Genomic DNA, 53,920 nt, shown 5'->3' with positions numbered 1-53,920 from the left:
GTGTGCCTAATCCGACTAAAAGCGGACAGGCCGCTTTCGGCCCCACTCCGACATTTCCTACAGCGGCGCGTGCGCTAAAATCCGCGCGCTCTTTCTCGCCGTCGAACCAGCCGGTCACCACCGTCAGCACCGCCGCCGCCCAGAGCGTGGTGAGGCCCACCGTGTGGGGGACATTGGCCTCGATCGCGCCGACCGTGGTGGTCCATTGCGGCAGCCCCTCGCCCAGGATGAGCGAGCCCAGCGCGACCACCTGGAAGGTCGTCTTCCACTTGGCGAGCCTGGACACCGGGACCGAGACCTGCAGCGGGCCGAGGAACTCGCGCAGGCCGCGCCGATCAACCCCCGGTGCCCATGGCGACAGCGCCGCCGGGCGGTATGCTTCCCTTTCTGCCGATCCACCGTGTCAATGCTGACCGTCGGTGTGGTTTTGGTGCGCCTCCGTCACAGCCTTGCCGTTCGCAAGCGCAAGGAGTTGAGGACCACGGAGATCGAAGACGCGCTCATTGCAAAGGCAGCAACCATCGGACTGATGAGCATGCCCATGACCGGATAAAGCACCCCGGCGGCAATCGGCACGCCTGCAGCATTGTAGATCAGTGCAAAGAACAGGTTCTGCCGGATGTTGCGCATGGTCGCCTGGGCAAGTCGTCGCGCACGCACGATCCCGTCAAGATTGCCCCTCACCAGAGTTATGCCGGCGCTTTCGATGGCGACGTCCGCACCGGTGCCCATGGCGATACCGACATCGGCCTGCGCCAGTGCGGGTGCATCATTCACACCGTCGCCTGCCATGGCCACCCTCGCTCCTCCATCCTGCAATTCGCGAATGATGCGGGCTTTGTCTTCGGGCAGGACGTCCGCGCGGATTTCGTCGATGCCAAGCCGGGCGGCAACAGCCTTGGCCGTACGTTCATTGTCGCCCGTCGCCATGATAATGCGCAGGCCAAGCGCGTGCAGCGCCTTGAGCGCATCAGGCGTGGTTTCCTTGACCGGGTCGGCTACGCTGACGAGTCCGGCAATCGCGCCATCGATGGCTACGAACATGACCGTCTCGCCTTCGTCCCGGCGCTGGTTGGCCTTTTCGACCAGATCCCCGGCGGCGAGGCCGAGGTCCTCGATCATCGCCTTGTTGCCGAGCGCGACCATGTGCCCATCGACGTGGCCTTTCACACCCTTGCCGGTGACCGCCTCGAACTCCCTTGCCTCGACCAAGGCGATGCCTCGCTCCTCGGCGCCATTGACGATAGCTTCTGCCAAGGGGTGTTCGGAGCCTCGTTCGAGCGACGCGGCTACCCGCAAGACTTCTCCCTCTTCCCTCCCCGGATGGGGCAGGACGGCCACAAGCTTCGGCTTGCCCTCGGTAAGCGTGCCGGTCTTGTCCACCATCAAAGTGTCGATCTTCTCGAACCGCTCAAGCGCTTCGGCGTTCTTGATCAGCACGCCAGCCTGCGCCCCTCTGCCGGTGGCGGTCATGATCGACATGGGAGTGGCCAGGCCAAGCGCGCAGGGACAGGCAATGATCAACACGGCAACAGCGGCGACCAATGCATAGGCGAGTGTAGGCTCAGGTCCCCAGATGGCCCAAGCGATGAAAGCGAGCACGGCTATGCCGATCACAACCGGCACGAACCAGCCTGCGACCTTGTCCGCATACTTCTGGATCGGCGCGCGCGAACGCTGCGCAACTGCAACCATCTCGACGATTTGCGAGAGCATGGTGTCCGCCCCAACACGCCTGGCTTCGATAACGAGGCTGCCGGTGCCGTTAATGGTGGCCCCAGTGACGTGATCACCAGCAACCTTCTCGACCGGGACTGGTTCGCCCGTAATCATGCTCTCGTCGACAGACGATCGACCATCGACCACGTCGCCATCTACCGGCACCTTTTCCCCTGGGCGAACGCGCAAGCGGTCGCCGACATGGACGTGTTCGAGCGGAATCTCCTCTTCGCGGCCATCCTCTCGCATGACATGCGCGGTCTTCGCAGCAAGGTCGAGAAGCGCGCGGATGGCCCTGCCTGTACCCTCACGTGCGCGGAGTTCCATGACCTGTCCCAGCAGGACCAGCGTCACGATGACCGCCGCAGCTTCGAAATAGACACCGACATGGCCGTCGGCATCGCGGAAGCCGTCTGGAAAGATGGCGGGCGAAATCACGGCAACCACGCTGAACGCATAGGCCGCGATCACACCCATGCCGATAAGCGAGAACATGTTGAGGTTCATCGTTCGGAACGAATTCCAGCCGCGAACCAGGAAAGGCCAACTGCACCACAGGACCACCGGCGTGCCCAAAAGGAGTTCGATCCACAGGGTGGCGCGTTCACCCAAGAACTCGCGAACGCCCGAAAACCCGAGTAAAGGTCCCATTGTAAGGAGAAGCAACGGCATCGTGAGAACCGTTCCGACCCAAAAGCGCCGTGTGAAATCGACAAGCTCCGGGTTCGGCCCCTCACCCACCATCGTCGCGGATTCGAGCTCCAGTCCCATACCGCAAATTGGACACGAGCCTGGATGGGTCTGGCGCACCTCAGGGTGCATGGGACAGGTATAGACCGCGCCGGGGTAACCTTCCGGAACGCTATCGTAGCCTCCATCCTTGGGTATCTTGTCGCCATGATCGTGTGGGTGACAGTGATGCTCGTCGGGGTGGAGTTCCTGCTCGGTCATTGGCTCTACTCTTCTGTCACAAATTATCGGTCAGCTCGGAGGTGGCATCGGCCAAGGGGTCGGCCAACGAAATTGCATTGCTCTCATGGGGAATGGAATTGGTGGTGACGATCCGCGCGGCACCAGCCTTGAGTATTTGCGCGTAGGCATCGCCCGAAAAGACAGCGTGGATGACGACGCAGACGGGCGGCCTGCATCCGGCATCGGCCAGTCGCGCGATCGCCTCGATCATCGTCCGCCCGGAGGAGGCAATATCGTCGAGGATGACGGGTGTTCCAGCCATGAGCGCCTGGTTTTGTGGTACGCTCACCAGTACTTCGCGATCTCCGCTGCGAACCTTCTCCAGAACCTCGAATGGGCGGCCCACGAGCCGCGCGACTTCTGCAACCCATTGTCGGCTCTCGCCATCTGGGCCGAGCAAAACCGCGTCGGGCACGTTAGCCTTGATCCATTCGGCAAGAAGGGGTGCAGCCTTGATGCGCCGCGTGGGGATATCGAACAACGCGCCCAGAGAATGTATGCGGTGGAGGTGCGGGTCGGCAGTAACCAGCCAGTCGACGGTCTCTTGAAGGAAGCGCGCGAATATTGGCGCACTGATGGCCTGACCGGGCGCGAAGCGGTGGTCCTGGCGCATGTAGGCAAGATAGGGCGCGATCAGGCCGACGGACCTTGCTCCGAACTCCCGCGCTGTGTTTGCAGCGAAGGTCAAGGGCAGCGCCACGCGGTCTGGATCGTGCAGGGTGGCGAGGATGACAACGTCCTGATCAAGAAGCTGTTCGGGCAAAGTGACCAAGGTCTCCCCGTCAGGGAAATGGTGCAGATCAACCGGGTGGGCATCCCCTCCGGTTCGCTCGACGATCTGCGTGGCGAGCGCTTCCATTCCAGGAAAGACGAGCATGACGCTCATGGATCTTCACATATCGAGAAGGCCGGCGCGCTCGAACGCGCATAGTCTCTCGCCCAATCGAGCTCGCCCGAGGTTTCGGCGTGGATTTCGTAGAGCGGCTCGCCCTGATCGACGCGCTCGCCAGGCCGCCTTTGCAGCAGCACACCGGCGGACTTGCGACCAGGCGCACCCGCAAGCTTGGCGATCCGAGCGATCCTCCGGTTGTCGATCTCGGCGATCACACCGGCGACAGGCGCCGTCTCGACTGCATGGAACGGGGCAAGCCTGGGCTCGAAAAAGCCCCCTTGTGCCTCGCAGATTGCAAGAAACTTGGCCTCGGCTGCACCACTGACGAGCAGCGCTTCTGCTTGCTCGCGCCCGATCGGACCATTGCCCTGAGCAAGGTCGAGCAGTGAACCGGCAAGATCGAGTGTACGTTCACGTAAGTCCACAGGCGCATCAGCCTGCCGCCTGAGGACGGCGAGTACATCGCGTGCCTCGAGCGAGGGTCCGATGCCGCGCCCAACCGGTGCCGATCCATCGCTCACGTGAATGCGCAACTTGAGGCCGAGTGCAGCAGCAACGGCTTTCATTCTGGCTGCCAACGATTCAGCCGCTTCAGGCGACCGAACCTTGGCTGTGGGCCCGACCGGAATATCAATCAGAACGTGGGTTGAGCCAGCAGCAGCCTTCTTGGACAGGACACTCGCCACGAGCTGACCGTCACTGTCGAAATCGAGCGGGCGTTCGATCCTTATCAGCAAGTCGTCGGCCGGGCTGAGATCAAGCTCGCCGCCCCAAGCAAGACATCCTCCTTCGGCTTCGACCACCCGACGCAGATCCGCGATCTTGAGCGCAACCGGAGTCATGACCTCCATGCTATCGGCGGTCCCTGCCGGAGAAGTGATCGCGCGGCTCGAGGTCTTGGGGATGCGAAAGCCGGCCGCTGCAACGATGGCGACCACGATGGGCGTAGTGCGATTGCCAGGAAGGCCGCCAACGCAATGCTTGTCGAGTACCATCCCCTCGCCCCAGTCGAGGGTTTGTCCGGCATCCTGCATTGCGCGGGTCAGAGCGATTGTTTCATCGAGGTCCAGCCGATCTCCTGCACAAGATGCGATAAAGGCAGCAAGATCGAGATCGGAAAGGCGGAAGGCCAGAACATCTTCTACGATTCTCCGAAAGTCGTCCTGCGCCAGCTTCTTACCATAGACTTTCGCGCGAATGGCGGACGCGCTCTTTGCCGGCTCGGCATGTCCGAAGAAGCCCTTGTCTCCCGGTCGAGCACCCAGGCTGATCCACGCCGAATTGCTGAGAGCTGCAATATCCGGCGCGAGCCAGTCCGCGTCGGTGACCACGTTCAACGAAGCGATGATCGTCCTTTCCCGTAGAGTGATTTCTACCCGGGTCAGTGAACTGAAGCCCTCTGCCCGGCAAAGGTGACAATCCTTGTGCATGAACACGACCGGTTGGCGGTAGGTATCGATACCGGCGCGAACGAGCGGAATGGAGTGGATTTTGTCGCTCATCGCGGGGCCTTGATCGAAACTCGCTCGAGGTGTTCGGGTACGCGGACATCCCAGCCGAGCTCGTGTTCAATCCGGAAGCGCAAGGCATCTGCGGCATCGGGTTCGCCATGGGTCACATAAGTCATTCGCGGCGGCTTCGCCGTGCCCATCCACGCAAGCAATTCGTCCGCATCCGCGTGGCCGGAAAGACCTTCAAGTTGGATGACTTCAGCACGGATCGGAATCTCTTCACCGAAAATCCGGAGCGTGCGCTTCCCGCTAACAAGCGCTGCTCCGCGGGTGCCACCGGCCTGGAAACCGGAGAGCACAATCGCGTTCTTCGGGTCTTGGCCGAAGCTGACGACGTGGTGCAGAATGCGGCCGCCGGTAAGCATGCCGCTTGCAGAAACGATTATCTTCGGGGCTACCTCCCGGTTGAGCGCCTTCGATTCCTCGACCGTCCGTACACGCTCGGCGAGGTCAAACATGGCTTTGCAATCATCCCAGCTCACGCGATGCTCGCCATGATGCCGGTGATATATCTCGGTCGCGTTGGCGCCCATCGGTGTGTTGAGGTAGACCGGGACGTCGGGGATTTCGCCGCGTCTGCGCAGCTGCGCGATCTGCAGCATAACCCCCTGGACCCGTCCTACGGCGAATGCCGGCACGAGGATTGTCCCTCCCCGGACCACGACCTTGTTGATGACCTCGGCCAATTCGGTTTGGGCATAGACCGGCGGATGCTTGCGGTTGCCATAGGTGGATTCGGTTACGAGTATGTCCGCTCCAAAAAATTGATCGGGACTGCGCATCATCGGGTCCGTCGGTCTCCCGACATCGCCGCTGAAATGGATGACGCGCCCGTCAATCGTCAGCCGTATAGAGGCCGCGCCCAGCAGGTGCCCGGCAGGGATAAAGCACGCTGATATCCCGTCGCCCAGATCGAGTGTCGTATCGAACGGGACAGGATCAAAATGCTCGAGCGCAGCCTTCGCATCATCGAGCGTATAGAGAGGCTGCGGGTCACGATGCTTCGAATAAGCCTTGCGCCTTGCGTATCGGGCTTCCTCTTCTTGCAGGTGCCCGCTGTCGGGGAGCAGGAGACCACAGAGTTCTGTGGTCGAAGGCGTGCCATGAATCCTGCCTCGAAACCCATTTCGGACTAGCGCGGGCAGATAACCCGAATGGTCCAGGTGAGCATGGGTCAGGAGCACATCGCTGATGCTCTCCGGCGGTACCGGAAAGGGGTTCCAATTGCGAAGTCGCAACTGCTTGAAACCCTGGAAGAGACCACAATCGATCAAGATCCGCCGGCGCCCCTGTTCGACAAGGTAGCGTGAGCCCGTGACAGTCCCGGTTGCACCGAGAAAAGTGAGCGACGGTTGATCTGTGTCCTGCATTGCTCTTGCCTCTATTTCGAAAGCTTAGGCACCCCGCTTGCTGAAGAACTTGTATAGCGGGACAGCGATCACAGCGATGTACCAGCCATACAGAAAGCTACCGATTGCCCCGGCAGCGAACCCAACGGGCGTAAGCCACTCGAAGCCTGGCAAGAGCGGCGCCCAAGCTTCGTGCATGTGGAACCTGCCAGGAACCGCGAGGCCGAAGGCAACGCAAATCAGATAGGTGACCAGAAGAAAGACGCTGAGCGTCCATCCCCACACTTTTATGCTCGGGCCAGCAGCTGAATCAGACATCGCGACTCTCCTTGCATTATACTATAGGGGGGTATAGTACCGATGGTGCGGATGATCAAGGACCCAAGCTCTTCGAACGAGATTGGCGCAAGGAGACAAAGCTGGCATGGAACGCCGCATGAAGACGAAGTTCGAAAAAGAGATCGCGCGCATGCGCAGGATCGAGGGCCAGGCGCGTGGCATCGCCAAGATGATGGAAGAGGACCGGTATTGCATCGACATCCTCCAGCAGTTTGCGGCAATGGAAGCCGCATTGCGCGCGACGCGCATGGAGGTACTCAAAACCCATTCGAGCCATTGTCTGGAAGAGGCGATCGAACTTGGCTCGAAAGCTGATCAGCGAACCAAGATCGCCGAACTAATTGCCCTGCTAGAAAAGCAAGCCCGCTGACCTGCTTGCTCGACAGGGCAATCGTTTTCACCTCACGAGGTCGCCTCAATCTGGGCCATGCCCCTCATGTGCCGTGTGATCTTCGGCAGGCGCGTCTGCAGATCGTGCGTCGCTATCGGATTGGGCGCCTGACTGATGGTTGCCCATCATCCCATGATTCATGCCGGCATGATCCATTTTCGAATGGTCCATCATGCAGCAGGACATCTTGCCATCCTTGCCCTTCATCATCATGCCCTGCATCTTCATCCCGTTGTGCATCATCTCGCACATCTCGGGCTTTTCGCCGGACGCGTGAGCATCGCCTGCGGGTGCCTCGCCGGACTGGGCCGCGACCGGTCCTGCCAGTGCCAGTCCAGCGACCAAACCAAACAGTACCTTCATGTCAATTCTCCTCGTCATGATCAGTTGTGGGTATTGAAGACGATGCGACCGGATCTTCCGAAAGCGATCACCTGGTATGGTTGGGTTCGCCCGTCCATTTCCATGCCAGGGGACCCGAGAGGCATTCCGGCGACAGCCAGCCCTTCGACGCCCGCCGGGCGCTCACGGAGCAAGCGTGCGATATCGGCCGCGGGTACATGGCCCTCGATAACATAGCCATCCACCACCATCGTGTGACAGGACCGCAGTTCGTCGGGCACCTTATGTCCGTCCTTGACCGCTGCCATGTTGGGGCTGTCCTGTACGACAATCTCGGCAGACAGACCCGCGCGAACATGATCGGCCCAGTCTTCGCAGCATCCGCAACTGGGATCGCGAAACATGGTGTAACTCGCTGCCTGCGCAGCACCGGTGCATGCTGCAAGCAGCATCGCACCAAGTATCGGAAGCAGGCGACGAACTTCGCAAGCAGACTTGGTCATAATCAATCGTGTCCCATGGCTTTCATGTCCTCGTCCGACATGGTGGTCATATCGTGACCAGGGTGCGGATCGTTCGAAGGGGTCGGTGACGGAGCGGGCGCTGGCCGAGCGGGAGTGGCCGGTGCCGCCACTTTCTTGGGCTTGGTTGGCGCGACTGCGGGCTTTGGACCGGACGATGGTGCGTCGGTCGACGTTGGAACGGGATCGTCACGCATAGTAGCATTCTCGACCGCAGACGGCGTGGCCGTTGTGGTAGCAGCGGACGTGTCGAGTATTGCATCGCTCGCCGCGACCTGTTCGGCTGCCCGATCGGAAGCCGCGCCGCACGCAGTCAGACTAACGGTAATCAAAGGCAGAAGGCCTAGAGTCCGCGTCCGCTTCGGAAAGGTAGCTTGCATATAGTTACTCCAAACCAAGGTGATTGGGCCCGAAGACCATTTCGCCGCCATGATAGCCTTGGATGACCAAGGCCACTGCCAGTATGCCGATTGCGAAACGGAGTGCTTTCCTGCTGCCAGGGCGAAATGCAAACCATGCGGCCACGATCGCGACAGCCGTTATTGCCGTCCCGTTCCATCGATGGAGAGCGAGTGTCTCCGACCGATCTTCAAGGCGCCAGCCAGCGGCGAACCAGCCAAAGAAAGCTGCCGCTGCCGCGCCGATAGCTCCACCGGAAACGAGAAAGCGCACGGTCGTTTCCAGACCCAGTGCAGGGCGTATGAACAGCAGGATTTCTGCAATTGCAGCCATTAAAAGCAAGGCGATGGGGAAGTGTGCCGCGATCGGATGAAGTCGCCCGAGGAGGTCCCCCGTCGAGGTGATCCGATTCTTCGCTCTTTTCGCCTCAAGCGCCTGTTCGGCCGTCATGGGCTTGGCCTCCGTCAGGGCGGTGGGCTCGGCCTGTCCCAAGGACGAAGGAACCACAGATGGCGATTCACGCATGTCCGCGTCGCCATGTATTTCCATCTGGGCCATCTCTGCATCGCTCATGTCCTTCTTGTGACCATCGTGCGCGATAGCGATGACCGGCAAAGAAAGAGCAGCGACCATCAGGATGGCGAGGTGCGACCGAAGGATGCGAGAGAGCGTCATGTTCGTTATACGCCCGATCTGCGCAAAGCCCTCGAAAAGAGTTGTGAGGGTCAATTGCACTGGCTTCGTATAGGTAGCGAAGGAACAAGACCGAATGAATGACAACGAACTTCTTGAGCGCGCTTTGACGGAGTTGAGGAATATGCCCGCCCCGTCAGTGTCCGACGGTTTCATGGACGGGGTCTGGATGCGAGCCGGTCAGCTTGAGGCGAGGGCCTCAGGGCGCGTACGCCTGGCATTGTTTGCGGCGATGGCCTTCGTCGGACTGAGCGCAGGTATTGGCACGACGGCAGCGCCGGCAAGTGCCGAGCCTGCAAGTTTCCGTCTCGTAGATGGTGCGGATCTTTCTCCTGCAGTATTGCTGCACGTCGAGCCATGAGGATCGGCGCCTTCCAATTTGTGATTGCCGTCCTTGTAGCGCTGGCGGCCGGATGTATCGGGGCGTTCGCCATAGGTGAATGGCGCGAAGTTTCGCATTCGCAGACGCTACACAATTTCGTCCACGAAGAGCTCGACCTTGACGCTTCACAGAAGGAACGGCTCGAACAACTCGAAACGCGATTTGCTGTCGAGCGGAATGAACTCGAACACTCCCTCCGTGCAGCCAATGCCAGGCTCGCGGTCGCCATGGACGAGGAGCACGAATACGGCCCGAAGGTTGCGGCAGCCATCGACGATGTTCACGGCCGCATGGGCGACCTTCAGAAGGCGACTGTCGATCATGTTTTCGCGATGCGGGCGCTCTTGACGCCCAAGCAGAAAGCGCAGTTTGACCGTCAGGTTTCGCTATCGCTGACCGGCGAAGCCGACGAATGATCATACGTGCGGGGGCTCGACGACACTATTGAATCCGGCCTCGTCGAAAAGGTCAGAGCTGGCAACAGGGCGGCGTTCGGTCGGCTTATCCAACCTCATTTGCCGCGACTGCTTGGGCTTGCCCGTCGAATGCTCGGATCTGCCGACGAGGCCGAGGACGCTCTGCAAAACGCTCTTGCATCAACATGGGTCGCGCGAACCAAGCTCGATTCCGACAAGCCGATTGCGGCTTACCTTACGACCGTAACACTCAACAAATGCCGCGACAGGCTCCGGCGGCGCAAGGTCTCGCGACTTTTTGGAATCGGGTCATTCGATCCGGAAATTCCCACTGCCGGGGACGAGCCAGACATCGAAACGCTGGTTGCAGATCGGCAGATACTTGATGAGGTTTCGAGGGCCATCGAGAGGCTACCCGTCCGGTTACGTGAAGCGCTGGTCCTGGTTGCTGTGGAAGGGCGGAGCTACCGCGAGGTTTCGCAGCTGCTTGGGGTGACGGAGAAGACAGTTGAAACGCGCGTATACCGTGCACGCCAACGTCTACGCGAAAAAAGATCGCATCTGTTTGAGGTCTAATTTCAGTTCATGCGTAAGTGTGCGTATGAGCAACACCAAATCCAGCCAAAGATACGCTTTTGACCGTCGCAGGTTTCTGACCCGTAGCGCCCAGGCAGCAAGCCTCCTAGGGCTTGCGCACACTGTCCCCGCATGGGCTCGAGGAGGCGATTTGCACCATGCGGTGATCCGGCCCGGCTTCGACGAAGTGTCGGGCCGCGATATTGCCCTTACGATCGGTGAAGGACCTCGCGTGGTGCAGGGGCGTCGCGGGCATGCGGTCGCGGTCAATGGCAGCGTGCCGGGTCCGCTGGTTCGCCTCCATGAAGGTCAGCCGGTTCGCCTCGCGGTCACGAATACGCTCGATGAAGACAGCTCGATCCACTGGCACGGCCTGCTGCTGCCGTTCCAGTTCGATGGCGTTCCTGGCGTCAGTTTCCCCGGGATCAAGCCGGGTGAGACATTCGTCTATGACATTCCCCCATTGCGACAAAGCGGAACCTATTGGTGGCATAGTCACTCGGGGCTGCAGGAGCAGGCGGGGCATTACGGCCCGATCGTGGTCGAACCCGCAGGGGCGGACGCCGTGCAAGCGGACCGCGATTACGTCCTGTTGCTGAGCGAATTCACGCCGCTCCATCCGCACGCGATCATGGACAAGCTGAAGAAGGGCGAAGACTACTTCAATTACCAGCAGAACACCTGGACCGACGACTATCCGCTGTCGGGCGCGGACCGGCGGATGTGGGCGCGCATGCGCATGATGGCGACCGACATCCTGGACGTAACGGGCTCGACCTACACCTATCTCGCCAACGGGCGGGGCCCGGAAGAAGGCTTGGAATTCCTGTTCAAGCCCGGCGAGCGGGTGCGGCTGCGGATCATCAATGGCAGCGCGATGACCTTCTTCAATTTCCGCATCCCAGGGGTGAAGTTCTGGGTGGTCGCCGCCGACGGCCAGAACGTGCGCCCGGTCGAAGTCGAGGAATTCCAGATCGGCACGGCCGAGACCTACGATATCGTGGTCGAGCCGACCGGCGAAGCGCGGGCGATCGTCGCCGAGAGCATGGACCGGTCGGGCATGGCTGTAGCGACTTTGGCCTCCCGCCCCGGCGCGCGAGCAAGTGTACCGCCCCTGCGCGATCCGCCGCTACTGACGATGGCGGACATGGGCATGAACCACGGTACCGGCGGCATGGACCACGGCGGAGATATGGCGGGCATGGACCATTCCGCCATGGGCCATGACATGCCATCGCAAGACACCGCTGCCGATCCGATGGGCGGGATGGACATGAGCGGCATGAACATGCGCGACACGTCCAAGCTGCCTCCGGATGTGAAGGTTGGCCCCGGGATCGATATGGTGTCGATGAACCCGGTCGATCGCATGGGTGACCCCGGACTTGGTCTCGACAACGTCGGACACAAGGTTCTGACTTACAAGGATCTCGTTGCGCTCGCACCGAACGACGACTTGCGTCGCCCCTCGCGGCAGATGGAAATCCATCTGACCGGGAACATGGAGCGCTACATGTGGTCGTTCGATGGCAAGAAATACACCGCCGTTACCGATGACCCGATCCGCTTCGCCTACAACGAGCGTGTGAGGGTGAAGCTGGTCAACGACACCATGATGGCGCACCCGATCCACCTGCACGGGCACTTCTTCGAACTGGTCAATGGCGCACCCGCCGACCGGCAGCCGCAGAAGCACACGGTGATCGTCCAGCCCGGCGGTAGCGCCACTTTCGACCTCACTGCTGACGAGGAGGGCGACTGGGCCTTCCACTGCCACCTGCTCTATCACATGCATTCTGGCATGTTCCAGATCGTGACGGTCTCGCCGCGGGGCAATCAGCCCGATGTGAAACGGGTGGGAGAAGACTGATGCGCCTTCTCGTAGCCATGCTGTTCGCCAGCGCCGCCGCCCCCGCTGTCGCACAGGACCATTCGGGCCACACGATGCCTTCCGCGCAATCCCCCGTCCAAACCGAATGCGAAAAGGAGGCCGCACGTCACCGCGCCATGGGCCATCCGGTAGAGGACGGAGCCTGCGCGCCGGCGACGCAACCGGCCCCGGGCGGTCACGCCGACGGCCATACCGGCAGGGACCACTCCCAGATGGGTGGAATGGATCACTCGACCATGGATCATTCCAAGATGGAAGGCATGGACCATTCCACGATGAGCCATGAAAGCATCCAACTGCCCGAACAGACGCCCATGGACCACGGTGCGATGGGCCATGGCGGGATGGACATGACCCCCATCCCGGAAGGGCCGCCTCCGGCGTCAGCGGGATCCGGACCGCCTCGCGCCGCCGATGCGATCTGGGGTGCCGATGCGATGCACGCCTCGCGCAACGCCTTGAGCACCGAGAACGGCGGGATGAACGTGTTCTGGTTCCAGGGCGACCGCGCCGAATATCGCGCGCGAGAAGGCGGCGATGGGTACCTCTGGGACGTGCAGGGCTATTACGGTGGTGACCTCGACAAGTTCTGGTTCAAGAGCGAGGGGGAAGGCACCTTCGGGGAAAGCCCCGAGTCCGCCGAAGTCCAAGGCCTGTGGAGCCATGCGATCGGTCCATGGTGGGACCTTCAGGCTGGCGTCCGGCAGGATCTGACCGGTCCCGAGCGCACCCATGCCGTCATCGGTGTGCAGGGGCTCGCGCCTTACATGTTCGAAGTCGACGCGGCCGCTTTCCTGTCGAACAAGGGAGACCTGACCGCAAGTATCGAAGCCGAGCTTGACCAGCGCATTACCCAGCGCCTCATCCTGCAGCCGCGCGCCGAGCTGAGTCTATCCGCGCAGGATGTGCCCGAGCTGGGTGTTGGCGCCGGCCTCGACACGGTCGAACTGGGTGTGCGGCTGCGTTATGAAATCGCACGTGAGTTCGCACCCTACATCGGGATCGAGCAGGAATGGAAGCTGGGCCGGAGCGCCGACTACGCTCGGCTCGCGGGCGAGGATCCGAGTGTGACCAACTACGTCGTCGGTATCCGGTTCTGGTTCTGAAGAGGGGGTCAGCCACCAGAAAAATGGTCAATGGTCGACCGGTGATGGAACTGCGCAGTTCAGACGGCAGCACAAGCCTTCATGACCCATCTACTGGACGTGTCCTGTCGCCCCTTTCGCGTGCGACTGCAGAGGCGATTACCCTGCATGCCTGGTCAGGACCTAAGACTACCATCGAGGCGGCCACGCCGGTCGCGAAGCCTGTCGGCACTGAGTTCAACGGACCTTTCCCGGCATGGCAGGTTCAATTCGGCGATCCGGATGCAACGCGCCTCTATATCGATGCCTCCAATGGCGCCGTATTGGCTGCGAGAAGCGACACCTGGCGCTTCTTCGATTTCATCTGGGGGCTCCACATCATGGATTGGAACGAGAGGCATCGTATCAATAGCTGGTGGTTGCTGTTGTTCGGCATCGGAGGGACGATCATTGCTGTGTCCGGCTTCGTGCTTCTCGCCAATTGCTTTCCCAAACTACGTCGACCTCGCGCAAAACGGACGTAGCTCAGCCGGTTCGGTTCATTTCCTGAAACGCTGGTCCAAGGCCCGCTTTGCTTAGCAGACGGCCCGCAAACGGCCCCGACTCGGACATTTCCTACATCGGGCGCCTGCGCTAGACTCCGTGCGCTCTTTCTCGCCGTCGAACCAGCCCAACCGCGCCGCTCTCGCGCCCCCGCGTTTTTCCCGCTTGGACCGTGTAACACCCGGTCCATGTCTACGGACTGGCCGAGGGCGAATCCTAATCCATGTGCTTGAGCCCGACGCGCAAATAGTCCCAGCCCGTCACTACCGTCAGCACCGCCGCCGCCCATAGCGTGGTGAGGCCCACCGTGTGGGGGACATTGGCCTCGATCGCGCCGAACATGGTGGTCCAGTGCGGCAGCCCCTCGCCCAGGATGAGCGAGCCGAGCGCGACCATCTGGAAGGTCGTCTTCCACTTGGCGAGCTTGGACACCGGGACCGAGACCTGCAGCGGGCCGAGGAATTCGCGCAGGCCCGACACGGCGATCTCACGCATCAGGATGATCAGCCCGGCGATGACATGCGCATCGCCGACATAGGGGCCGGTCAGCACGCCCTGCGCCGCGAGCACCAGGATCACCGCGGCGACCATGATCTTGTCGGCGATCGGATCGAGGAAGATGCCGAGCTTCGACACCGTCCCGCTCGAGCGCGCGAGATAGCCGTCGAAATAGTCGGTGATGCCCATCAGGCAGTAGAGCACGAAGGCGAGCAGATAGCCCGCGTCCCATCCCGGCCACCACAGGAAATAGGCCAGCAGCGGGATCGCGAAAATGCGCGACAGCGTGAGGATGTTGGGCAAGGTCAGCATGCTGGCCGCATGCCTAGCGACAATCGCCCCGTCGCAAAAGCCGCCGATTGCCCTTGTCCGCCATGGCGATGGCATTAGACTCGGCCGCGAGAATGGGTTTCTGCCCGGGGGGTCATGCTTACATCGATGCACTTGCTGCGCACCAGGCGGTTCCTGCCGCTGTTCGTCACGCAGCTGTTCAACGCGTTCAACGACAATCTCTACAAGACCACCATGGTCCTGTTCGTGGTCTACGCGGTCTACAATGACGAGAGCACGGAGGCAGCGTTCAGCGGCCTCGCCTCGGGCCTGTTCATCCTGCCCTTCTTCATTCTCTCCGCGCTGGCGGGCCAGCTCGCCGACATGCGCGACAAGGCGAAGATCATCCGCATCATCAAGCTGTGCGAGATCGGGATCATGGCCATTGGCGCGGTGGGGCTGACGCTGGCATGGAAGGGCGTGGCCGTCCACGCCTTCGCGATCCCGCTGCTGCTCGCAGCGCTCTTCGCGATGGGGGTCCATTCGACCTTCTTCGGGCCGATCAAATACGCCATCCTGCCGCAGCATCTCGAGAAGGACGAGGTGCTCGCCGGCACCGGCTGGGTCGAGGCCGGGACCTATATCGCCATCCTCGCGGGCACGATCCTCGCCGGGCCGCTGGCGGTGCAGCACACCGGATGGGCCACCGTGGGCATCCTGGTGACCGCCTGCATCGGCTATCTCGTCAGCCGCCAGGTGCCGCCCGCGCCGCCGCTCGGCGGACCGGAAAAGCTCGACTGGCACATCCTGCGCGCTTCGGTGAAGCTGGTGCGCGACACGATGCACAATGCGGAGGTCTACTACGCCATCCTCGCGATCAGCTTCTTCTGGACCATCGGCGCGGTGCTGTTCATCCAGTTCCCGCCGCTGGCCAAGAACACGATCATGGCCAGCCCCGAGGTCGCGAGCCTGTTCCTGGTGGTTTTCTCGATCGGCGTGGCGATCGGCTCGGTGGCGGTCAACGCGTTGCTAAAGGGGCGCGTCTCGGCGCGCTATTCGCCGATTTCGGTGATCGTCATGGGGCTGTTCGTGGTCGCCTTCTACATGGTCGCCAAGCTGTGGGAGGCCGACCAGCCGGCCAGCCTGCTGAGCGTCAGCGAATTCATCGCCTGGCCGATGGCGGCGGTGCTGCTGCTGTGCCTGCTGGGCATTTCGGTATCGGGCGGCATGTTCGTCGTGCCGCTCTACGCCTTCCTCACCACGCGGGTCTCTCCGGACAAGGCCTCGCGCACGATCGCGGCGAACAATATCGTCAATTCGGGTGCCATGGTGGGCGGATCGCTGGCTGCGATGGCGCTGAGCGCGGCGGGCGTGCCGATCACCGAACAGCTGCTGCTCTGTGCCGCCATGTGCCTGTTCTCGGCCTGGCTCGCGCGCCGCCTGATCGTCGCCGAGAACGCCGCTGCGGATCTCGCCGCCGCCGCCGGGGCGTGAGCGCTAGATGATGAAGGCGAGAACCGCCGCCAGCGTCGCGAAATAGGTCGTCGCCACGCCGCGCACGTCGGCGGCGGTCAGGCGCCAGTCGAACGCCGCGCCCGCGGGCCAGTCCGCCGCCTTGGTCGCCGGAAGGTCTGCGAAAGCACTGCGGCGCTGGGGCAGGCTGGCGCGAAACCAGTGCCGGGCGGATTCGTTGGTCAGGACCAGGGCGCGTCTCATGACAGCCACGTTAACGCTTTTTTAACCTTTGGCTATCCTCACCCAAATGGCCTGTCCCCGATTGGGACGGATTGCACGACCCGTTCAGCCGGGCTAACCGCCGCTCATGACAGCGCCCGACACGCCCCAAGCCGCCCAACTCCTCGTCGACTGCCTGATCGAACAGGGCTGCGACCGTATCTTCACCGTTCCCGGCGAAAGCTTCCTGCAGGTGCTCGACGGCCTGGCGCAACAGGACACGATCGAGGTAGTGACCTGCCGGCAGGAAGGCGGCGTCGGCTTCATGGCCTGCGCCGACGGGGCGATGACCGGGCGGCCGGGCGTGGCTTTCGTCACCCGCGGGCCCGGCGCGACCAATGCCAGCATCGGCGTGCATGTCGCGATGCAGGATTCGCAGCCGATGATCCTCTTCGTCGGCGACGTCGACAGCGAGATGCGCGACCGCGAAGGTTTCCAGGAGGTCGACTTTGCCGCCTTCTTCGGCCCGATCGCCAAATGGGCCGCGCGGATCGATTCGGCCGACCGCATCCCCGAATATGTCGCACGCGCCTATGCCACCGCGATCTCGGGCCGCCCCGGCCCGGTCGTGCTCGCACTGCCCGAAGACATGCTCAGCCGTGCGACCGCCGCCATCCCGCGCCCGCGCGTCGAACGACCCGCGCAGGCGCCCTGCCCCGATGCGATGCAGGCGATGATGGCGCTGATCGCCGACGCCGCCGCGCCGATCGCGATCATCGGCGGCGCCGGATGGAACGCCAAGGCCCGCGCACATTTCCAGCTCTTCGCCGAACGGCTCGGCATCCCCGTCGCCACCGCCTTCCGGCGGCAGGACGCAATTGCAAGTTCAAGCAAGGTCTACGCCGGGAACCTGGGCTACGGCCCCAATTCCAAGCTGGTCGAGCGGGTAAAGCAGGCCGACCTGATCCTGGCGGTGGGCGCAAGGCTGGGGGAAGCGACCACCGACGGCTACACCGTCCCGCCGCTGTCCGCGCCCGAGCGCAAGCTGGTCCACATCCATCCCGACCCCGACGAACTCAACCGCGTCTACCCCGCCGATCTCGCGATCTGCGCGAGCATGGACGAGTTCGCCGAGAGCGCGGCGCTGTGGGACGATGACGAGGTTCTCGATTTCGATGCGGGTCAGGAAGCGCATGCCGAATGGCAGATCTGGGCCACCGCGCATCCCAACGGCCATGCGCTCGACATGGGGCAGGTCGTGCAATTCATGCGCGACACGCTGCCCGGCGACACGATCATCTGCAACGGCGCCGGCAATTTCTCCGGCTGGTGGCACCGCTACTGGCGTTATGAGGGCCATCCAACCCAGCTCGCCCCGACCTGCGGCGCGATGGGCTATGGCGTACCCGCGGCAGTCGCGGCGGCTCTGCGCCACCCGGAACGTACGGTAGTCGCGGTGGCCGGCGACGGCGATTTCCTGATGAACGGGCAGGAACTGGCGACCGCCGTCCAGCACGGTGCCGACCTGATCGTGATCGTGGTCGACAATTCCGCCTACGGGACGATCCGCATGCACCAGGAACGCGAATTCCCGGGCGAGGAGCGGGTCAGCGCGACCCGACTGGCCAATCCCGATTTCGCCGCGCTGGCTGCGGCTTTCGGCGGATGGTCGGCGCGGGCGGCGACCAACGAGCAATTCGAGGAAGCGCTGGTTGAGGCGCGGGACCGCAGCGGTCTGCGCCTGATCCACTGCACCATCGATATCGAGCAACTCGCCGCGAGCGGTGCCAGCGTCAGCGGGCTGCGCGACCGATAGCATTGCAAGAGAAAGGGCCGCCTCCTGCAAGAGAGACGGCCCTTCCTCGCTGTTGCCAGCGTCCTGCTGGCGTCAGATGTCGTTGCCGAGCGCACCTTCGATTTCGCCCTTGAGCTGCTGGGCTTCGCCCTTGCGCTCCTGGCGCTCGCCTTCGCGCTCGAGGCGCTCGTTGTCGGTCATGTCGCCGACCGCCTGCTTGGTGTTGCCAGCTGCTTCGTTGGCATTGCCTTTGATCTTTTCGGTCAGTTCGCCCATCGGACGTCTCCTCTTCTTGAACACGCAGATTATTGCGTGGTTACAGGGACATAACCGACCGCTGCGCGACTATGTTCCGGCGATAGCGATCAAGCGAGGGCGGCTTGCGACGAAGCTCAGATGCCCGCCATCGAGCAGATCAGCGACCACTCGTCGGGCTTGATCTCGGCCACCGACAGGCGCGACAGCTTGACCAGTTCGCAGTCGGCCAGCTTGGGTTCGGCCTTGATCTGCTTCAGCGTGACCGGATGCGGCACCTTGGTCTTGGGCTTGACCTTGACGGCCGCCCACTTGCCTTCGGGGTCGGTCGGGTCGGTGATCCCCGCTACGCTCACCTCACAGATCCCGACGATCTCGAGCCCCTCGCGCGAATGGTAGAAGAAGGCCTGGTCGCCAACCTCCATCGCGGCGAGATTGTTCTTCGCGCGGTGGTTGCGCACCCCGTCCCAGGTCCCCTCCCCTTCGGCGACGAGATCGTCCCAGCTGTATTTGAAGGGTTCGGATTTCATCAGCCAGTAACGCATCGGGGAACTTTCTCCGTCAAGCAGCCCAGGATGGTGCGCGCCTAGCCGCTACCCATCGCACTGACCACCCCAAGGGACCCGCAGTTAACCTGTTTTTAGGCGTCGCGGCCTAAGCCAAATGCGCAACGAGCAACCCAGGGGGCGGGATTGACCGCGAACAGTGCCAAGACCCACCGACGCCGAACCGACCGCCCGAACCGCAAGGTCGGGCGCCGCGAACGGGATATCACCACGCTGGGGATCGCCTTTGCCGCGATCATCCTGTTCGTGGGCACGGCCGGAGTCGTGCTGCCCAACCTCCTCAAGGCATGGAACGGCGAGGGTGCCTCGCCCGATGCCGCGCTCACCAATGCCCTGCTCCTCAACATCGCGCTGATCCTGCTCGGCTGGCATCGCTACAAGGCGCTGAGCGAGGAACTCGTCACGCGCCGTGCGTCGGAGGCCGAAGCGCGCCGACTGGCAGATATCGACCACCTGACCGGTTGCCACAACCGCCGCAGCTTCACCGCCGCGCTGGGCGATCTGCTGGTCGATCTCGAACGCCGCGAGCAGGCGCTGGCGGCGATTGCCGTCGACCTCGACAATTTCAAGCAGGTCAACGACTTGCACGGCCACCAGGCTGGCGATGAAGTGCTGCGCGTCACGTCTGCGCGGATCCAGCGCCTGCTGCCTGACGGCGGCATCCTGGCGCGGCTCGGCGGCGACGAATTCGTCTGCGTCGTGCCCTATCACCCGCAGGTCCCCGACCGGGTCGACCAGCTTGCCGCGCGGATGATCGAGCACGTCGCGCGTCCGGTCGAATATGCCGAGACGCCGGTCGATGTGACCATGTCGATCGGCATCGCCTCGAGCACGCAGATGGACGACATGCGCGACGGCACGGCCTCGGCGCAAAAGCTGATGCACAAGGCGGATATCGCCATGTATCACGCCAAGAAGCAGGGCAAGAACCGCTTCTACTGGTTCGAGCCGCAGATGGAGAACGAACTGCGCTTCCGCAACGAGCTCGAGGCGGGCATCCGTCGCGGCATCGCGGCGGGCGAGTTCCGCCCCTATTACGAACAGCAGATCGACATCGAAACCGGCGAACTCGTCGGCTTCGAAATGCTCGCCCGCTGGGAATCGCCCGAAATGGGCGTGGTCGGCCCCGACATCTTCATCCCCATCGCCGAAGAGATCGGCGTCATCAGCGAAATGAGCGAAGCCTTGATCGCTCAGGCTTTCGAGGATGCGAAGCAGTGGGATTCGGATCTCAGCCTGTCGGTGAATATCTCCCCGATCCAGATGCGCGACCCGTGGTTCGCCCAGAAGCTGCTCAAGCTGCTGGTACGCCACAACTTCCCGGCTAACCGGCTCGATATCGAGATCACCGAAAGCTGCCTGCACGAGAACGTCGGCATGGTCCGCACGATGATCAGCAGCCTGCGCAATCAGGGCGTTCGCGTCAGCCTCGACGATTTCGGGACCGGATATTCGAGCCTGTCGCAGCTGCGCAGCCTGCCCTTCGACCGCCTCAAGATCGATCGCGCCTTCATCGCGGAACTCAAGCAGGAAGAGCACGGCGCGAAGCTGGTCGATGCGATCCTCACGATGAGCGACGGCCTGAACCTGCCGGTGACCGCCGAAGGCATCGAGAACGAACTCGTGCTCGAAACGCTCAAGCGGATGGGCAAGATGAAGGGCCAGGGGTATCACTATGGCCGCCCCGAACCCGCCGAACTCGTGCTCGAACGCCTGGCTCGGCAGAACCTGCTGGCCAAGGACAAGCTCAACAACGTCACCGAGGTGGATTTCACCGCGCATGACAATCGCCACGGCGGGGGCAAGCGCGCCGGCTGACACAGCACTGGACGCTGCGCCGGCGAGTGCATAGATGCGGCGGCGCAATGCGCGTCGATTTCACCAAGATGCATGGATTGGGCAACGACTTCGTCGTGCTCGACGCGCGCGCGCGCGAATTGCCCGCGATCGATCAGGATATTGCCCGGGCTCTGGCCGACCGGCGCACCGGGATCGGCTGCGACCAGCTGATCGTGCTCGAGCCTAGCGATACCGCCGATTTCCGCATGCGGATCTTCAATCACGATGGTGGCGAAGTGGGCGCCTGCGGCAATGCCAGCCGCGCCGTCGCTCTCCTGCATGGTTCCCCCGCGGACGTCGAGACCGCGGGCGGCACGATCCGCGTCGAACCGGCGAACGACGGTGCCAGCGTCGACATGGGCGAGCCGCGCTTCGACTGGGACGCCATCCCCCTCGCCTACGGCATGGACACAGCCGCCATGCCGGTCGGCTGGGACGGGCTCGATCAGCCGGGCGCCGTCAATGTCGGCAATCCGCATGTCATCTTTTTCGTCCCCGACACCGATGCCGTGCCGCTCGAAACGTTGGGGCCGGAGATCGAGAACGACGCGCTCTTTCCCGAGCGCGTGAACGTGAATGTCGCCACGATCGAAAGCCGCACGCATATCCGCCTGCGCGTGTGGGAGCGCGGCGCCGGTCTGACGCGTGCTTGCGGCACCGGGGCCTGCGCCACCGCAGTGCATGCCATGCGTCGCGGACTGGTCGAGCGCGAGGTGCGCGTCACCCTGCCGGGCGGCGACCTCACCATCGGCTGGGGCGAAGACAACCGTATCACGATGACCGGCCCCGCGACCGAGAGCTATCGCGGTAGTTTCGACTGGAGCGATTTCGCGTGAGCGAGGCCCAGGTGATCTCGCTCGGCTGCCGGCTCAATATTTCCGAAAGCGAGCAGATCCGCGCCATGCTGGCGCAGGAGCGCGACCTCGTGGTGGTCAACAGCTGCGCGGTGACCAGCGAAGCCGTGCGCCAGACGCGTCAGGCGATCCGCCGCGCGCGCCGCGCCAATCCCGACGCGCGCCTGCTCGTGACCGGATGTGCCGCCGATATCGAGCGCGATCAGCTCGCCGCCATGCCCGAGGTCGACGGTCTCGTCGCCAATACCGCCAAGCTCGACGCACGCGCGTGGAACGTGCCTGCAGCGGTTCCGGCTCCCCAGAACCGCACGCGCGCCTTCATCGCGGTGCAGAACGGCTGCGACCATGCCTGCACCTTCTGCGTCATCCCGCAGGGACGCGGCCGCAGCCGCTCGCAATCGGTTCGCAAGGTGCTCGCCGAAGTCGAACGCCATCTCGACCATGGCGCACCCGAAGTGGTGCTGACGGGGGTCGATGTGACCTCCTGGGGTCACGATCTGCCCGGCAGGCCGCCGCTGGGCGAGCTGGTGCACGCCGTGCTCCAGACCTTTCCGCAGCTCCGGCGCCTGCGGATGTCCTCGCTCGACGGGATCGAGATCGACCCGCTCCTGTTCGAGCTCTTCGCGCACGAAGAGCGGCTTATGCCGCACCTCCATCTCTCGCTTCAGCATGGCCACGACCTCATTCTGAAGCGCATGAGGCGACGGCACCTTCGGCGCGATGCGGAAGATCTCGTAGCGCGTCTCGTAGACCTTCGCCCCGATCTGGCAGTTGGAGCGGACCTGATCGCCGGTTTCCCCACCGAAACCGAAGAGCACCACGCGGCCAACCTTGCGATCATCCGCGAGATCAACATCGTTCACGGTCACATCTTCCCCTATTCGCCCCGCCCCGGCACGCCCGCCACTCGGATGCCACAGGTCGAGCGCGAGACGGTCAAACGGCGCGCCGCCGAACTGCGCGAAGCCGCCCGGAAAACGCGCGACGAGTGGCTGGCGTCGCTCGTCGATAAGCCGCACAGCGTCCTCGCCGAGCGCGACGGGACGGGCTACACGCCGCACTTCGCCCGCATCGCCGTGCCCCAGGGCACGCCGGCGGGGACCATCGTCTCCCTGACGCCGACCGCATTCGAGAATGGCCTTCTGCAATGAGTGACACGCAAAGCTGGACCGACCGGCTGTTCGGAGGGTTTCGCAAGACCTCCGAGAAACTGACCAGCAATCTCACCGAAGTGGTCGGGACCGCCAAGCTCGACGATGCGACGCTCGACGATGTCGAGGACGCTCTGATCCTGTCGGACCTCGGCCCGCGTGCGGCCGCGCGCATTCGCGAGAAGCTGCGCGACAAGCGCTTCGGGCTCGAGATCACCGAGCGCGAACTCAAGGAAGCCGTGGCCGAGGAAATCGCCGCGATTCTGCGCCCGGTGGCCAAGCCACTCGAGATCACCGCCTTCCCGCGCCCGCAGGTGCTGCTGGTGATCGGGGTCAACGGCAGCGGCAAGACCACTACGATCGCCAAGCTCGCGCACCTCTTCCAGGAAGACGATTACGCGGTCATGCTGGCGGCGGGCGACACCTTCCGCGCCGCGGCGATCGGCCAGCTGCAGACCTGGGCCGACCGCGTGGGCGTGCCGATTGTGCGCGGCCCCGAGGGCGGCGACCCGGCAAGTATCGTCTTCGACGCGGTCAAGCAGGCGACCGAGATCGGCACCGACGTGCTGATCGTCGACACCGCCGGACGCCTGCAGAACAAGCGCGAACTGATGGACGAGCTGGCCAAGATCCGGAAAGTCCTCGGCCGCCTAAATCCCGAGGCGCCGCACGACGTGGTGCTGGTGCTCGATGCCACCAACGGCCAGAACGCGCTCGCCCAGATCGATGTGTTCAAGGAAGTCGCCGGCGTCACCGGGCTCGTGATGACCAAGCTCGACGGCACGGCGCGCGGCGGTGTGCTGGTGCAGGCGGCCGAACAATACGGCCTGCCGATCCACGCGATCGGCGTGGGCGAAAAGATCGACGACCTCCGTCCCTTCGACCCCGACCTCGTCGCACGCGTGATTGCGGGGGTGGCGTAATGAGCAACGATACCAAGCCGAAATCCAAATCGGGTTGGCTCAACATCCTCGTCGACTATGGCCCGCTGCTGGTCTTCCTCGGCGTCTACAAGTTCTACCAGCCGCCCGAGACCTCGACCTTCGGCGAGATCGCCGCGGTGATCTACGGCACGATCGCGTTCATGATTGCGGCCGTCGCTGCGCTCGTCTTCAGCAAGGTCAAGTTTGGCCATGTCAGCCCGATGCTGATCCTCTCGACCGCACTGATCGTTGGCTTCGGCGGGCTGACGATCTGGTTGCAGGACGAGCGCTTCATCCAGATCAAGCCGACCGCGATCTACCTGCTGTTCGGCACGCTGCTTCTGGGCGGCTGGCTGCGCGGCAAGGCGCTGCTTCAGGTACTGCTCGAGGCGGCCTTCGAAGGCGTCGACCAGGACGGCTGGCTGAAGCTGTCGCGCAATTGGGGCCTGTTCTTCTTCGCGCTGGCCGCGCTCAACGAGGTTCTGCGCGCGCAGCTCGGCTTCGAGGACTGGTTGTGGGCCAAGCTCTGGGTGTTCATGCCGCTGAGCTTCCTCTTTACCTTCACCCAGATCCCCATGCTGCTACGGCATGGCTTGGCGCTCGATGACCGGGACGAGGTGGTGAAGGACGAACCGCCGACTGCGTGAGGGCTGTGCGCCGAATTTGCTCGGCTTAACTATCGACGACATTCACGAGATTGCCCGCTGGATCGCGGAAGAAAAAGCGTCGAAGGCCCCAGCTTTCACGCACGGGCCCGTAAACCACCTCCGCACCTTCAGCGATGACCGCAGCATGGGTCGCGTCGAGATCGTCGACACCGATCGATATCACCGGAAGCTCTGTGTCGGAGCCGCCCTGCGAGGCAGTGTGCAATTCGATTGTCTGCGTCGCATCGCTCGTTAGAAAAGCGATCCAGCCCATGTCGTGGGGAATTTCGAGCCCGAATGCCCGCCCATAGAATTGGGCAAGGGCCACCGGTTCATCGGTCAGAAGATTGGCGACAATGCGTGTGACAGCCATGAAACGCAGCCTCCAACGATCTAACCGACCCTAAATCTCCACCTGGCTCCCCAGCTCGACCACGCGATTGGTGGGCAGGCGGAAGAAATCCATCGCGGTCGCCGCATTGCGCAGCATCCACGAGAAGATCTTCTCGCGCCAGATCGGCATGCCGGGCTTGTCGCTCGCGAGCAACGTCTGTCGGCTGAGGAAGAAGCTCGTGTGCATCATGTCGAAGTCACCGCCACAGCGCGACATCTGCTTGAGTCCCAGCGGCACGTTGGTCTCCTCCATGAAACCGTAGTGCAGCACGGCGCGGTAGAAGCCATCGCCGAGATCGTGGATCTCGCAGCGCTTGTCGCCATCGACATAGGGCGCATCGGCGATCAGCACGGTCAGGATCACCACGCGTTCGTGCAGCACCTTGTTGTGCTTGATGTTGTGCAGCAGGGCGGAGGGCACGCCGGCGGTCTGGCTGGCCATGAAGATCGCGGTGCCCGGAACGCGGGTGGCCGAATTCTTGGCGCTCTTGGCGAAGATCTCGATCGGCAGCGCGGTCTCGCTCATGCGGTCGCGCATGAGCTTGCGCCCGCGCGCCCAGGTCGTGAGCAGGGTGAAGGCGATCAGGCCGATCAGCAGCGGGAACCAGCCACCGTCGGGCACCTTGACCAGATTGGCCGCGAAATAGGCGCCATCGACGATGAGGAAGAACAGCACTACCGGAAGCGCGAGGAACCACTTCCATTTCCACACGCCGACGAACAGCACGCCCATCAGCAGCGTGTCGATCGTGACCGCGCCGGTCACCGCAATGCCGTAGGCGGCGGCGAGGCTGGAGGAATTCTGGAAGGTCAGCACCAGCAGGATCACCGCGCACATCAGCGCCCAGTTGACCACCGGGATGTAGATCTGACCCGCTTCCGTTTCGCTGGTGTGGCTGATCGTCAGGCGCGGCATGAAGCCAAGCTGCATCGCCTGGTGGGTGATGCTGAACGCGCCCGAGATCACCGCTTGGCTGGCGATGAAGGTCGCTAGCGTGGCGAGAATCACCAGAGGCAGGCGGAATTCCTCGGAAGCGAGCAGGAAGAAGGGATTGCGCACCACTTCGGCCGCTTGTTCGGCCGGCAGCCCGGCGATCATCGCGCCCTGGCCGAAGTAGTTGAGCAGCAGGCACGGCATGACGAAGCCGAACCACGACAGGCGCATCGGCCCGCGTCCGAAATGGCCCATGTCCGAATAGAGCGCTTCGGAACCGGTCACCGCGAGGACCACGGCACCGAGCGCGAAGAAGGCGATCGCGCCGTCGGTGATGAAGAACTGGACGGCGTACCAGGGGTTGAGCGCCCACAGGATATCGGGATTGTGCGCGATCTGGTTTAGCCCGAGCCCGGCGATGGTGGTGAAATAGACGATCATCACCGGGGCGAAGAGCGCCCCGACCTTGGCCGTACCGCGGCTCTGGAGGAAGAACAGGAAGATCAGCAGGACAAGCGCAATCGGAATCACCAGCGGATCCAGCCCCGGATTGACCACGGTCAGACCCTCGACTGCCGACAACACGGAGATGGCTGGCGTGATCATGCTGTCGCCGTAGAACAGCGAGGTCGCGAAGACCCCGAGCAGCACCACCAGCCAGCCGTAGCTCGAACGGCCGATGTGGCGGCTGAGTAGCGCCACCAGCGCTAGGCTGCCGCCCTGCCCCTTGTTGTCGGCGCGCATCAGGATGGTGACATATTGCAGCGCCACCACGATCAGCATTGACCAGAAAATCAAACTGACCACGCCCAGCACGTGCATCCGGTCGATCGCGATGCTCGCGGTCCCGGCGAAGGTTTCGCGGAAGGCGTAGAGCGGGCTGGTACCGATATCGCCGAAAACGATGCCGATGGCTCCGACAGCGAGCGCGGTACGCGACCCGCTGTTGCCGTGGCCGCCATGCGAATCCGCTGGCGGAATGCCGTCGTTGAGCGGGGGCGGCGCAGGTTGGGTATCAGTCATGCGGGATGAGGTTCCGACAGCATCGTGTCACTAGGCCTGTGTGGCGAAGTCGCCGCGATTAGCAGCATGCCCGCCCACTCGCAACACGGCGCAAGTTCAGCCGCCTAGTCCTCGACCTGCGGCGGTGCCGCCGCGATCCCCAGAATCGCCTCCAGCCGTTCGAGTCGCGTTGCCAGAGGTGCTCGCCACTCGGCATCCTCGGGCGCCTGCTCGAGCAGTTCGCGCCACAAGGCCAGCGTCTTGTCCGGTTCGCCTGCACGCAGGAAGGCCATGCCCAGGAAATAGGTCGGTGCCGGATTGGCGGGATCGACCTTCTCGGCCTGCGAATAAGCGTAGAGCGCTGCAGCAGTCAGCTGCCCGTCGGCATGCTCGACCAGCGCATTGGCCAGCGCCAGCCAGGCTTCGCTGTCATTGGGATTTTCCTCCACCGCATTGCGCAGGAAATTGGCTGCCTGTTCGTGCTGGCCGCGCCGGGTGAAGGCATCGGCCGTGACAACGAAGCGCGAGGGCATTGCCCCCGAAGGATAGAATTCGCGCCGTGCGGTCACCAGCAGCTCGCCGGTCACGTCGCCATCTTGTGCGACGGGATCCGCAGGTGCCCCGGCCATTCCCGGCTTTCCCTGCAGGGCATAGCCGGCGAGACCGAAAAGCAGCGCCGATCCGAACAGCGTCCACAGCGTCCGCGGCAGTTTGAGCACGAAGACCGCCAGCGAGAAGGTGAGCACAGCCAGCAACAGGATGGGAAGCCAGCTCATGCACGCCTCCGGAAACGGCGCAGCAGCAGCGCGCCTGCCACCAGAGCCAGCAGCAGTGGCACGGCGAACAGCGGCCAGGTGGTCGCGCTCACCTCGGGCTTGTAGCTGACGTAATCGCCATAGCGCTGCATCAGCCAGGCGCGGATCGCCTCGGGCTCCTCGCCCGCTGCGATGCGGAGTCGGACCTGGTGGCGCATGTCGCCTGCCATCGGCGCATCGCTGTCGGCGATCGACTGCGACTGGCACTTGAGGCAGCGTAGCGTTTCCATCAGTTCCTGCGCCTTCGCTTCCTGCGCCGGATCGTCGAGCTGGCGATAGGCATAGGGCGCGGGCGGCATGTTCTGCTGGGCGGCGAGCGGCAGCGATAGCGCCAGAACCAGCGCGGCAATGACAGCGCGGATCATCGGGCCTCCTCCAGCTTTTCGAGAAGCATCGGTACGTCCTCGGCGCGAATATCGCCGATATGCTGGTAGCGGATCACGCCCTTGCCATCGATGACGAAGGTTTCGGGCACGCCCGAGGACCCGATGCCGAGCTGCACCTCGGAGAGATCGTCGCGCCCGATGCGCGCATAAGGGTTGCCGTTCTGGGCAAGAAAGCGCGCGACGTCGGCGGGGCGGTCGCGAATCGCGATGCCGACGATGTCCGCGCCCTGGCGCTTCAGGCTTTCGAGTTGCGGCGCTTCGGCGATGCAGGGCAGGCACCAGCTCGCCCAGATGTTGAGCAGGCGCGGCTTGCCGTCGGCGAAATGCACGCTCGCAGCGCCCTCGACACCGTCGATCGCCGGCGGGAGATCGAAATAGGGCAGCTCCTGTCCGATCATGCCGCTTTCGACGAACTCGTCCTTGGGCTGCGTCAGCTGATAGGCCGCAAGACCCAGGAAGCCCGCGAAAGCCAGCAGGGGAAGCCACAGGCGCCAGCTCATGCGAGCGCCTCACGATCGGCGCGCCGCTCGGCAATGCGCGCGGCGAGCCGACGATTCCTGATATCGGTCAGCAGCCGGCCGAACAGCGCGAGCACGCCACCGAGCGCGACGAGCAGGCCGCCCATCCAGATCAGCGGGACGAACGGCTTCCACCACAGCCGCAGCTGCCAGCGTCCGTCGGGCGCGCGGTCGCCGATCACCGCATAAAGCTGGCCGTTCCAGCGGGTGACGAGCGCGCTCTCGGTGGTCTGTTGCGGCGGAGCCCAGAAATTGCGCGCTTGCGGGGCCACGGTGATCGGAGTTCCGCCGTCATAGCTCACCGCCATCCGGCCCTGCAGCGCGGTCCAGTTGGGGCCGGCGACCGGTTCGACCGCCTGGAGGACGACCGTCCACGGCCCGACCGTGGTACTGTCACCCTCGCCCACGGCAGCCAGCCGCTCGACCGAAAAGGCACTCTCGCTCGCCATTCCCAGCAGCGCCACCGCAATACCGAAATGCGCGACGACCATGCCCCAGGTGGCGAGTGGAGTGCGCGTCAGCTTGCGCCCGCGCAGCGGCATCAGGCTGGCAATCGCAAGACCGAGACCCAGTGCGAGGCCGAGCAGCGGCAGCAGCGCGACATCAGCCAGCAAGCCGAACAGCAGCAGCGCCGCCAGTACCAGCGCGGCGAACAGCGCGGCCTCCCTGCCGATCCGTTCGGGCCGATCCTGGCGCCATCGGAGTAGCGGACCGACCGCCATGACCAGCAGCATGGGCACCGCGAAGATCGCCCCGACCGGGTTGAAATAGGGCGGCCCGACCGACACGCGCACGTCGAAGGCTTCGGTCAACAGCGGGTAGAGCGTGCCGAGCAGAACGATCGCGAGGATCGCGCTGAGCATGACGTTGTTGAAGACCAGCGCGCCCTCGCGGCTGGCGACGGCGAAGCGCTCACCCTCGCTGATCGTGCTGGCGCGCAGCGCGAAGAGCAGCAGCGCGCCGCCGATGAACAGGCCGAGCAGGCCAAGGATGAAGGTCCCGCGCTCGGGATCGACCGCGAAGGCATGGACGCTGGTGAGGATGCCCGAGCGCACGAGGAAGGTGCCCACCATGCTCATCGAGAAGGCTACAACGCCGAGCATAATGGTCCAGGTGCGCAGCGCGTCGCGGCTGGCAAGCACGCTGACCGAATGGAGCAACGCAGTCGCGGCGAGCCAGGGCATCAGCGAAGCGTTCTCGACCGGGTCCCAGAACCACCAACCGCCCCAGCCGAGTTCGTAATAGGCCCAATAGCTGCCCGCGGTGATGCCTACCGTCAGCAGCACCCAGGCGCCGAGCACCCAGGGCCGCATCGCGCGGGCGAAGTCGGGGGTCACCTGCCGCGTCAGCAGGGCTCCGACGGCAAAGCTGAAGGCGACCGAGAGGCCGACATAGCCGAGATAGAGCGTGGGCGGGTGGAAGGCGAGGCCGATGTCCTGCAGCAGCGGGTTGAGGCCCATGCCTTCGGCCGCAGGCACGGGCAGGCGCTCGAAGGGGTTCGAGCTGAGCAGAAGGAAGGCGTAGAAGCCGAGCGAAACCACGCCCTGCGCGGCGAGCGTCGCGTTCATCGTCCGCTCGGGCAGGCGCCGCTCGAACGCCGCGATCAGCGCGCCGGCGAGCCCCATGACCATGACCCACAGCAGCATCGAACCTTCGTGATTACCCCAGGTGCCCGAGAGCTTGAAGACCAGCGGCTTCATCGAATGCGAATTGGCCGCGACCAGTTTCACCGAGAGATCGGTCACCGCGAACAGCCAGACCAGCGCGGCGAAGGACAGCGTTACCAGCACGCCCTGCACCATCGCCGCAGGGCGGATCAGCTTCGCCAGCTCGGTGGGGCCTGCGACGCGCAGCGTCATGAAACCCGCGGCCATCTGCATCGCGGCGAGTGCGGCGGCAAGCCACAGGGCTGCAAGACCGAGTTCGGCAATCATTCGATGCCGACCGTCGTTTCCTCGGCCATCTTCGCGGCCTGGTGCTCGTCCATTTCCTGCAATTCGCGCGGGACGTAGTTCTCGTCGTGCTTGGCAAGGAGTGTGTCGGCCACGAAGGTCCCGTCAGGGCCGAGGCGCCCCTCCGCCACCACGCCCGAGCCCTCGATGAAGAGGTCGGGCGCGATCCCGCTGAAACGCACCGGTACGCGCGAGCCGTCGTTGCCGGTCACTGCGAAGGTGAGCGTCACACCGTCGGGTGCCGTTTGGAGCGAGCCCTTCTCGACCATGCCGCCGAGGCGCACCGCCTGACCCACCGCGGGCGGGTCGGAAAGCATTTGCTCGGGCAGGTAGAAATAGCTCGCCTGGTTGCGCAGCGCATAGGCGGCGAGCAGCCCCGCCCCGACCAGCGCGACGAGCGCCAGCGCGACGAGCACGAGCCGTTGGTGTTTGGGTTTCCACGCGCTCATTTGCGCCTGCTCTCCTCGCGGCGTCTTTCAGCCCGCTTCATGTCGATCCACGCCCAGGCGACCATGCCGAGCGTCCCCAAGATGCCCACCAAATAGGCGGCGACGACGAAATCCCACTGGTCGAGCGCCTCACGCATCACGCGGCCTCCATCGCTCGGCGCCGCAGGCGCGCCTCGGCCTGGATATCGGCGAGGAGCGCGCGCATGCGCGCAAGTACCACGCCGCCGAACAGCAGCGAGAAGCCGAGCACGGCGACCATCAGCGGCACGAGGAACTGCGCGTCGATCGCGCTCTTGCCCATGGTGATGCTCGGCGGCTGGTGGAGCGAGTTCCACCACACCACGCTGCGATTGATGATCGGAATATTGATCGCGCCGAGAAGACCGAAGATGGCCGGAATGCGGGGCGAGACACCCTCGCGTTCGGCGGCCTGCGCCAGCGCAATATAGGCGAGGTAGAGGAAGGCGAGCACCAGCATGCTCGTGAGCCGCCCGTCCCATACCCACCAGGTTCCCCAGGTCGGTCGGCCCCAGATCGATCCGGTGGCGAGGCAAATGACGGTGAAGACGAAACCGGGCACTGCCGCAGCGCGCGCGGCCAGCGCGGCGAGCGGGTGCCGCCAGACTAGGAAGGCGAGGCTGGAAAGGGCGATTACGCTCCACCCGCCCATGCCGAGCCAGGCGGTCGGCACATGCAGGAAGAGGATCCGGACCGTCTCGCCCATCAGCCGGTCGGGAGCGACACGGAATAGGCCCCAGAAAAGCGCGCCCGCGCTCACCAGCAGGCCACTGCCGAGCAGCAGCGGTGTCAGCCAGTTTGCGAGCGACAGGAAGCGCTTGGGATTGGCGAAGCCATGCATCGAGAATTACCGTCCGGCTCCGCTTTGGCAGTGCTCACCCGGTGTCGCAAGGGCGCAGTTCTAGCGGCCGATGAGTTCCTGTGCCATGCGGTCGGCAACCTGGTCGGGCGAAGCGCCGGTCCTGTCGCTTTCCTGCCAGATCTGCTCGAGCCGGCCCGGGATCAGCGCGATCCGCTTGCGCACCTCGTTGATGTCGCAGGGCGCCTGATCGTTGCGGCACAGATATTCGAGCGTCACCGAGATGATTCCGCCCGCATTGATGACATAGTCGGGGGCGTAGAGAATACCGCGCTTGGCCAACATCGGTCCGTGTTCCGGGCGCTTCAACTGGTTGTTCGCGCCGCCGGCCACGATCTGGCAGTCGAGCCGGGCAATGCCCTCGTCGTCGAGGATCGCACCGAGCGCATTGGGGCTGAAGACGTCGCAGGCGACTGACATGATCGTATCCGGCGCAGCCGTATCCGCGCCGAGTTCGGCGGCGAGCGCCTCTGCCCGGTCCATGTGGATGTCCGAAAGGGTCAGCTTCGCGCCGTCACGGGCCAGCAGACGAGCGACACCGCCGCCGACACTGCCTGTGCCCTGCAGCGCGACATGGACGCCTTCGACGCTGTCCTTGCCCAGCTTGTGCTGGACCGCCGCCTTGATGCCGAGGAAGATACCGAGGGCGGTGAAAGGTCCCGGATCGCCGCCGGCGGCGTCCTCGCCCTCGACCGGCAGGCCCGAGACGAACTGCGTGCGCTGTGCCACCGCGGCCATGTCGGCTTCCGAGATGCCGACGTCCTCCGCCGTAACGTAACGGCCGCCCAGTGCGTCCACCGCATCGGCGAAAGCGGCGAGCATTTCAGGGGTCTTGGTCTTGTCCTTGTCGGCGAGAATCACCGCCTTGCCGCCGCCCATGGGGAGGCCGGCCATCGCGTTCTTGTAGCTCATCCCGCGCGACAGGCGCAGCGCATCGCGCATCGCGTCGGAAGGGTCGGCATAGTGCCAGAAGCGCGTGCCGCCCGCACCGGGGCCGAGATGGGTCGAATGCAGCGCAATGATGGCGGTCAGGCCGCTCTTTGCGTCTCGTACCACCTGAACCAGTTCATGGTCGTCGAAATCCGCTTCGGTCCAGAATGCCGTCATGCGTTGCGTGCCCCCAAAGAGCTGTGATGGACGGCGCTGAGAAGGGGGAGAAAATGGGGCGATCGACGGGGTTCGAACCCGCGACCTCCGGTACCACAAACCGGCGCTCTAACCAACTGAGCTACGATCGCCACATGCCCCCGGATCCGCCCGGGAAGGGGCCTGATACGCGTGAGCGGATCAGCGTCAAGCCGCCCTGCGCAACGGCGCGTGCCTGTTGCACAATGAACCGGAATTGGGAAGCGAAAATCGCATTGCCCGCAATTGTGCGCAATTATCTTTCGCGGTTGCCGGAGACGGCCCGCACGCTATCTTCGGGCCGATGTCGGCACCGGGCGAATCTTCACCTGAAAAGCTTCTGCAACGAGGCGGGATGCAGCGCGTGCCGAGCGAGAAGCTCGAACTCTTCCAGCTACGCGATTTCGTGCCCGCTGAACTCACCGAAGAGCTGATCCGACTGATCGAGCAGGATCGCCGCCCCTCCACCCTCGCCGACGCTGGCGATGACCGGTACTTTCGGACCAGCGAAACCTGCGATCTCGACGGGGACGAGCCCGCAGTTCGCGCGCTCGAAGGCCTGCTCTTCGCTCTCAACGGGATCGACCCGGCGCACGGCGAGCCGCTGCAGGGGCAGCGCTACGACGTTGGGCAGGAGTTCAAGCCGCATTGCGACTATTTCAATCCGGGCGGTGCGGACTGGACGAAATACTGCTCGGTCGCGGGCCAGCGCACCTGGACCTTCATGATCTACCTAAACGATGTCGAGGCCGGCGGCGCGACAAGGTTCAAGGCAGTGGGTAAGACCTTCCAGCCCGAAGCGGGCAAGCTGGTGTGCTGGAACAACCGCCGACCCGACCTGCGCGAGAACCCCAACACGATCCATCACGGCATGAAGGTGCGCAAGGGCCTCAAATACGTGATCACCAAATGGTATCGCGAAAAACCGTGGGGTTGGTGAGATGATCGAGGGCGGAAAATCCTATCACGGCGGTTGCCACTGCGGCGCGGTGCGGTTTCGCTTCACCATGCCCGCCGAGCCGGTGATCCGGCGGTGCAATTGCACGATCTGCGCGATGAAGGGGGTCGTGATGCTCGATGTGCCGATCGCGGACTGCACCATCACCGCGGGCGAGGAGGCGCTGACGCTCTACACCTTCGGCAGCGGCGAGGCGAAACATCGATTCTGCTCGAAATGCGGCATCCATCCCTTCCACCAGCTCCGCTCCGAGCCGGACCACTATGGGCTCAACCTCGCCTGTATCGACGGAATGACGATCTACGACTTGCCCGAGGTGCCGGTATTCGACGGGCAGAGCCATCCGGCCGATGGGGGCGATTACGGATATGTCGGTGTCATGCGCTTCGATCCTACACGCGATTGACCGGGATCAATCCCCCGGCCCGCCTCTTCGTGCTAAGCTGCTGAGGACGAAAGAGAAAGGGAGTCCGAGAATGACCGACTACAGCGAGATCCGCTCACAACTCGAAAAACGGCTCGCCGACCTGCTCGAGCGCGCGGAGGTGATCGAAGACGATCTGCGCCACCCGCTCGATGCCGATTCGGGCGAACAGGCGATCGACCTGGCCGATGACGAAGCGCTTGAGGGGGTCGACGACATCCTGCGACAGGAGATCGTCCAGGTCCGCCTGGCCCTGCTACGGATCGCAAACGGCACCTATGGCACGTGCAGCCAATGCGGGAAGCCGATCGATCGCAAGCGGCTCCTGGCCCGCCCTATTGCCACGCGTTGCATCGCCTGCGCCAACTGAAAGGCGCCAACGGAAAAGGGCGGCCCCACAGGACCGCCCTTCGCGATTTCGCAAGCTGGCGAGGCTCAGTTCTTCTTGAGCGAAAGGCCGCCGAAACGCTTGTTGAAGGCTGCGACGCGGCCGCCTTCCTGAAGCTGCTTGGTGCCGCCAGTCCAGGCCGGGTGGCTGGTCGGGTCGATGTCGAGCGTCAGCGTGTCGCCTTCCTTGCCCCAGGTGGAGCGCGTCTGGAATTCGCTGCCATCGGTCATCTTGACCGTAATCATGTGGTAATCGGGGTGACCTTCGGCCTTCATGATAGTCGTCCTTTGAGCTTCGGAACGGTTCCGACCGGTCCAGCTGTGAATGGGAAAGGCGCGCGCATAGCGGCGAGCGCCGGGATTGGCAACCTTATTCGGGGGCGTCCGCGATCATCGCGGTGAAGCTCACCTCGCATGTCACCTTGCCGTCGACAGAGGTCTCACCCGCGAACTTGCAGACACGCGCGCGCTTCTGGACGAAGCTGGCCTTGAGGTCGAGCAGGACGCCCGGGGTCACGGGCGCGCGGAACTTGGCGTTCTCGATCGCCATGAAATAGACCAGCTTGCCCGAGCCGGCGAGGCCGAGACTTTCCACTGCGAGCACGCCGGCGGCCTGCGCCAGCGCCTCGATCTGCAGCACGCCGGGCATGATCGGCGCGCCGGGAAAATGGCCCTGGAAAAACTGCTCGTTGAAGCTGACCGCCTTGAGCGCGTGGATGCGTTCGTCGGCGACCAGCTCGACAACCCGGTCGACCAGCAGCAGGGGATACCGATGCGGCAGGCGCTTCAGCACCTCGACAACGTCGAAACCGGTCTCGCTCATTCCCCTGCTCCCTGGTTCGAACTCAGCGACCGGTCGGCTGCTCGGTCTGCTGCTGGGCAGCCTGCTGCGCGGCCTGCTGCTGCGCTACGCCAAGCAGGATCTGCGAGACGGTCTGCTGCGCCGCGAGCGATTCCTGACGGGGGCGCCAGCCAGCCGGGGGCGTGATCTGCACGCTCGGCATGCGCTGGTCGAGCGCGTCGACGAGATCGTTGGTGACGTTGACTGCCGCCGGGGCCCACTGGATGGCGTCCGGATTGAGCAGGATCTGGATCTTCTTCTGCTGCACGACCTGCTGCTGGACGTTCTGGTAGTCGTTGATCAGCTGCTCGAGCACATAGGTCTGCGCCAGCACGATTGGCTGCGAAACCTGGCCGAGCTGCTGTTCCTTCTGCTGAAGCTGCTGGACCGCGGTCGGGTTGGCCTGGGCTTCGGCCTGGGTCAGCTGACCGTTCTTGTCGGTGTCGAGGGTCTGCTGCAGCGTTGCCATTTCCTGGCGCAGCGTGCGCAGTTGGCCGATCTGCGCGGCATACTGCGTGTCGATCTGCTTATAGGCCTCGACGCGTGCCTTGCTGCCGAACAGGACGGCTTCGGGGCTGCTGGTCGCGATTCCGGCGACCTGCGCAGCGGCAGGCGTGGCGATGGCTGCAGCACCGGCGAGAGCGGCGGCTGCAATGGTCTTTGCGAAAAGTTTCATCAGAATTGCGTTCCTACGTTGAAGGAGAACATCTTGTCGTCGTCGCCGACCTGCTTCTTAAGCACGTGAGATACATCGATCCTGAACGGACCGAACGGCGAGTTCCAGTTGACGCCGACGCCCACCGAGATGCGCGGTGCCGGGCTGTCGCCGACGAACACTTCCTTGAAGTAAGTTCCCGGAATGACACTGCGGGTGTTTTCCGAGCCGTCGGGGGCGAAGCGATTGGTAACCGACTCGATGATGTCGTTGCCATCCTCGTCGACGCCCTGCTGGAGATACAGCAGATTGCCGTTGGCATCGGTCGCCTGCAGGCCATCGGGATAGTCCTGCAGGATCGGGCGGGTGACGCTGAACAGCGAGCCGACGTCGACGAAGATCGACGGACGGATACCCATCTCGCGCGCGCCGCTGCCGAGCGGAATTTCGAGCTCTGCGCGGCCGAGGTAATAGGCCTTCCCGCCGAGGGCATCGTCGACCCGCTGGTCGCTGGCGAGCGCTTCCTCGATCGTCTGCGGGACGAGCGGGGTCGAGCTGTCGTTGTCGTCATCGAGATACCGCAAGCGGACGATACGCGGGCCGACGCCGCGGATGTCGAAGCCGCGCATCTGCGGTTCGCCGAGGAAGAAGCGGTCGGTCAGGCGAACGTCGTCCTGGCCGGCGATGTTGTTGTCTTCGAGGCTGCGGATCCAGCCACCCTCGCCCGTGACGGAGAAGATGAAGCCTCCACCGACCGGCCAGTACTTTCCGGCGCGCGCACGCGAACGGATGTATTTGACGTCGCCGCCGAGCCCGGCGAACTCGGTCGTCCAGCTCAGCGTTTCGCCGCGCGTCGGCCGCAGGCGGCTGTCGAGCGTGTTGTAGTTGAACGTCAGCCCGAGGATCGAGCTCGTGCGCTTGCCGATCGCCTCGCACAGATAGCGGCTGGCGAGCAGCGGGTCGCAGGTCGCCACGCCGTCGCCGTCGCGGTCCGAGAAATACAGACCCTCGTCGAGCGACACGTCGTCATAGTTGAAAGTGTAGCTGCCGATCGCCGAGACGTACTCGGTCAGCGGAACGCCCGCGCGCAGCGAGATACCCGTTGTCGACTGCTGGAAGGTCGTGTTGCGCTGGTTGTTGCGGAAATTGAAGCTGTTGAGGTCACGGCGGTAGATGTCCACCCCGGCCGAGATGTTGCGGTCGAAGACGTAGGGTTCGGAGAAGCTGACCTGCGCCGATTTCGAATAGCGCGAATAGTTGAGGCTGAGCCCGATGGTCTGGCCGCGGCCGCGGAAGTTGCGCTGGCGGATCGACCCCGCGAGAATGAAATTCTCGATGCTCGAGAAGCCGGCCGAGAGCTGCAGTTCGCCCGTCGCCTGTTCCTCGACATTGGCTTCGAGCACGATCCGGTCGGGAGCGCTCCCCTCGACCTGGTTGATCTCGAAGTTTTCCTGGAAATAGCCGAGCGAATTGATGCGCGCGGTCGAACGCGAAACCGACAGCGAATTGAAGGCATCGCCTTCGGCCAGGCGGAACTCGCGGCGCACGACCTTGTCCTGCGTCAGCGTATTGCCGTTCACGTCGATCCGCTCGACATAGACGCGCGGCGCCTCACGCAGGACGAAGGAGACATCCATCGTCAGCGTTTCCGGATTGCGGGTGAACTGCGGCGCAACGTCGGCAAAGGCGTAGCCAAAGGTCCCGGCCAGCTCGGTCATCTGCTCGACCGTGTCCTCGACCTGCTTGGCATCGTACCAGTCGCCGCTCTTCATCGGCAGACGGGCGGTCATCGCCTCGTCGTTGAAGTCGCGAATCTGCGACTCGACGTTGACGTCGCCGAATTTGTAGCGCTCGCCCTCTTCCACGACATAGGTGATGATGAAATCGCGCTTGTCGGGGGTCAGCTCGGCGACCGCGGAAACCACGCGGAAGTCGGCATAGCCTTCGGTGAGGTAGAACTGGCGCAGCTTCTGCTGGTCGAAGGCCAGGCGATCGGGATCGTAGCTGGTGTTCGAGCTGAGGAAGCTGGTCAGGCGCGCCTGCTTGGTCAGCATCTCGCCGCGCAGCTTGCCGTCGGAGAAGGCGTCATTGCCGATGATGTTGATCTGGCGAACCTTGGACTTCGGCCCTTCGCTGATCTCGAAGACGATATCGACGCGGTTCTGGCTAAGTTCGACCATCTTCGGCTCGACCGTGGCGGCGAACCGGCCCTGGCGCTTGTAGAGCTCGATGATGCGCGCGACATCCGCGCGGACCTTGGAGCGGGTGAAGATCTGCCGCGGCGAGAGCTTGATCTCGGGCAGGATCTTGTCGTTCTTGATCCGGCGGTTGCCCTCGAGAATGATGCGGTTGATGACCGGGTTCTCGACGAGCGTGATGACCACGTCGCCATTGTTGTTGACCACGTTCGCGCTCGCGAACAGCTCGGTCGCGTAGAGATCCTTGAGCACCGCGTCACCGGCGGCCTGCGTCCAGACGTCGCCCGGACGCAGCTTGATGTAGGACAGGATCGTTTGCGGTTCGAGCCGCTGGGCGCCGCTGACCGCGATGCTCCGCACGATGTCCTGCTGCGCCAGCGGGGCCGGCGCCGGTGCTTCGGCAGCCTCTTCCTGGGCGTACGCCGCGACCGGAACACCGGCGAGCATGGTTCCGGCAAGCAGGCCGATCACCAGCCGCGCGGCGGGATTTTGGCGGCGCGTGGCGGCAGAAGCAATATCAGTCATCGACAAGGAGTTTCCCGTCCTCGTTACAGTTACAGCAGACCCGGCTATCGCAGCCCCGATCCGGCGTCAGACCGCACAATGCGGGGCGGCCCTGCCGTCCCCTGCCCCAAGCGCCTTTGCCAATCAAGCTTTGCCGCGGCGAAATGCCGGTAATCCGCTCCCTTTCCCCGGCTAATTCCCGAACACGGGAAGGCTCGCCAGATCATTGATCGTGACGAACACCATCAGCATCAGCACGAGGGCCACGCCGGCGCGGTACGCCACTTCCTGACCGCGCGGGCCGACCGGCTTCCGGCGGACTGCTTCAGCCGCGTAGAAAGCCAGGTGCCCGCCGTCGAGGGCCGGGATTGGCAGGAGGTTGATGAATGCCAAATTAAGCGAAATCAGCGCGGCAAACTGGACGAAAGCGAGCGGTCCGAGGCTGAGCTGCTCGCCCGAATACTTGGCGATCTTGACCGGCCCGCCGAGCTCCTGGATCGAGCGTTCACCGGTGAAGATCTGACCGACGCCGGTGACCATCATGTCAACAATGCCGAGCGAGTGATCGACCGCGAGGCCGAGCGAGGCCGGCAAGCTCTGCGGCTCGAAGGCGAAGCCCGCCGCACCCGAGGCTATCCCGATCATGCCGATTTTCGAGACATTGCCGAAGCGGTCCTTCATCTCGACGCTGCGCACCGGCACGTCGAAGCGCCGCTCGGCCCCGTCGCGCTCGACAGTGATCTCCAGAGTGCGCCCCGGGTAGAGGAGGATCGCGTCCTGCACGTCGCGGAAATCGTCCATCGGCTCGTTTTCGACCGCGACGATCCGGTCGCCCACCTCGATGCCGGCGGCACGCGCGGGCGAAATCTCGGAGAAGCCCGCGACTACGAGCTGCGCATCGGCCTCGGCGGGAACGGGCTTGCCGTAGAAGGCGAAGAAGCTCGCGAAGATCGCGAGGGTCAGCAGGATATTGGTCGCAGGGCCAGCAAAGACGATCAGGGCGCGTTTCCACAGCGATGCATGATGGAAGCTTCCGGCGCGTTCCTCTGCGCTCGCCTGCGCCGCCGCTTCGGCGTCGGGTATGCTCGCCGGGTTCATGTCGCCCTTGAACTGGACGTAACCGCCCAGCGGCAACGCCGACACCTTCCACCGCGTCCCACGTTTATCGGTGAAGCCCCAGATTTCCTTGCCGAAACCGATCGAGAACGCCTCGGCGTGGACACCGAACCAGCGGCCGACGAGATAGTGGCCGAGTTCGTGAATGGTGACCAGCGGCCCCAACAACAGCGGGAAACCGATCACGTAGTAAAGCCAGAGAGGCAGGTTCAATTCCAAGGTCAGGCGGGCTCCAGAATGCGGGTGGCACGGTGTCGTGCATCCTCGTCAACGCGCAAGACCTCTTCGAGGGTCCGCGGCGCAGCGGGCAATTCACCCTGTTCGAGAACGCTCTCCACCAATACCGCGATCCTGCTGAACGCAATCTTACCCGCCAGGAAGGCGTCAACGGCGATCTCGTTGGCGGCGTTGAGCACCGCCGGAGCCGCCCCGCCCGCCTGGGCAGCCTCGCGCGCGAGCCGGGTCGCGGGGAAGCGTGTCTCGTCGGGGGCGAAGAAGGACAGTTCACCGATCGCGGGCAGGTCGAGCGGTGCCATCGGCGTATCCATCCGCCCAGGCCAGGCGAGGCACGAGGCGATCGGTACGCGCATGTCCGAGGGACCGAGCTGCGCCAGGGTCGACCCGTCGCGATATTCGACCATCGAGTGGATCACGCTCTGCGGGTGAACGACGATGCGGATGCGGTCGAGCCCGACCGGAAAGAGGTGATGCGCCTCGATCAGTTCGAGGCCCTTGTTGAACATGGTCGCGCTGTCGACGCTGATTTTGGCGCCCATGTCCCAGTTTGGATGCGCCACCGCCTGTGCCGGCGTGACCGCCGAGAGGTCCTGTACCGTGCGCAGCGGTCCGCCGCTCGCGGTCAGCGTGATCGAGCGCACATCGCTGATCCGGCCGCCCTGGAGGCACTGGAAGATCGCATTGTGCTCGCTGTCGGTCGGCAGCAGTGTGGCACCATGCCGAGCGACGGCGGCGGTCATCACGTCGCCGGCGGAGACCAGTGCTTCCTTGTTGGCCAGCGCGATCGTGCCGCCCTGCTCGATCGCGGCCATGACCGGTCCGAGTCCGGCACAGCCGACGATCGCCGCGACCGTTATGTCGACCGGGCGCGCGGCCGCCTCGCACAATGCGGTGCGGCCCGCGGCCGCCTCGATGCCGCTGCCCGACAATGCCGCGCGCAGGTCGTCGAGGCGGCGCTCGTCGGCGACCACCGCGACCTCCGCCCCGAACTCACGCGCCGCTGCCGCCAGCCCGGCGACGTTCGAATTGGCCGTCAGCGCGACCACCTTCCATTCACCGGAATTGCGGCGGATCAGATCGAGCGTCTGCTCGCCCACCGAGCCGGTCGCGCCGAGGATGGAAATCGAGCGCATCAGCGTGCCGCCCCTAACAGGACGCCCGCAAGGATGATCACCGGGATCATGCCGTCGATCCGGTCGAACACGCCGCCATGGCCGGGAATGAGCTTGGAGGAATCCTTCACCCCGGCCTTGCGCTTGAGCCAGCTCTCGAAGAAGTCGCCCGCCTGCGCGGCCACGGCAGTCATTGCGCCGAGCCCAAGGATCTGCCCCGCCTCGGTCATGTCGAAGAACATCGTCGTGTCGCCAGAGGTGGCGCGGGCAGCGACATAGATCCATCCCGCGATCCACACGGTTGCGCCGATAATCGCTCCGAACAGCCCCGCCCATGTCTTCGACGGGCTGATTTTCGGCGCGATCTTGGGGCCGCCGAGCGTGCGCCCGAAGAAATAGGCAAAGGTATCGACGAACACGACGACGCCCACCACGCCGACCACGATCGGCAGCGGGAAGCGTGAGAGCATGTAGCCTGCAAGCGCGATATAGATCGTGCCGGCGGCAATGCCGGCGAGGCGGAAGGGGACGTTCGCCGTCGCCTTGACCACCAGCAGCACGAATTCGACGAGCGCCGCCAGGACCACTGCGAGGATGAACCAGCCGAACCAGGGATTGCCCGCCCACAGCGCGCCCACCGCGAGCGCGACCATGATCACTGCGGACACGATCCGCACCGGCAGGTCCGCATTCTTGCCGGCCGGCTTGGCCGCCGGGGTCTCAACGTCCGCCAAATCGCCTCTCCCTCTCCGCGAAATCGGCCAGCGCGCGCTTCAGGTGGTCGGGCGTGAAGTCCGGCCACAGCACGTCGAGGAACAGCATCTCCGCGTAGGCCGCCTGCCACAAGAGGAAATTCGAGAGCCGCACTTCGCCGCTGGTACGGATCAGCAGGTCGAGCGGCGGCAGTGGCGCGCTGAAGAGGTGGCGTTCGATCGCCTCTTCGGTGATCTCGCCTTCTGCTGCAGCCTTGCGCGCTGCTTGGGTGATTTCGGCCTGCGCACCATAGTTCAGCGCCACCGCAAGCGTGCGCGAGCCTGTCGAGGTCCGCTCGAGCGCGTCCTCGAGCATGTCGACGATATCGGAGGCGAGCGAGCGCCAATCGCCGAGGATGTGCAGCTTCACATCGTTGGCGATGAACTCGGGCAGATCCGATTTGATGAACTTGCGCATCAGGTTCATCAGATCGTCGACCTCTTCCTCGGGCCGCTTCCAGTTCTCGCTGCTGAAGGCATAGAGCGTCAGGCACTCGATCGAGGTATCCTTGAGGCTGCGCACCAGCTCGCGCACCGCCTCGACACCCTTCCTGTGCCCCATCACGCGCGGCAAGTGCCGGCGCTTGGCCCAGCGACCATTGCCATCCATGATGATGGCGACGTGCCGGGCCTGCTGCCCCTCGGTTGTCATCCTCTCACTCCGGACCCTGCCGCGCTTACTGCGTCAGGATTTCCTTTTCCTTCTGCGCAGCAGCGACATCGCATTCGGCGACGTATTTGTCGGTCAGCTTCTGGACCTCGTCCTCGCCGCGTTTGCGATCGTCTTCGGAGATTTCCTTCTTCTTCTCGTCGTCCTTGAGCGCTTCCATCCCGTCGCGGCGGACGTTGCGGATGGCGATCTTCGCCTGCTCCGAATAATTGCCTGCGAGCTTCGCCAGCTCCTTGCGGCGTTCCTCGGTCAGGTCGGGCATCGGCAGACGCACATTCTGCCCGTCGATCATCGGATTGAGGCCGAGATTGGCCTTGGCGATACCCTTTTCGACCGCGGTGACATTGGCCTTGTCCCACACCTGCACGCTCAGCATGCGGGGCTCGGGCGCGCTGACGGTGGCGACCTGGTTCAGGGGCATCATCGAGCCATAAACCTCGACCACGACGGGATCGAGCAGGCTGGTGTTGGCGCGGCCGGTCCTGAGGCCCGCAAGGTCACCCTTGAGGCTTTCGACGGCGCCCTTCATGCGGCGCTCGATATCGGCTTTGTCGTACTTGGCCATGGCGGCTTCCTCTGTCTGTCTTAGGCGTTCAGTTCTGGACGATCGTCTGGGTGCCCTCGCCGCTCAGTACACGGGCGAGATTGCCCTGCTCGCGGATCGAGAAGACGACAATCGGGATGTTGTTGTCGCGGCAAAGGGCGACGGCGCTGGCGTCCATGACCTTGAGATCGTCCGCCAGGACCCTGCCGTAAGTCACGGTTTCGAAACGCTTGGCATCGGCATTCTTCTTGGGATCGCTGTCGTAGACGCCATCGACGCTCGTGCCCTTCAGCAGCGCGTCGCAGTTCATCTCCGCCGCGCGCAGCGCCGCGCCGCTGTCGGTGGTGAAATAAGGCGCACCCACGCCGGCGGCGAAGATCACCACGCGCCCCTTCTCGAGATGGCGCTCGGCACGACGGCGGATCACCGGTTCGCACACCTGGTCCATCTGCACCGCGCTCTGCACGCGGGTCTGGACGCCAAGCTGCTCGAGCGCGTTCTGCATCGCCAGCGCGTTCATCACCGTCGCGAGCATGCCCATGTAGTCGGCCTGCGCCCGGTCCATGCCCTGCGCCGCACCGGCCATGCCGCGAAAGATATTGCCGCCTCCGATGACGAGGCAGATTTCGAGCCCCGTCTCCTTGGCCGCCTTCACTTCCCTGGCCAGTTCCATGACGAATGCCGGATCGATCCCGAACTGCTGGTCGCCCATCAGGACTTCGCCCGAGAGTTTCAGGAGGACACGTTTCATCGTCGATAGCGGCATGGGTTCTCGCTTGGCAGAAGTTTGCGCGGCCTTAGAGCGCATGGCGCTCGCTGCCAAGTGCGGCACATACGAAAACGGTCGCCGAACGTTACGCCCGACGACCGTTTCCATTCTCTCGCGAAGCCCGATCGATTGACCGGGCCCCGCAGCTACGCGCAGCTAGGCAGAGAGTTCCGCCGCTGACGCCGCGCGCCGCAAATAATTATCCGGCGACGGCGGCGGCGACTTCGGCTGCGAAGTCGCTCTCTTCCTTCTCGATGCCTTCGCCGAGCTGGAAGCGGACGTAGTCCACCAGTTCGACCTTGGCACCGGCATCCTTGCCGGCCTGCTCGACGACCTGCGCGATGGGGGTCTTGTTGTCCATCACGAAGACCTGGCTGAGCAGGGCGTTTTCCTTGGCGTACTTGTTGACCGCGCCGTCGACCATCTTGGCCTGGACTTCGGCGGGCTTGCCGCTTTCGGCAGCCTTTTCCGCGGCGATCTTGCGCTCGCGGTCGAGCACTTCGGCGTCGAGGCCTTCGGCGGTCAGCGCCTGCGGGAAGGCCGCGGCGATGTGCATCGCCAGCTTCTTGCCGAGTTCTTCGAGCTTGGCCGCGTCGCCTTCGCTCTCGAGCGCGACGAGCACGCCGATCTTGCCGAGGTCGGGTGCGACGGCATTGTGGATGTAGGGCACGATCACGCCGTTCGAGACCGATACGGTCTTCATGCGGCGGACCTGCTGGTTTTCACCGATGGTCGCGACATTGTCGGTCAGCTTGTCGGCAACGGTGCCGCCGTCGGGATAGGCAGCTGCCTTGAGCGTGTCGACGTCGTCGGCCGACACGGTCAGCGCGACCTGGGTCGCCTTGCGGACGAAGTCCTGGAACTTGTCGTTCTTGGCGACGAAGTCGGTTTCCGAGTTGACTTCGACGGCCACGCCCTTGGTGCCCTCGACGGCAACGCCGACGAGACCTTCGGCCGCGGTGCGGCTCGACTTCTTCTGGGCGGTGGCGAGGCCCTTGGCGCGCAGCGCGTCGACCGCGGCTTCGATATCGCCGTTCGAGGCTTCGAGCGCCTTCTTGGCGTCCATCATGCCCGCGCCGGTCTTCTCGCGCAGGGCCTTCACGTCAGCGGCAGTGAATGCAGCCATGATCAATTCCTTCATCTGGTAGTGTGCGGGCACCGGGCCTGCCCTGGTAGGCGGCCCGGCGCGTAGATCGCTTGTGTGACGGGCGCATTGCGCCCGATCACGAACCGGGCCTCAGGCCTCGACGGTTTCTTCCGGCGGATTTTCCATCGCGCCGACGTCGGCACCCGAATCCTGGATGCCTTCGCCGCGACCGCTCTTGGCGGCGTTGGCGACCGCGTCGCAGTAGAGACGGATGGCGCGCGCGGCGTCGTCATTGCCGGGGATCGGGAAGGCGATGCCTTCGGGATCGACATTGGTGTCGAGCACGGCGACGACCGGGATGCCGAGAACGTTGGCTTCCTTGATCGCGAGGTCTTCCATGTTGGCGTCGATCACGAACATCACGTCGGGGATACCGCCCATGTTGCGGATGCCGCCGAGCGACATCTCGAGCTTGTCCCGCTTGCGCGTGAGGTCGAGGACTTCCTTCTTGGTCAGGCCCTGCGTGTCGCCCGAGAGACGCTCGTCGAGCGTTTTGAGGTACTTGATACGCTCGCTGATGGTCTTCCAGTTGGTCAGCATGCCGCCGAGCCAGCGGTGGTTGACGTAGTGCTGGCCCGAGGCGAGCGCAGCTTCGCGGATCGCGTCCTGCGCCTGGCGCTTGGTGCCGACGAACAGCACCTTGCCGCCCGAACGCGCGGTCTGCTGCACGAAGTCGAGCGCACGCGCGAAGAGCGGCACGGACTGCGACAGGTCGATGATGTGGATGCCGTTGCGCGCGCCGAAGATGTACGGCTTCATGCGCGGGTTCCAGCGGTGGGTCTGGTGGCCGAAGTGTGCGCCGGCCTCGATCAGCTGCTGCATGGTGACGGTAGGAGCCGCCATAATCATATTCCTTTCCGGTTATGCCTCTGGAAAGCTGGAACCCTGGTGCGGTAAGATCCCGCGGCGGGCACCGGTATGTGCGCTTTCCATGTGGATTTGCCCGCTTCGGCACGGCCGGAAATCGACCGAATCCTGTGCGGACCGCGCGCCTTTACCCATGTCGGGCGGGGAAATCCAGACTCAATTCGCCGCAAAAAAGGGGAATCCGGGCGCGAAAAGCGCTTGACAGTCTGGAACAAATAGAGAACATTGTTCTCATCGCCGGCACAAAGGCGGTCAGGAAGAGTTGTCCACCTATTATCCCCGGCCTGTCAACAGGCTTGTCGGCAGTCGGGAAGGAGATTTCGCAAATGTTCGCATTGTTCCTTACCGCCCTCCTCGTCGTCACTGCCGTGGCGGTCGCGGGGGTGCTCGCCGATAGCGGACTGCGCTGGTGGTCCGCCTTCGGTGCGCTGCGGCGCGAACTCAAGGGTGAGACGGTGCAGCTCCTTCCGGCCCTGCGCCCGGCAATCAGCCTCGAAAAGCACTCGGCCTTCGGCCGGTGCGGCGCGATCGGCACCGTCGACGTGAAGGTCAGCCGCGCCGCCTGACGCGCGCATAGCGGATCAGCGTATAGGGCAGCAGCAGCAGATAGCCGATCCCGATCGCGCTCAGCGTCCACCATGGTTCCTGCAGCAGCGCGGCGAACAACAGCCCGACGAAGGCCAGCACCCACAGCCGAATACCCCGGCGCGGACGAAGCGATGTCCAGCTCGGCGTCGCCATGCTCGATATCATCAGCAGCGCGGTGACAACCAGCCATGGCGCGACCAGCAGCGGCTCGCGGAAAATCTCGAGATCGGTCGCGGCCCACAGGTAGAAGGGCATGAAGGCCAGTCCCGCCCCCATCGGAGCGGGAACGCCGGTCAGGAAGCCGAGCGATTTGTGCGGCTGATGCTCGACATCGATCTGCGCGTTGAACCGCGCGAGGCGCAGCGCGCAGCAGATCGCGAGCGCCAGCGCCGCAAACCAGCCCCAGCGCGGTTCGGCCGAGAGCGACCAGAGATAGAGAATGATCGCCGGCGCGGTCCCGAAGCTGAGCGAATCGGCGAGACTGTCGAGTTCAGCACCGAAACGCGACTGGGCCTTCAAGGCCCGCGCAATGCGGCCATCCATTCCGTCGAGAATGCCCGCGACGATCACCGCGACCGCAGCGAATTCCCACTTCCCGTCGACCGCAAAGCGGATGCCCGTCAGTCCCGAGCACAGCGCCGCGGCGGTCACCGCATTGGGGATCATCGCCCGCAACGTCAGCGCCCTTGCCCGCACGACGGCCGGCGGTTCGTCCTCGGTCGCCTTGGGACCGACCCGCAAGCCCGTATCGTGCTCGTTGGGCGGCAGGCTCACTGCGCGACGCCCTCGATCAGCTTCTGTGTGCCGATTTCGGCCAGCACGGTTTCGCCAGCGATGACCTTCTGGCCGAGCAATACTTTCGAGTCGGTCCCGGCGGGCAGGTAGACGTCAACGCGGCTGCCGAAGCGGATCAGGCCGACGCGTTGGCCGACGCCGACGGTGTCGCCCGGCTTGACGAAGGGCACGATCCGCCGCGCCACGAGGCCGGCGATCTGGGTGAAGCCGATCTTCAGTCCGTCGGTGCGTTCGATCAGGATATGCTGGCGCTCGTTTTCCTCGCTCGCCTTGTCGAGCCCGGCATCGACGAAGCTGCCCGGGATATAGACCACGCGGCGGACCGTGCCCGCGATCGGCGCGCGGTTGATGTGCACGTCGAAGACCGACATGAAGATCGAGATCCGCGTCACCTTGCCCGCGGTCAGGCCCGCATGTTCCGAGCCGTCGTCGACGATCATCTCTGCCGGCGGCTCGACCTCGGCGATAAGCGAGACCAGCCCGTCGGCGGGGGCCACGATCATCCGTTCGTCCTGGGGCACCACGCGCTCGGGATCGCGGAAAAAGGCGAACACGCCGAGCGACAGCAGCAGCAGTGGCCAGCCGACGATTTCCCAGTCGAGGCCGAGCAGGAACACGAGGCTGACACCCACCGCGATAACGCCGAACTTGCGGCCTTCGGGATGGATCGGGGGCCATGACCAGCGGACGTCGCCGCGGCCGCGATTGTCGAGAAGATCACCTGCCATCGGGGCCACCTAGGCGCTGCGGCCAAGCGTCACAAGCGGTTATGCCACCTTGCGCACGAACACCGCGCCGACCGAATAGCCAGCGCCGAAGCTGCAGATGAGCCCCGTATCGCCCTCGGCCAGGTCCTCGCTATGTTTGTGGAAGGCGATGATCGAGCCCGCGCTCGAAGTATTGGCGTAGGTATCGAGCACCGTCGGGCTCTCGTCGGCATCGGCCTCGTGGCCGAGCACGCGCTGCGCGATCAGCCGGTTCATCCCCGCATTGGCCTGGTGCAGCCACAGCCGCCGCAGCGCCTGCGGCTCGAGCCCCAGCCGTTCGGCCTCGGTGACGATCAACTCCGCGACCATCGGGACAACCTCCTTGAAGACCTTGCGCCCTTCCTGGACGAAGAGCTTGTCCGCCCTGCCCTCGCCTTCGGGCGAGGCACGGTTGAGAAAGCCGAAGTTGTTGCGGATATTGTTCGAGAAGACCGTCTTGAGCCGCGTACCGAGGATCTCCCAGTGCTCCGCCGGGGCCAGCGCTGCGTCCTCGACCAGAACCGCCGTCGCGACGTCGCCGAAGATGAAATGGCTGTCGCGGTCGCGCCAGTTCAGATGGCCGCTGGTGATTTCGGGGCTGACCACCAGCACGCTCCGCGCGTTGCCGGCTCGAATGTAGTCGGCCGCGGTCTGGATCCCGAAAGTGGCGGAGGAACAGGCGACGTTCATGTCAAAGCCGAAGCCGTCGATGCCCAGCTCCTGCTGAATCTCGACCGCCATCGCCGGATAGGGCCGCTCCATGTTCGACGCCGCGCACAGCACCGCATCGACATCGGCGACATCGCGCCCTGCCCGCTCGAGCGCATCGCGCGCGGCCTTCACACCGATCTCGGCGAGCACCGAAAGCTCCTCGTTCGAGCGCTCGGGCCAGCGCGGAGCCATGATCTCGGGGTCGAGAATCGGCCCTTTGGCCATCACGTGGCGCGCCTTGATCCCGCTCGCCTTCTCGATGAATTCGACCGAGCTCGGCTGCAGCGGCTCGATCGTGCCCGCCGCGATTCCATCGGCATTCGCCGCATTGAAGCGCTCGACATAGGCGTTGAAGCTCTCGACCAGCTCCTCGTTGGTGATGGTCTCGGGCGGCGTGAACAGCCCGGTGGAGGAAATGACGGGGCGCCCGGTCGGTTTCATGTCGTGACTCATCCCGGCTGGTTAGGCCGCGACCAGATTTCCCGCAAGCACCTCGCCTGCAGGGCAGCGCGGACTTGGCATCTCGGTGCCCAACCGATACTGCGATGGTCATGCCGGACATGCCGATTTCCCGACTGACGACCACTTGCAGCACCTGTGCGATCCGCAATCGAGCCATCTGCGCCGATCTGAACGATGCGGAGATCGGCCTGCTCAACGGCATCGGACGCCGCCGCACGCTTGCCGCGGGCGAGCAGGTGATGTGGGAAGGCGACGAGGCGGTGCTGGTCGCGAATGTTATCGAGGGCGTGCTCAAGCTGTCCTCGCATTCGGCCGACGGCAAGGAACAAATCCTCGGCCTGGTCTATCCCTCGGATTTCCTCGGCCGCCCCTTCGGCGAGACCTCGCCCTATGGCGTCGAGGCGCTGACCGAAGCGCATATCTGCGTCTTCGAGCGCACGGATTTCGACCGCTTCGCCCGCGAACATCCGCGGCTCGAACACAAGCTGCTCGAACGGACGTTGGCCGAGCTCGACCGGACGCGCCGCTGGATGGTGCTGCTGGGACGCATGAATGCCGAGCAGAAGGTCGCCAGCTTCCTGCTCGAAATGGCCGAACGGCTCGGAGTGCGCGCTATCGACGGACCGGTGCGTTTCGCGCTTCCGCTGTCGCGGCAGCAAATCGCCGACGTCCTCGGCCTCACGATCGAAACCGTAAGCCGGCAGCTGACACGCCTGCGCAACGAAGGCGCGATCGAACTCCCCTCACGGCGCGAGGTAATGTTGCGCGATCCGGCCGATCTCGAGGTTCGCGCGGGATAGCCAACACGCGGCGGCGTTCGACTGTCGAAGCATGGGAAGGCGGTGGTGGACAGGGCTGGAGAAGAACCAGTCCACGACATTCGTTGAAAAATGGCGGTTTTCTGCAAGTTTCCAAGCCATTGTGTAGCGGGGTTGTGTAGCAAAATGTAGCAGGCACAGCTCGGCTGGGAAGTGAAGTTAACTGCACAAATTCGGGGCGTGATCTTGAACCGATGGCGGGTTTGAATGAGTGTGCCGAATGGCTGCCTTGGGGTCGACAGCGGACTGTCGGCTGTCAAAGTTTTCAGGCGATCTTGCGGACATCGTCGCCATAAAGACCGCTTGGAGCACCTAGCGCCAAGTTAGCAGGACTGTTATATCCGTCGTGGAGGTAATGGCGATGGCGAAGCAAGGTCAGCACGTAGTTCGGAGTTCATCTGGTGGTTGGGCGGTGAAGAAGGCTGGTTCTTCCAGAGCGAGCAGCGTGCACAACACCCAAGCCGAGGCGATCAAGGCCGCAACAAGGATCGCTCAGAATCAGAAGACGGAACTTTATATTCACGGCCTTGATGGTCGAATTAGGGAAAGAAATTCCTACGGCAACGACCCGCATCCGCCGAAGGGCTGAGTTTGGTTCCATCATTTGAAAGGTCGGTCTTCGTCAACTGTCCATTTGACGAAGAGTATGCGCCGATCCTGCAGGCTTTAGCCTTTTGCATCGTCTATCTCGGCTTCTACCCCCGCTTAGCTCCAGAAAACGCCGACAACGCGGCGACGCGGCTCGATCGCATCGCTAAACTTGTTCGTGGCTCCAAGTATGGCATTCATGATTTGAGCAGATGCAAGTCGAGGACGGTCGACGAGTACGCGCGCATGAATATGCCCTTCGAACTTGGATTGGATCACGCATGTCGCCGGTTTGGACCTATTCCTCTGACGAGTAAGCGAATCCTTGTTTTTGAGCATACGCGCTTCGACTACCAACGGGCACTTTCAGACATTTCCGGTTGGGACATACGGGCCCATGGCGGTGGCCACGAAAAAGCTGTCCGACATTTACGAACTTGGCTCATTGCTGAGGCCGGAGCAGTTCCAATCGGGGCGGCGCTCATACAAGGGAAGTATATCGCCTTCCAAGAGTGGTACTGGGAACGAGAGTTAGCGGCAGGGTCCTCCGAGGAGGACATTCGCGAATATCCCACAACAGAGCTCGTTCGGGCGATGCACGAGTGGAAGGAAGCGGGAGAGCCCGTCTAACCGGCCATCGGGCGGTCAGAGCAACCCAAATTCTCTGTAGGCATCATCGTTGTAATAACCCAGACCACCTCCCGCCGGCACCTTGCTGTGGTTGAACTGCCCTATGGCATCTTCGATGGCGTTCCGATTGAATGGTATATGGATGACCTTTGCCTTGCCGTTGTCGATCCGTGTTTGCAGGGCACTTGGCCAGAGGTCGCGCAGGTTATTAGGCGACCGAATGACACCTTGGCCTGGGTAGGTAGCGATAATCGGAATGTGGCAACGGTCCACAGCGTCCCCTATTTCATAGGGGACAAAATCGGTATCGAACCTCGTTCGAGCGCCGATTATCAGCACCATGTTCTTCGAATTATCCATTCGCAGTCTAAGGCTGCGTTTGATGGTCTCCGCTTGACTGGTGTCGCGAACAGCAGAAACCTTGTCGTGGCTATTGTAGAATGGGAAAGCCGAGCCGTCTTTGGCTCTCCAGGCCAACATCATGCGATAGTATTTGATGTCGGACGCGGTAGGGTCCGTGCTGCCCTCGGCGTGGAATGCTATGTAAGTGCCGTTGCGGTAAGCCATCAGGGTTTCTTCCAGTCGCGCGCGATTTCTCGAATATCTAGCTCCTCGAAGCAGCTTTCGTGCAAGACGATCGTTACATGCTTTGGGAGACGGGCATTGCTGTTCGTGGCAAAGTCCACCAGCGCCAAAACGAGCAACCGCAGGAGATGTTGTGGCTCAAGCTTTACGCCTGACTGGCCATTGCCAAACAGCGGCATGGCTAATGGCTCACCATTTCCGCGGTCATGTACGAACTGAAGTCCCTGCCTCAGGGCGGTCCACAGCCTAGGAACGTCGCTCGACGCTTTCGACGTATTCAGGTCGGTGTTGGTCATGGCCATGAGGAAGACGGTGTGAGATCCGTTTGGCACGGAAACCGTGGTTCCTATTGGATAAGCCTTGCTCGGCTCAATTGTGCGAGCCGTCGGCGAGGCCACTGCACCTGCAGCCGCCAACGCGGGTTCCACCGCGGCGCGGAATGACCCAGCGCTCCCGCTGAAGTTCCGAACAATGAACTGCCCGTGGACTGTGTTCTTCGACACGGGAGCGCCCAGTTCACCGTCGAAGAACTCGTTCACTCCGATAAGCAAGTTCGCATCTTGAACAAAAATGTCCGAGTATTTGAGCGTGATCTTCGTGTCCGTATTTGGCACCTTGAACGACACTGACCCTGGCTCAAAGACATATGCCAGAAACACGACGACAAACAGGATTGCCATGGCAACCAGATATTCGGTGCCTTGTCCATCAAGCGCTGATTTCGCACTGGTACTGGCTGCGGTAAGCACCTCGGTGATTGTCCACACAGCACCGACAGCAGCCAACCCATTGCGCAGCCCGTTCCGCCAATGCCGCTGCACTCCGAGGGCAATGGATTTAAATAGATCAATGGCCATCCTGTAGAGCAGAATGACAAGTGTGCCCTGCCGAAGCAATCTGTTGGATCAAGGCATCCACAATGTCCGCCTCAAGACAGCCGGCACCCAAGCCTTAGCGACCGAAATGAGGGCTCAACGCTGACCGACAAAATGGGGCCGTTTGCGGACAGTCGGCTCTCGGCCAAGAGTCTCGAAAAGCGGTCGAAACGAAGATGGCGAGCTAAACCTTTTGCATTTCTCCGTCACCGTCTCTGACGTAATTGTCATCATTCATGTTGTGATACTCCGGAAGCGCATCACTTGTGCTCCGTGACCTGATCTTGCGGGGTCGGGTCCGCTGTTCGGATCGCCCAACCAAGCAATCCCAAAAGGACGACAGCGACCAGAACAGCCCAGAGGCAACCTAGGCCATGTTTTGGATGTTTCCCCCGATTTAGGAGTCGCCTCATAGCGCGGAAAACTTCTCGATGTTCGCGATCCTGCCCGAGACGACTAGCTCGTCTTCGGGAAAGATGATCGTATCCGGCACCGCGTGTATGAAGTCCTCGCCGCCTCGCTTCACGCCCACGACGGTGACGTCGAACTTTTTCCTGCACTCACTTGTGACGAGTGGCAGGCCGACGATTGGCTCGGGCGCCTTCAGGCGCGCGATGGCGAACTCATCGTCAAACGCAAGGAAGTCGAGCAACCGTTCGTTGACGAGGTGAGCCACCCTTTCGCCCATCTTCTGCTCAGGAAAGACGACGTGGTGCGCACCTGTGCGATCTAGTATCCGGCCATGGCGCTCGCTGGTCGCCTTTGCCCAGATATTAGGAAGCTCGAGATCGCAAAGCGCAAGCACAGTAAGAAGGCTTGCTTCCACATTGGTGCCGATGGCCACGACCGCGGTTTCAAATTCTGCCGCTCCAAGTCTGCGCAAGGTCTCGATTTCGGTGCAGTCCGCCTCAACGACTTGCGTCAGGAGATCCTTGTGATCACGAACGATCTCGTGATCGGCATCAACCCCGAGCACCTCGTGTCCCATCCGCTCCAG

At 63.5% G+C, this 53,920-nt stretch carries 61 protein-coding genes, 1 tRNA gene and 1 pseudogene; 21 read left to right on the top strand and 42 right to left on the bottom strand.

What is annotated here, in order from left to right; genetic code table 11:
• Positions 1-106: 106 nt before the first annotated feature.
• From K3181_RS13180 to K3181_RS13155, 6 genes and pseudogenes are all read right to left on the bottom strand, one after another.
• Positions 107-328, bottom strand: a pseudogene (locus K3181_RS13180) (CDP-alcohol phosphatidyltransferase class-I family protein); the annotation flags it as partial.
• A gap of 113 nt (positions 329-441) precedes the next feature.
• Complete coding sequence (locus K3181_RS13175) at positions 442-2,670, bottom strand: copper-transporting P-type ATPase (RefSeq protein ID WP_221603591.1); 2,229 nt, start codon at positions 2,668-2,670, stop codon at positions 442-444.
• 16 nt (positions 2,671-2,686) lie between these two features.
• The gene (locus K3181_RS13170; RefSeq protein ID WP_221603590.1) at positions 2,687-3,577 is read right to left on the bottom strand and encodes a ribose-phosphate diphosphokinase; all 891 of its coding nucleotides are present in this window, start codon (positions 3,575-3,577) and stop codon (positions 2,687-2,689) included.
• On the bottom strand, positions 3,574-5,085 hold the full coding sequence (locus tag K3181_RS13165; protein WP_221603589.1) for a thymidine phosphorylase family protein: 1,512 nt from the start codon (positions 5,083-5,085) through the stop codon (positions 3,574-3,576). The genes K3181_RS13170 and K3181_RS13165 overlap by 4 nt, the downstream gene beginning before the upstream one ends.
• Positions 5,082-6,464, bottom strand: a complete 1,383-nt coding sequence (locus tag K3181_RS13160) for an MBL fold metallo-hydrolase RNA specificity domain-containing protein (protein ID WP_221603588.1) — start codon at positions 6,462-6,464, stop codon at positions 5,082-5,084. Before K3181_RS13160 ends, K3181_RS13165 begins: the two co-directional genes overlap by 4 nt.
• Positions 6,465-6,488: 24 nt before the next feature.
• Positions 6,489-6,761 carry a hypothetical protein gene (locus K3181_RS13155; RefSeq protein WP_221603587.1) on the bottom strand — a complete coding sequence of 91 codons (273 nt, stop codon included), beginning with the start codon at positions 6,759-6,761 and terminating at the stop codon, positions 6,489-6,491.
• A gap of 106 nt (positions 6,762-6,867) precedes the next feature.
• Between K3181_RS13155 and K3181_RS13150 the strand changes: the two genes are divergently transcribed.
• Positions 6,868-7,152, top strand: a complete 285-nt coding sequence (locus tag K3181_RS13150; RefSeq protein ID WP_247715153.1) for a metal-sensitive transcriptional regulator — start codon at positions 6,868-6,870, stop codon at positions 7,150-7,152.
• Positions 7,153-7,197: 45 nt separating this feature from the next.
• Here the strand turns inward: K3181_RS13150 and K3181_RS13145 are convergent, their stop codons facing one another.
• The 3 genes from K3181_RS13145 to K3181_RS13135 all read right to left on the bottom strand — a co-directional run bounded on the left by K3181_RS13145 (position 7,198) and on the right by K3181_RS13135 (position 9,164).
• A complete protein-coding gene (locus tag K3181_RS13145) occupies positions 7,198-7,536 on the bottom strand; it encodes a hypothetical protein (RefSeq protein ID WP_221603586.1) in 339 nt (112 codons plus the stop codon).
• A 20-nt stretch (positions 7,537-7,556) separates the two neighbouring features.
• Entirely contained in the window at positions 7,557-7,967 is a 411-nt protein-coding gene (locus tag K3181_RS13140) for a DUF411 domain-containing protein (RefSeq protein ID WP_221603585.1), read from the bottom strand.
• A gap of 453 nt (positions 7,968-8,420) precedes the next feature.
• Positions 8,421-9,164, bottom strand: coding sequence for a DUF2231 domain-containing protein (locus tag K3181_RS13135; RefSeq protein ID WP_221603584.1), 744 nt, complete (start codon positions 9,162-9,164; stop codon positions 8,421-8,423).
• Between the two features lie 40 nt (positions 9,165-9,204).
• Here K3181_RS13135 and K3181_RS13130 point away from each other — a divergent pair, with 40 nt between their 5' ends.
• The 6 genes from K3181_RS13130 to K3181_RS13105 are packed head-to-tail and all read left to right on the top strand — an operon-like array spanning position 9,205 to position 14,002.
• Positions 9,205-9,489 carry a hypothetical protein gene (locus K3181_RS13130; RefSeq protein WP_247715152.1) on the top strand — a complete coding sequence of 95 codons (285 nt, stop codon included), beginning with the start codon at positions 9,205-9,207 and terminating at the stop codon, positions 9,487-9,489.
• Positions 9,486-9,926 carry a Spy/CpxP family protein refolding chaperone gene (locus K3181_RS13125; RefSeq protein WP_221603583.1) on the top strand — a complete coding sequence of 147 codons (441 nt, stop codon included), beginning with the start codon at positions 9,486-9,488 and terminating at the stop codon, positions 9,924-9,926. Before K3181_RS13130 ends, K3181_RS13125 begins: the two co-directional genes overlap by 4 nt.
• Before the next feature lie 6 nt (positions 9,927-9,932).
• Positions 9,933-10,502 carry an RNA polymerase sigma factor gene (locus K3181_RS13120; RefSeq protein ID WP_221603582.1) on the top strand — a complete coding sequence of 190 codons (570 nt, stop codon included), beginning with the start codon at positions 9,933-9,935 and terminating at the stop codon, positions 10,500-10,502.
• Between the two features lie 25 nt (positions 10,503-10,527).
• On the top strand, positions 10,528-12,372 hold the full coding sequence (locus K3181_RS13115) for a copper resistance system multicopper oxidase (RefSeq protein ID WP_221603581.1): 1,845 nt from the start codon (positions 10,528-10,530) through the stop codon (positions 12,370-12,372).
• Entirely contained in the window at positions 12,372-13,499 is a 1,128-nt protein-coding gene (locus K3181_RS13110; protein ID WP_221603580.1) for a copper resistance protein B, read from the top strand. The genes K3181_RS13115 and K3181_RS13110 overlap by 1 nt, the downstream gene beginning before the upstream one ends.
• Positions 13,500-13,543: 44 nt before the next feature.
• Positions 13,544-14,002 (top strand): PepSY domain-containing protein, encoded by a 459-nt coding sequence (locus K3181_RS13105; RefSeq protein WP_221603579.1) that lies wholly within the window; start codon positions 13,544-13,546, stop codon positions 14,000-14,002.
• Positions 14,003-14,237: 235 nt separating this feature from the next.
• Here the strand turns inward: K3181_RS13105 and pgsA are convergent, their stop codons facing one another.
• Positions 14,238-14,831, bottom strand: coding sequence for a CDP-diacylglycerol--glycerol-3-phosphate 3-phosphatidyltransferase (gene pgsA / locus K3181_RS13100; protein WP_221603578.1), 594 nt, complete (start codon positions 14,829-14,831; stop codon positions 14,238-14,240).
• Between the two features lie 114 nt (positions 14,832-14,945).
• Here pgsA and K3181_RS13095 point away from each other — a divergent pair, with 114 nt between their 5' ends.
• Positions 14,946-16,283: an MFS transporter gene (locus tag K3181_RS13095; protein ID WP_221603577.1), complete on the top strand. Its 1,338-nt coding sequence runs from the start codon at positions 14,946-14,948 to the stop codon at positions 16,281-16,283.
• Positions 16,284-16,286: 3 nt separating this feature from the next.
• On the opposite strand, the gene K3181_RS13090 is transcribed toward K3181_RS13095, so the two are convergent.
• Complete coding sequence (locus K3181_RS13090) at positions 16,287-16,505, bottom strand: hypothetical protein (RefSeq protein WP_221603576.1); 219 nt, start codon at positions 16,503-16,505, stop codon at positions 16,287-16,289.
• 106 nt (positions 16,506-16,611) lie between these two features.
• Here K3181_RS13090 and K3181_RS13085 point away from each other — a divergent pair, with 106 nt between their 5' ends.
• Positions 16,612-18,279, top strand: coding sequence for a thiamine pyrophosphate-dependent enzyme (locus K3181_RS13085; RefSeq protein ID WP_221603575.1), 1,668 nt, complete (start codon positions 16,612-16,614; stop codon positions 18,277-18,279).
• A gap of 72 nt (positions 18,280-18,351) precedes the next feature.
• Here the strand turns inward: K3181_RS13085 and K3181_RS13080 are convergent, their stop codons facing one another.
• Entirely contained in the window at positions 18,352-18,534 is a 183-nt protein-coding gene (locus K3181_RS13080) for a CsbD family protein (protein WP_221603574.1), read from the bottom strand.
• 116 nt (positions 18,535-18,650) lie between these two features.
• Positions 18,651-19,058 carry an EVE domain-containing protein gene (locus tag K3181_RS13075; protein ID WP_221603573.1) on the bottom strand — a complete coding sequence of 136 codons (408 nt, stop codon included), beginning with the start codon at positions 19,056-19,058 and terminating at the stop codon, positions 18,651-18,653.
• 147 nt (positions 19,059-19,205) lie between these two features.
• Between K3181_RS13075 and K3181_RS13070 the strand changes: the two genes are divergently transcribed.
• The 5 genes from K3181_RS13070 to K3181_RS13050 are packed head-to-tail and all read left to right on the top strand — an operon-like array spanning position 19,206 to position 24,493.
• Positions 19,206-20,897, top strand: coding sequence for a putative bifunctional diguanylate cyclase/phosphodiesterase (locus K3181_RS13070; protein WP_221603572.1), 1,692 nt, complete (start codon positions 19,206-19,208; stop codon positions 20,895-20,897).
• 47 nt (positions 20,898-20,944) lie between these two features.
• The gene (gene dapF, locus K3181_RS13065) at positions 20,945-21,754 is read left to right on the top strand and encodes a diaminopimelate epimerase (protein ID WP_221603571.1); all 810 of its coding nucleotides are present in this window, start codon (positions 20,945-20,947) and stop codon (positions 21,752-21,754) included.
• Entirely contained in the window at positions 21,751-22,923 is a 1,173-nt protein-coding gene (locus tag K3181_RS13060) for a MiaB/RimO family radical SAM methylthiotransferase (protein WP_221603570.1), read from the top strand. Before dapF ends, K3181_RS13060 begins: the two co-directional genes overlap by 4 nt.
• A complete protein-coding gene (gene ftsY / locus K3181_RS13055) occupies positions 22,920-23,846 on the top strand; it encodes a signal recognition particle-docking protein FtsY (RefSeq protein ID WP_221603569.1) in 927 nt (308 codons plus the stop codon). The genes K3181_RS13060 and ftsY overlap by 4 nt, the downstream gene beginning before the upstream one ends.
• Positions 23,846-24,493: an inner membrane-spanning protein YciB gene (locus tag K3181_RS13050; protein ID WP_221603568.1), complete on the top strand. Its 648-nt coding sequence runs from the start codon at positions 23,846-23,848 to the stop codon at positions 24,491-24,493. Before ftsY ends, K3181_RS13050 begins: the two co-directional genes overlap by 1 nt.
• A 25-nt stretch (positions 24,494-24,518) precedes the next feature.
• On the opposite strand, the gene K3181_RS13045 is transcribed toward K3181_RS13050, so the two are convergent.
• The 11 genes from K3181_RS13045 to K3181_RS12995 form a co-directional block, all read right to left on the bottom strand.
• Positions 24,519-24,866 carry a VOC family protein gene (locus K3181_RS13045; protein ID WP_221603567.1) on the bottom strand — a complete coding sequence of 116 codons (348 nt, stop codon included), beginning with the start codon at positions 24,864-24,866 and terminating at the stop codon, positions 24,519-24,521.
• 30 nt (positions 24,867-24,896) lie between these two features.
• Positions 24,897-26,843: a potassium transporter Kup gene (locus K3181_RS13040; RefSeq protein ID WP_221603566.1), complete on the bottom strand. Its 1,947-nt coding sequence runs from the start codon at positions 26,841-26,843 to the stop codon at positions 24,897-24,899.
• Positions 26,844-26,947: 104 nt separating this feature from the next.
• Positions 26,948-27,598, bottom strand: a complete 651-nt coding sequence (locus K3181_RS13035; protein ID WP_221603565.1) for a tetratricopeptide repeat protein — start codon at positions 27,596-27,598, stop codon at positions 26,948-26,950.
• Entirely contained in the window at positions 27,595-28,002 is a 408-nt protein-coding gene (locus K3181_RS13030) for a cytochrome c-type biogenesis protein (protein ID WP_221603564.1), read from the bottom strand. Before K3181_RS13030 ends, K3181_RS13035 begins: the two co-directional genes overlap by 4 nt.
• Positions 27,999-28,523 carry a redoxin family protein gene (locus K3181_RS13025; RefSeq protein WP_221603563.1) on the bottom strand — a complete coding sequence of 175 codons (525 nt, stop codon included), beginning with the start codon at positions 28,521-28,523 and terminating at the stop codon, positions 27,999-28,001. Before K3181_RS13025 ends, K3181_RS13030 begins: the two co-directional genes overlap by 4 nt.
• Positions 28,520-30,475 (bottom strand): heme lyase CcmF/NrfE family subunit, encoded by a 1,956-nt coding sequence (locus K3181_RS13020; protein ID WP_221603562.1) that lies wholly within the window; start codon positions 30,473-30,475, stop codon positions 28,520-28,522. Before K3181_RS13020 ends, K3181_RS13025 begins: the two co-directional genes overlap by 4 nt.
• Positions 30,472-30,942 (bottom strand): cytochrome c maturation protein CcmE, encoded by a 471-nt coding sequence (gene ccmE / locus K3181_RS13015; RefSeq protein ID WP_221603561.1) that lies wholly within the window; start codon positions 30,940-30,942, stop codon positions 30,472-30,474. Before ccmE ends, K3181_RS13020 begins: the two co-directional genes overlap by 4 nt.
• Positions 30,939-31,079 carry a hypothetical protein gene (locus tag K3181_RS13010; RefSeq protein ID WP_221603560.1) on the bottom strand — a complete coding sequence of 47 codons (141 nt, stop codon included), beginning with the start codon at positions 31,077-31,079 and terminating at the stop codon, positions 30,939-30,941. The genes ccmE and K3181_RS13010 overlap by 4 nt, the downstream gene beginning before the upstream one ends.
• Complete coding sequence (gene ccmC / locus K3181_RS13005; protein ID WP_221603559.1) at positions 31,079-31,801, bottom strand: heme ABC transporter permease CcmC; 723 nt, start codon at positions 31,799-31,801, stop codon at positions 31,079-31,081. Before ccmC ends, K3181_RS13010 begins: the two co-directional genes overlap by 1 nt.
• Before the next feature lie 60 nt (positions 31,802-31,861).
• Positions 31,862-32,926: a Leu/Phe/Val dehydrogenase gene (locus K3181_RS13000; RefSeq protein ID WP_221603558.1), complete on the bottom strand. Its 1,065-nt coding sequence runs from the start codon at positions 32,924-32,926 to the stop codon at positions 31,862-31,864.
• Between the two features lie 54 nt (positions 32,927-32,980).
• Positions 32,981-33,057, bottom strand: a tRNA-His gene (locus K3181_RS12995).
• A gap of 191 nt (positions 33,058-33,248) precedes the next feature.
• On the opposite strand from K3181_RS12995, the gene K3181_RS12990 reads away from it, so the two are divergent.
• The 3 genes from K3181_RS12990 (at position 33,249) to K3181_RS12980 (ending at position 34,696) form a co-directional block, all read left to right on the top strand.
• The gene (locus tag K3181_RS12990) at positions 33,249-33,884 is read left to right on the top strand and encodes a prolyl hydroxylase family protein (RefSeq protein WP_221603557.1); all 636 of its coding nucleotides are present in this window, start codon (positions 33,249-33,251) and stop codon (positions 33,882-33,884) included.
• A 1-nt stretch (position 33,885) separates the two neighbouring features.
• The gene (locus K3181_RS12985) at positions 33,886-34,308 is read left to right on the top strand and encodes a GFA family protein (RefSeq protein ID WP_221603556.1); all 423 of its coding nucleotides are present in this window, start codon (positions 33,886-33,888) and stop codon (positions 34,306-34,308) included.
• A 70-nt stretch (positions 34,309-34,378) separates the two neighbouring features.
• A complete protein-coding gene (locus K3181_RS12980; RefSeq protein WP_221603555.1) occupies positions 34,379-34,696 on the top strand; it encodes a TraR/DksA family transcriptional regulator in 318 nt (105 codons plus the stop codon).
• Positions 34,697-34,761: 65 nt separating this feature from the next.
• Here the strand turns inward: K3181_RS12980 and rpmE are convergent, their stop codons facing one another.
• From rpmE to rpsB, 12 genes are all read right to left on the bottom strand, one after another.
• Entirely contained in the window at positions 34,762-34,989 is a 228-nt protein-coding gene (gene rpmE, locus K3181_RS12975; protein ID WP_221603554.1) for a 50S ribosomal protein L31, read from the bottom strand.
• Positions 34,990-35,083: 94 nt separating this feature from the next.
• Positions 35,084-35,536, bottom strand: coding sequence for a 3-hydroxyacyl-ACP dehydratase FabZ (fabZ, locus tag K3181_RS12970; RefSeq protein WP_221603553.1), 453 nt, complete (start codon positions 35,534-35,536; stop codon positions 35,084-35,086).
• Between the two features lie 22 nt (positions 35,537-35,558).
• Positions 35,559-36,230, bottom strand: coding sequence for an OmpH family outer membrane protein (locus tag K3181_RS12965; protein ID WP_221603552.1), 672 nt, complete (start codon positions 36,228-36,230; stop codon positions 35,559-35,561).
• Positions 36,230-38,932 carry an outer membrane protein assembly factor BamA gene (gene bamA, locus K3181_RS12960; RefSeq protein WP_221603551.1) on the bottom strand — a complete coding sequence of 901 codons (2,703 nt, stop codon included), beginning with the start codon at positions 38,930-38,932 and terminating at the stop codon, positions 36,230-36,232. Before bamA ends, K3181_RS12965 begins: the two co-directional genes overlap by 1 nt.
• A 171-nt stretch (positions 38,933-39,103) precedes the next feature.
• Positions 39,104-40,240, bottom strand: a complete 1,137-nt coding sequence (gene rseP / locus K3181_RS12955; protein WP_221603550.1) for an RIP metalloprotease RseP — start codon at positions 40,238-40,240, stop codon at positions 39,104-39,106.
• A gap of 8 nt (positions 40,241-40,248) precedes the next feature.
• Positions 40,249-41,397: a 1-deoxy-D-xylulose-5-phosphate reductoisomerase gene (dxr, locus tag K3181_RS12950; RefSeq protein ID WP_221603549.1), complete on the bottom strand. Its 1,149-nt coding sequence runs from the start codon at positions 41,395-41,397 to the stop codon at positions 40,249-40,251.
• The gene (locus K3181_RS12945) at positions 41,397-42,110 is read right to left on the bottom strand and encodes a phosphatidate cytidylyltransferase (RefSeq protein WP_247715150.1); all 714 of its coding nucleotides are present in this window, start codon (positions 42,108-42,110) and stop codon (positions 41,397-41,399) included. The genes dxr and K3181_RS12945 overlap by 1 nt, the downstream gene beginning before the upstream one ends.
• Positions 42,097-42,780, bottom strand: coding sequence for a polyprenyl diphosphate synthase (uppS, locus tag K3181_RS12940; protein WP_221603548.1), 684 nt, complete (start codon positions 42,778-42,780; stop codon positions 42,097-42,099). The genes K3181_RS12945 and uppS overlap by 14 nt, the downstream gene beginning before the upstream one ends.
• A gap of 25 nt (positions 42,781-42,805) precedes the next feature.
• Positions 42,806-43,363, bottom strand: coding sequence for a ribosome recycling factor (gene frr, locus K3181_RS12935; RefSeq protein WP_221603547.1), 558 nt, complete (start codon positions 43,361-43,363; stop codon positions 42,806-42,808).
• Between the two features lie 28 nt (positions 43,364-43,391).
• Positions 43,392-44,108 carry a UMP kinase gene (gene pyrH, locus K3181_RS12930; protein ID WP_221603546.1) on the bottom strand — a complete coding sequence of 239 codons (717 nt, stop codon included), beginning with the start codon at positions 44,106-44,108 and terminating at the stop codon, positions 43,392-43,394.
• A gap of 202 nt (positions 44,109-44,310) precedes the next feature.
• On the bottom strand, positions 44,311-45,237 hold the full coding sequence (gene tsf / locus K3181_RS12925; RefSeq protein WP_221603545.1) for a translation elongation factor Ts: 927 nt from the start codon (positions 45,235-45,237) through the stop codon (positions 44,311-44,313).
• 111 nt (positions 45,238-45,348) lie between these two features.
• A complete protein-coding gene (gene rpsB / locus K3181_RS12920; RefSeq protein WP_221603544.1) occupies positions 45,349-46,101 on the bottom strand; it encodes a 30S ribosomal protein S2 in 753 nt (250 codons plus the stop codon).
• Positions 46,102-46,451: 350 nt separating this feature from the next.
• Between rpsB and K3181_RS12915 the strand changes: the two genes are divergently transcribed.
• Positions 46,452-46,691, top strand: a complete 240-nt coding sequence (locus K3181_RS12915; protein WP_221603543.1) for a hypothetical protein — start codon at positions 46,452-46,454, stop codon at positions 46,689-46,691.
• On the opposite strand, the gene K3181_RS12910 is transcribed toward K3181_RS12915, so the two are convergent.
• From K3181_RS12910 to K3181_RS12900, 3 genes are all read right to left on the bottom strand, one after another.
• The gene (locus K3181_RS12910) at positions 46,675-47,379 is read right to left on the bottom strand and encodes a CDP-alcohol phosphatidyltransferase family protein (RefSeq protein ID WP_221603764.1); all 705 of its coding nucleotides are present in this window, start codon (positions 47,377-47,379) and stop codon (positions 46,675-46,677) included. The genes K3181_RS12915 and K3181_RS12910 overlap by 17 nt on opposite strands.
• Positions 47,380-47,483: 104 nt before the next feature.
• Entirely contained in the window at positions 47,484-48,236 is a 753-nt protein-coding gene (locus tag K3181_RS12905) for a phosphatidylserine decarboxylase (RefSeq protein WP_221603542.1), read from the bottom strand.
• A gap of 39 nt (positions 48,237-48,275) precedes the next feature.
• The gene (locus K3181_RS12900; RefSeq protein WP_221603541.1) at positions 48,276-49,418 is read right to left on the bottom strand and encodes a beta-ketoacyl-ACP synthase III; all 1,143 of its coding nucleotides are present in this window, start codon (positions 49,416-49,418) and stop codon (positions 48,276-48,278) included.
• A gap of 98 nt (positions 49,419-49,516) precedes the next feature.
• Here K3181_RS12900 and K3181_RS12895 point away from each other — a divergent pair, with 98 nt between their 5' ends.
• The 3 genes from K3181_RS12895 to K3181_RS12885 all read left to right on the top strand — a co-directional run bounded on the left by K3181_RS12895 (position 49,517) and on the right by K3181_RS12885 (position 51,463).
• Positions 49,517-50,227, top strand: a complete 711-nt coding sequence (locus tag K3181_RS12895) for a Crp/Fnr family transcriptional regulator (protein ID WP_221603540.1) — start codon at positions 49,517-49,519, stop codon at positions 50,225-50,227.
• A gap of 373 nt (positions 50,228-50,600) precedes the next feature.
• The gene (locus K3181_RS12890; RefSeq protein WP_425594554.1) at positions 50,601-50,834 is read left to right on the top strand and encodes a DUF2188 domain-containing protein; all 234 of its coding nucleotides are present in this window, start codon (positions 50,601-50,603) and stop codon (positions 50,832-50,834) included.
• Positions 50,835-50,836: 2 nt separating this feature from the next.
• Entirely contained in the window at positions 50,837-51,463 is a 627-nt protein-coding gene (locus tag K3181_RS12885) for a hypothetical protein (RefSeq protein ID WP_221603539.1), read from the top strand.
• 15 nt (positions 51,464-51,478) lie between these two features.
• On the opposite strand, the gene K3181_RS12880 is transcribed toward K3181_RS12885, so the two are convergent.
• From K3181_RS12880 to K3181_RS12870, 3 genes are all read right to left on the bottom strand, one after another.
• Positions 51,479-52,030, bottom strand: coding sequence for a TIR domain-containing protein (locus K3181_RS12880; RefSeq protein WP_221603538.1), 552 nt, complete (start codon positions 52,028-52,030; stop codon positions 51,479-51,481).
• Positions 52,030-52,905: a macro domain-containing protein gene (locus K3181_RS12875; protein WP_221603537.1), complete on the bottom strand. Its 876-nt coding sequence runs from the start codon at positions 52,903-52,905 to the stop codon at positions 52,030-52,032. Before K3181_RS12875 ends, K3181_RS12880 begins: the two co-directional genes overlap by 1 nt.
• A gap of 427 nt (positions 52,906-53,332) precedes the next feature.
• Positions 53,333-53,920: potassium channel family protein (locus K3181_RS12870; RefSeq protein WP_221603536.1), on the bottom strand; the 588-nt coding region annotated here is incomplete at its 5' end.

It is taken from the genome of Qipengyuania mesophila (genome assembly GCF_019711655.1).
Taxonomy (GTDB): domain Bacteria; phylum Pseudomonadota; class Alphaproteobacteria; order Sphingomonadales; family Sphingomonadaceae; genus Qipengyuania; species Qipengyuania mesophila.
This window is presented reverse-complemented; position numbering and strand designations above follow the sequence as displayed.

What these genes read in the sequence shown, in the direction of transcription:
- ftsY (WP_221603569.1), top strand. Translation starts at nt 22,920, where the DNA reads ATGAGTGACACGCAAAGCTGGACCGACCGGCTGTTCGGAGGGTTTCGC.
- K3181_RS13170 (WP_221603590.1), bottom strand. Translation starts at nt 3,577, where the DNA reads ATGAGCGTCATGCTCGTCTTTCCTGGAATGGAAGCGCTCGCCACGCAG.
- ccmE (WP_221603561.1), bottom strand. Translation starts at nt 30,942, where the DNA reads ATGAGCGCGTGGAAACCCAAACACCAACGGCTCGTGCTCGTCGCGCTG.
- K3181_RS12880 (WP_221603538.1), bottom strand. Translation starts at nt 52,030, where the DNA reads ATGGCTTACCGCAACGGCACTTACATAGCATTCCACGCCGAGGGCAGC.
- K3181_RS12900 (WP_221603541.1), bottom strand. Translation starts at nt 49,418, where the DNA reads ATGAGTCACGACATGAAACCGACCGGGCGCCCCGTCATTTCCTCCACC.
- K3181_RS13105 (WP_221603579.1), top strand. Translation starts at nt 13,544, where the DNA reads ATGGAACTGCGCAGTTCAGACGGCAGCACAAGCCTTCATGACCCATCT.
- K3181_RS12965 (WP_221603552.1), bottom strand. Translation starts at nt 36,230, where the DNA reads ATGAAACTTTTCGCAAAGACCATTGCAGCCGCCGCTCTCGCCGGTGCT.
- frr (WP_221603547.1), bottom strand. Translation starts at nt 43,363, where the DNA reads ATGGCCAAGTACGACAAAGCCGATATCGAGCGCCGCATGAAGGGCGCC.
- K3181_RS13115 (WP_221603581.1), top strand. Translation starts at nt 10,528, where the DNA reads ATGAGCAACACCAAATCCAGCCAAAGATACGCTTTTGACCGTCGCAGG.
- K3181_RS13165 (WP_221603589.1), bottom strand. Translation starts at nt 5,085, where the DNA reads ATGAGCGACAAAATCCACTCCATTCCGCTCGTTCGCGCCGGTATCGAT.
- K3181_RS13050 (WP_221603568.1), top strand. Translation starts at nt 23,846, where the DNA reads ATGAGCAACGATACCAAGCCGAAATCCAAATCGGGTTGGCTCAACATC.
- K3181_RS13085 (WP_221603575.1), top strand. Translation starts at nt 16,612, where the DNA reads ATGACAGCGCCCGACACGCCCCAAGCCGCCCAACTCCTCGTCGACTGC.
- K3181_RS12905 (WP_221603542.1), bottom strand. Translation starts at nt 48,236, where the DNA reads ATGGCAGGTGATCTTCTCGACAATCGCGGCCGCGGCGACGTCCGCTGG.
- dxr (WP_221603549.1), bottom strand. Translation starts at nt 41,397, where the DNA reads ATGCGCTCGATTTCCATCCTCGGCGCGACCGGCTCGGTGGGCGAGCAG.
- K3181_RS13000 (WP_221603558.1), bottom strand. Translation starts at nt 32,926, where the DNA reads ATGACGGCATTCTGGACCGAAGCGGATTTCGACGACCATGAACTGGTT.
- K3181_RS13110 (WP_221603580.1), top strand. Translation starts at nt 12,372, where the DNA reads ATGCGCCTTCTCGTAGCCATGCTGTTCGCCAGCGCCGCCGCCCCCGCT.
- fabZ (WP_221603553.1), bottom strand. Translation starts at nt 35,536, where the DNA reads ATGAGCGAGACCGGTTTCGACGTTGTCGAGGTGCTGAAGCGCCTGCCG.
- K3181_RS13040 (WP_221603566.1), bottom strand. Translation starts at nt 26,843, where the DNA reads ATGACTGATACCCAACCTGCGCCGCCCCCGCTCAACGACGGCATTCCG.
- K3181_RS13010 (WP_221603560.1), bottom strand. Translation starts at nt 31,079, where the DNA reads ATGCGTGAGGCGCTCGACCAGTGGGATTTCGTCGTCGCCGCCTATTTG.
- tsf (WP_221603545.1), bottom strand. Translation starts at nt 45,237, where the DNA reads ATGGCTGCATTCACTGCCGCTGACGTGAAGGCCCTGCGCGAGAAGACC.
- rpsB (WP_221603544.1), bottom strand. Translation starts at nt 46,101, where the DNA reads ATGGCGGCTCCTACCGTCACCATGCAGCAGCTGATCGAGGCCGGCGCA.
- K3181_RS13090 (WP_221603576.1), bottom strand. Translation starts at nt 16,505, where the DNA reads ATGAGACGCGCCCTGGTCCTGACCAACGAATCCGCCCGGCACTGGTTT.
- K3181_RS13175 (WP_221603591.1), bottom strand. Translation starts at nt 2,670, where the DNA reads ATGACCGAGCAGGAACTCCACCCCGACGAGCATCACTGTCACCCACAC.
- K3181_RS13035 (WP_221603565.1), bottom strand. Translation starts at nt 27,598, where the DNA reads ATGAGCTGGCTTCCCATCCTGTTGCTGGCTGTGCTCACCTTCTCGCTG.
- bamA (WP_221603551.1), bottom strand. Translation starts at nt 38,932, where the DNA reads ATGACTGATATTGCTTCTGCCGCCACGCGCCGCCAAAATCCCGCCGCG.
- K3181_RS13130 (WP_247715152.1), top strand. Translation starts at nt 9,205, where the DNA reads ATGAATGACAACGAACTTCTTGAGCGCGCTTTGACGGAGTTGAGGAAT.
- K3181_RS12895 (WP_221603540.1), top strand. Translation starts at nt 49,517, where the DNA reads ATGCCGGACATGCCGATTTCCCGACTGACGACCACTTGCAGCACCTGT.
- pyrH (WP_221603546.1), bottom strand. Translation starts at nt 44,108, where the DNA reads ATGCCGCTATCGACGATGAAACGTGTCCTCCTGAAACTCTCGGGCGAA.
- K3181_RS13160 (WP_221603588.1), bottom strand. Translation starts at nt 6,464, where the DNA reads ATGCAGGACACAGATCAACCGTCGCTCACTTTTCTCGGTGCAACCGGG.
- K3181_RS12915 (WP_221603543.1), top strand. Translation starts at nt 46,452, where the DNA reads ATGTTCGCATTGTTCCTTACCGCCCTCCTCGTCGTCACTGCCGTGGCG.
- K3181_RS12875 (WP_221603537.1), bottom strand. Translation starts at nt 52,905, where the DNA reads ATGGCCATTGATCTATTTAAATCCATTGCCCTCGGAGTGCAGCGGCAT.
- K3181_RS13025 (WP_221603563.1), bottom strand. Translation starts at nt 28,523, where the DNA reads ATGAGCTGGCGCCTGTGGCTTCCCCTGCTGGCTTTCGCGGGCTTCCTG.
- K3181_RS13140 (WP_221603585.1), bottom strand. Translation starts at nt 7,967, where the DNA reads ATGCTGCTTGCAGCATGCACCGGTGCTGCGCAGGCAGCGAGTTACACC.
- K3181_RS13020 (WP_221603562.1), bottom strand. Translation starts at nt 30,475, where the DNA reads ATGATTGCCGAACTCGGTCTTGCAGCCCTGTGGCTTGCCGCCGCACTC.
- rpmE (WP_221603554.1), bottom strand. Translation starts at nt 34,989, where the DNA reads ATGAAGGCCGAAGGTCACCCCGATTACCACATGATTACGGTCAAGATG.
- K3181_RS13030 (WP_221603564.1), bottom strand. Translation starts at nt 28,002, where the DNA reads ATGATCCGCGCTGTCATTGCCGCGCTGGTTCTGGCGCTATCGCTGCCG.
- K3181_RS12990 (WP_221603557.1), top strand. Translation starts at nt 33,249, where the DNA reads ATGTCGGCACCGGGCGAATCTTCACCTGAAAAGCTTCTGCAACGAGGC.
- K3181_RS13095 (WP_221603577.1), top strand. Translation starts at nt 14,946, where the DNA reads ATGCTTACATCGATGCACTTGCTGCGCACCAGGCGGTTCCTGCCGCTG.
- K3181_RS12910 (WP_221603764.1), bottom strand. Translation starts at nt 47,379, where the DNA reads ATGATCCCCAATGCGGTGACCGCCGCGGCGCTGTGCTCGGGACTGACG.
- K3181_RS13045 (WP_221603567.1), bottom strand. Translation starts at nt 24,866, where the DNA reads ATGGCTGTCACACGCATTGTCGCCAATCTTCTGACCGATGAACCGGTG.
- K3181_RS13155 (WP_221603587.1), bottom strand. Translation starts at nt 6,761, where the DNA reads ATGTCTGATTCAGCTGCTGGCCCGAGCATAAAAGTGTGGGGATGGACG.
- uppS (WP_221603548.1), bottom strand. Translation starts at nt 42,780, where the DNA reads ATGACAACCGAGGGGCAGCAGGCCCGGCACGTCGCCATCATCATGGAT.
- K3181_RS13145 (WP_221603586.1), bottom strand. Translation starts at nt 7,536, where the DNA reads ATGAAGGTACTGTTTGGTTTGGTCGCTGGACTGGCACTGGCAGGACCG.
- K3181_RS12985 (WP_221603556.1), top strand. Translation starts at nt 33,886, where the DNA reads ATGATCGAGGGCGGAAAATCCTATCACGGCGGTTGCCACTGCGGCGCG.
- K3181_RS13150 (WP_247715153.1), top strand. Translation starts at nt 6,868, where the DNA reads ATGGAACGCCGCATGAAGACGAAGTTCGAAAAAGAGATCGCGCGCATG.
- pgsA (WP_221603578.1), bottom strand. Translation starts at nt 14,831, where the DNA reads ATGCTGACCTTGCCCAACATCCTCACGCTGTCGCGCATTTTCGCGATC.
- K3181_RS13080 (WP_221603574.1), bottom strand. Translation starts at nt 18,534, where the DNA reads ATGGGCGAACTGACCGAAAAGATCAAAGGCAATGCCAACGAAGCAGCT.
- ccmC (WP_221603559.1), bottom strand. Translation starts at nt 31,801, where the DNA reads ATGCATGGCTTCGCCAATCCCAAGCGCTTCCTGTCGCTCGCAAACTGG.
- K3181_RS12890 (WP_425594554.1), top strand. Translation starts at nt 50,601, where the DNA reads ATGGCGATGGCGAAGCAAGGTCAGCACGTAGTTCGGAGTTCATCTGGT.
- K3181_RS12980 (WP_221603555.1), top strand. Translation starts at nt 34,379, where the DNA reads ATGACCGACTACAGCGAGATCCGCTCACAACTCGAAAAACGGCTCGCC.
- K3181_RS13125 (WP_221603583.1), top strand. Translation starts at nt 9,486, where the DNA reads ATGAGGATCGGCGCCTTCCAATTTGTGATTGCCGTCCTTGTAGCGCTG.
- K3181_RS13075 (WP_221603573.1), bottom strand. Translation starts at nt 19,058, where the DNA reads ATGCGTTACTGGCTGATGAAATCCGAACCCTTCAAATACAGCTGGGAC.
- dapF (WP_221603571.1), top strand. Translation starts at nt 20,945, where the DNA reads ATGCGCGTCGATTTCACCAAGATGCATGGATTGGGCAACGACTTCGTC.